The following is a 57,671-nucleotide window of genomic DNA, read 5'->3' on the forward strand; positions in this document are numbered from 1 at the left end:
AGTGCGGACAAGAATACACTGGATACCGGCACGCTGGGGTTCAGCGATATCGAAAACAAGGCGGACTACCAGGTGGAACACCAGAGCGTGGGTATCAGCTCGGGCGGTAGCATCGGCGGGCAGTTCGTGGGGAATATGGCGAACGGCCTGCTGACCGGAGTGAACGGTAGTGGCGGCGCGCGTTCGACCACGCAGTCGGCGGTGAGTGAAGGCACAATTATTATTCGCGACCCGGTGAACCAACAGCAAGATGTGGCAGACCTGAGCCGGGATGTTGAGCACGCCAACCAGACGTTAAGCCCGATATTTGATAAGGAGAAAGAGCAGAACCGGCTAAGGGAAGCGCAACTGATAGGGGAGATTGGGAATCAGGTGAGTGATATCGTGCGCACGCAGGGGCAGATAGAAGCCACCAAAGCGGCGAACGAGCGGATGCAGAGCGTGACGCCGGAGCAGCTGAAATCCGCCGAGGCGGAGTGGCGCAAAACCAATCCGGGCAAGGAACCGACTGCAGACGATATCAGCGGCCAGGTGTACCAGAATTTCTACAATCAGGCGTTTAACGCGTCGGGTTACGGCACCGGCGGCAAGTATCAACAGGTAATCCAGGCGGCGACGGCGGCGGTGCAGGGATTGGCGGGTGGCGATCTGGCGAAAGCCCTGGCGGGCGGCAGTGCGCCGTATCTGGCGGAGGTCATTCATAATATGACCACCGACCCGGCCACGGGCAAAGTGAACACCGAAGCTAACCTGATGGCCCATGCGGTGCTGGGAGCGGTGACCTCGGCCATCAATGGCAACAGTGTGTTAGCGGGAGCAAGCGGTGCAGTGATGGGTGAATATATCGCCCAGCAGATGTACCCTGGTATCAAGCGTGAAGATCTGACGGAAGAGCAGCGGCAGACTATCAGCGCCCTGGGCACACTGGCGGCAGGGTTGGCAGGTGGCGTGGTGGGTGACAGCAGTACTAACGCGGTGGCGGGAGGTCAAGCAGGCAAGAATGCTGTTGAGAATAACTCGCTTGGGAGTGTTTTGGCGGCAGCGAACGCCAACAAGCCGGGAACTATCAGCCAATGGCAGGCAGACAAACAGGCCGAAATAGAAAAAGCCTGTAGTGGTGACACACCGGTATCTTGCCAAACGATGGTCGCTGCAGCAGGAACGTTGCTTACCTGGCCATTGACATCCGGTGCCGCGTTAACTGCCGGAGGAATTGGAGCGGGGGGCAATGTCGGTATTCAATATTTGGTCAATGGCTCTGTTGATCCAAATGATGTTATTCTGGGCTATTGGACTGGTGTAGCAACAGCAGGAGCCGGGTTCTGGGGAACCGTAACAGTCAATAGTATAAGTGGCGCAACATCCAGTTATATCAAGGGCGATGACCCACTTAAAAGCGGTGTAATAAATGGTGCTGCTTCGGGTGTCGGATATGGTGTTGGTAAGTTAATTCAAGGGCCTATGAGCTCTGTTATTAATCCTAACTGGAAAAATTATGAATGGGTTGATATAGGGGGAGGCATATCTAAACCCTTGCCGTTAAATCCATTTCCAAGCATATCTGGTAATATAGGTTCATCAATTGGCTCAGAAGGCTCAAACGTTTTCATCCAAGAGCAGATAAAAAGTAAGCAGGAGGAGAAACAATGAAACTAAAACATCTTCTCTTTCGCTTTTTATCAACAACGATCATCTGGTTTTTTGCCATATTCTTTATGGCGGTGTTTATATTCTTCACTATAAGAGTGATTGCATTTTATTTGATCGGAGGGGAGTTTTTATTCTCTTTTAACGACGTCATAAAATCTCTAAATATTAGCATGCTGTGTAGCCCACTGTGTAGCATTGGAACTTGGATATTGTGCTGGAGTGGAGAGTAATTTCTTTAGCCCGGACAGTATGCCAAAAGAGTTGAGAATAACTACTGCAACGACCAGCGGGCGCGACACTACCCTGACCGGGGCGCAAGTCAGTGGCGATAAAGTGATGATGGATGTGGGGCGCGGCCTGACGTTAACCAGCGAACAGGACAGTGACAATTACGACGCGAAGTAGCAGAACGGCAGCGGCAGCGCGCGTTCGACCACGCAGTCGGCGGTGAGTGAAGGCACGATTATCATTCGCGACCCGGTGAACCAACAGCAAGATGTGGCAGACCTGAGCCGGGATGTTGAACACGCCAACCAGACGTTAAGCCCGATATTTGATAAGGAGAAAGAGCAGAACCGGCTAAGGGAAGCGCAACTGATAGGGGAGATTGGGAATCAAGTCGCCGATATTGCCAAGACGCAGGGGGATATCAACGGGTTGAAGGCGGCGCAGGCTAAATGGGGCCTTCTGAAAGAGAATGCCACCGAGGAAGAGCGTAAAGAGTATATGGCGATGCTGCGCAACTCGGATGAATATAAAGCCGAGATGCAGCAGTACGGCACCGGCAGCGCGCTCCAGCAGGGTATCCAGGCGGCGACGGCGGCGGTGCAGGGGGTGGCGGGTGGCGATTTGGCGAAAGCCCTGGCGGGCGGCAGTGCGCCGTATCTGGCGACTATAATCGCGCAGACGACAGAGGAAGGCACTTCGCGTCTGATGGCCCATGCCGTGGTGAACGCGGTGCTGGCAGCGGCGCAGGGCAACAATGCATTGGCGGGTGCGGCAGGCGCAGTTAGCGGTGAGGTGATGGCGCAGCTGGTGATGGAGCGGCTTTATCCCGGTAAAAACGTCAGTGAACTGAGCGAAAGCGAGAAGCAGACAATCAGCATGTTGGGCACACTGGCGGCAGGGCTGGCAGGAGGGTTGATTGGAGAAAGTAACGCTGATACGTTAACGGCAGCACAGGCCGGGAAGACGACCGTTGAGAATAACGCTTTGGGCGCGGATGCCGGTACGGCATTTGGGTTCTGGTTTGGTAAGACTCCTGATTGTGATACGGATTGTAAAACTGAGATAGCGAAAGAGACCGCCAAAGGTAATGCGGTAGTGTCTGCTGGTATTGCCAATACGGCGGGAGTTGCCTCGTTAAGTGTGCCTGCTGCAGCCATGTGGCTGTTGGGAGCAGGAGCAAATGCTGGCGTTCAGTATGCCGATAATGGGGAAGTGAACCCTGTCAACTCAGCGATTGCGGGTTGGGTGAATGTTATCAGTATGGGTAATGGCTTTTGGGGAACTGTAGGCTGGAATGCGGCCGGTGGCGCACTGACCAACACGATCAATGGGGACGATCCGTTAACCGGGGCAATAACGACAGGTGCTGGTGCAGGTTTGGGTTATGGCGTGGGCAATTATATTGTGAAGCCAGTGGCAAATGCGGCAGGTAAGTGGGCCACAGTCGGCTGGAATCCTAAATTCGATCCCAACCTACTGAAATATACTGAAGTCAAAGGGCAGTTAGGTATCTCTAAAGAAATGTTACCGAGTAAGATCCCTGGGGCAATGGGGAATGCCAGCGGTAGTTTTTCATCTGAGCTTGGAGGTTCTGTCATTCAGAAAGAAATAGATGGAATAGAGGATAAAAAATGAAGAATTTTCTATTCTTAATCATATTAATGACAGTGTGCATATTAGGGTTATTGCTTGTCGGTATGATTTTTTATCTTTTCTTGGAAATTTTTTTATATTTTCATGTAAATACTCCGATATCTTTTGAACATTTTCAATTCAAAAGAATTCTAAGGATGAGTATCTTGGGAGGGGGTATTGTGGGTTTAGGAATTGGTTTATTACGTCTTTTCAAAGTTAAAGGATTTTAACTCATTATAAATGGAAGTTGGTCTGGTCAGTTAAGACCTGTTGTTGAGAATAACTACTTCAACCTGGGTAAAGGATTGCACGATTACAGCCAGTCGGTGTCATCGTTGTATATCAACACCAACCTGACGGATGAAAACGGCAACGTGTTGAATCCTATAACGGAAGAAGAACGGCAGTATGCCGCGCATAAGCTGCTGACGGGGACGATGCCGGAAGGGCAGGATCCGGTAAGAGGGCTGTTAACGGTATGGGGCGCGGGAATGTCGGTGGTAGCCGCACCGGTATTTTTGCTCAGTATGCTGAGTGCAGGAACGATTATTGGCGGCGGTGCAATCATCGCGCAGACGACAGAGGAAGGCATTTCGCGTCTGATGGCCCATGCAGTGGTGAACGCGGTGCTGGCAGCGGCGCAGGGCAACAATGCATTGGCGGGTGCGGCAGGCGCCGTTAGCGGTGAGGTGATGGCGCAGCTGGTGATGGAGCGGCTTTATCCCGGTAAAAACGCCAGCGAACTGAGCGAAAGCGAGAAGCAGACAATCAGCATGTTGGGCACACTGGCGGCAGGGCTGGCAGGAGGGGTGATTGGAGACAGTAACGCTGATACTTTAACGGCAGCACAGGCCGGGAAGACGACCGTTGAGAATAACTATCTTAGCGTGTCTGAAAAGACAGAGCTTGAGATAGCGAAGCAGAAACTCAACAGTAAAGATCCGGCTGAACGCGAAAAAGCGCAGCAGACTATCAATGACCTACGTGAAAAAGATATTGCCAGTGACAAGGAAATTATTGATGCATGCGGTAATGGCAATGCGGAAAGTTCAGCGTGTGCTGGTGCAAGACTGAAAGTCATTGCGTCAAAAGAGGGGTATGAAGATGGCCCTTATAACTCGAAATATAGCCAACAGTACGCTTATGCGTATGGTCAGATAGTCAATCTCCTCGATATCACCAGCGTTGATGCACAGAATCAGCAGCAGGTGAAAGACGCCATGATTAACTATTTCATGGTCACCAAAGGGGTGGATCGTCAGACCGCAGAAAGTTATACCGAAACGAAGCTGGGCCTGGAGTTCATTGCTGCTTCGGTGACACCAATTCTGGGCTCTGCTGCGGCAAAACAATTAAGTAAAATCGTTGATGCTAATCTTAAGGTCGTGGCGAAAGGTAATGTTGATGGAGCTAAGTTCACTGATACTAACCAAGGGGCAAGGCATTCCAACTTAGCAGATGTGAATAAGCCAACACTTATTGATGGACGAATCCAAGCTAAAATAGATAAGCAAAACAAGCCTCTTCCTAATGGCAATATGGCTACAGCTCATGCTGAAGTAGGTGTTATCCAGCAAGCTTTTGAAAAAGGTATGTCTCAAGGGCGTGAGATGACAATGAGTATATCTAAAGAGCCTGTATGTGGTTATTGCCGCGGTGATATAGCAACTATGGCTGATAAAGCGGGGCTAAAATCTTTAACAATTTATGAAGAAGCTACAGGATCAGTCCTCTACTGGCAGCCTGGTATGAAATCTCTCAAGATTAGGGATTAAAATGAATTTTAAAATGAGTTGGACACTGTACGAAACAGGTGGAAATAAACAGATCTCAAATTGGGATATGGTATTAAATCGTTTTAAACAAATTCAGGGGAGAAAAGGAACCCTTACTCTTGATATACTGAACAGCGACGATGATGGTGTTGAAACGCTTCAGGTCAGAACGGAGAATGGTTATTACTTAATAACATTAGGTGAAATTGTCGAAGATGAATACCAAGTAAGAACGTACTGGGATTCATCTAAACCTGATACAGGAATGGTGATTCTTGGAGATTACTGGCCGGAATCTCAGCTTACAAAAGACTGTGAATTTATTGTAAAGATCTTAAAAGAGTTTTTTGATACTGGCAACGTATCAAAGGAACTTCTTAATTGAAATATAAATCCAAGACTTCGGTGTCCGCAGTGATGCTGTAGTTTGTTGGAATGATGCTGGAGTGACAGATACGAGTCACTCTAGGGCGGTAGCGTATTCAGGCCAAAAATGCGCGTTCGGGAAAAATGTTGAAAGCGCCGAAAATCCTTAACAAAAATGGATTGTAACCTGCTGGCTGCATTGGGAAATCATCCATAAATTCTCAATAACTGTGTCGGAACGAGTTGTTGTGGAGAATAATGTGCTGAGTGACATTATTGAGAACAAAGTCTCTGGTGTGTCTCAGGAAGAGAAATACCAGAACGCCCAGAAACAACTCATTGCCGCTGTTGAGGAGTTCAAGGCTAAGAACTGTGCTGGAATGAGTGCAGAAGCGTGTTCGGCGAAGATAAGTGAACATCGTGATGAGTTGCTGAAAGGTGCTGCCGGTTTTGGTTTAGACTTTGTTCCTGTTGTTGGTGATATTAAGGGCTTTGCGGAAGCGCAAAGTGCGCTGGATTATCTGGTTGCGGCTGTAGGGCTGATACCGGGAGTCGGTGATGCGGCGGGCAAGGCGATTAAAGCGGCAGAAGCGGCGCTGAAGAAAGGAGATGTTGCTGAAGCATCCCAATTACTTAACAAAGCCAGTGATGAAGTATCAGCTTATAACTGAGCTACCTATCCGAAGCTGAAAGAGGAGTTGAGGCAGCAAAATCTTAATAACATCGCGAAGCAAGAGCCACGGTTGGAAGCAGTGGTCAAGGGTGATAATGGTAATAATGGTAAGTTGAATTATGGGCCAGACCAACGAGTGATGGTTCAGGGTTAGTAAGTGCTGATGGAACCAGGATTTATCGTTCCCCAAAAGAAAAGACAAATACACCAGGTTCATTAAATCCGACGGGAACTCAAGCTAACTTTGAAAGTTATACAAAAAATATTGAAACAGGGAAAATGGATAAAGTTGGTAACGGTCACTTGAATATTTTAGATAGAAAATAAATGAAAGCATCTCTAAGAAGTATTGGCTGTGATTGGTTTGATTTATCAACTTATCAACCTGAGCAGGATGATTGTTTTCAATTTTTAGCTCATTTATGTATTGGGCCTGTAGGGGAAGAAGGAATAAATCATTTTGATGTTTACGTCTGCACCCCCGAATGGCTCTGTAAGCACCATTGGGTGCCAGAGTTAATGCGCCATACCTTACTGGTTCGCAAGTATGATCTTGAAGAGATCACGAAAACCATCACGGATTATATTGAGCAGTGTGAAGGTAGTGACTGGATGGAGGTAGCGCAAAAACTCTCCCGCGTCTTTGCCTGGGAATATGAAGACTACCAACCGTAAACACAAATCCAAAACGCACTGCTATGATGCGCTTAGTGGATGGGATAATCTGTTAAAAGGGTTGATGGACTATGGTCAGTCAGCGTCATCATTAGCTGTGTCGATGTCGCAGGATGAAAAGTCCCCACAAGAGATTACAGCCGCATTGTCTAAGCATGCGAAAGGTAATCTTCCGGAAGGACAGGATCCTGCCAGAGGTTTACTGATTGCATGGGTAGGATCAACGCTTCGCCTTCTAATCTAAGAGAAAAGGATGACGAACGGCAAAGACATGTTTCAATATTAAAATACTATTGAAGTGACTATTAGTGAAATCAATATGTTTGGGATGGCATTGCAGAGTGAAATTTAATAAAACAAGGAGTAAGTAATGAACTGGACTCATGTGTTACTGGCAGGTTACGTAGGGGCGGTAATTGCAACTGTAGTTAGTCTGATACGTAAAAAAAACTGGATTGGGAGAGGCGGGGCTATAGCCTTAACTTTAGTAGCGATTGCTATATGGAATATAGTTGATATTCATTACTTACGAAAGTCCACAGTGCAAGTAAGTACACAAAAACTAGATGCTGCGCTGCAGGGTTTCCCAACTTATAAAGTAATTGAAGAACAAGAACCGCAAATTTTTTCACATATTCGAAATCAAATATTGAAGATGACTAAAGATGGAAAAAGCGAACAGCAGATCATAGATGTGATCCAGCCTCAAGTAATCGCTCTACAGCGTCAGAGGTTACAGTTTGCACCGGATGATTTGGTAGTTGCTGTGATGAAATCAAACATGGAACAGACTGCTGCTATACAATCGGTAAGCGATGAAGATTGTTTCCGTTTTCTTTTTCCAGAAGTTAAGGGAGGGATCAATTCCGCAAGAATTTTACCACACGAAATAATAATGAAGCGTACCAACACTGATGTTGCGATGATGCGTTCAGCATATGGAGAAAATAAACATACTGTCACGGATGAAGAGCGGTTGAATGCGCAAAATGACCTAAGGTTAGTAATACAGAAAATGATGCTAAAGTATGGTCAGGATCTCATCATAATAGGCGAACCACTCAAGGGTATCGGAAAGGAAAAAATTGCCTGTGAACTAGTTCAAGAACTATGGAGTAACGTTTTTCAGTTGCCTGAGAATAGATCATCTGGTGTTATTAGAATGGTAATGGAATAATAATATTTTATTGATTTTTACATATGATGTTTAATTTACTTACTGGTAAGTATGAATTAATTGTTATAAATTAAATTTAACTATTTTTTAAATAAAACCCGAGTGTCCCGCTCTTTCTTGCGGGATTTTTATTGGTGCCAAAGAATATAAACACTTCCCACTTTTCTTTAGTGGCTGTTGCAATTATCTCTATTTAAATAATTTCTATCTATCTCATATTTTACTTGCTGAATTTTTTTCTTCATCAATTGAATGCTCGTATAATTGAAATTCATTATGTTTACTTATTAATTCAGCTAGTTGAGATGAATGGCTTGTAAGTCAGATTTGTGAATATTGACTGGCTTCTGATATTAAATTTGCTAACGCAGGTAGCATCTGAGGATGAAGGCCATTCTCTGGCTCATTGAGTACAATTAATGAAAGCGGGCGTATGGCTCAACAGAGCCACGGCCAGGCATAAAAGTCTGATATTGCCATTAGACATCTCGTTTATATGTATTGGTTGAGATAATATTTTACGATTCAGTATGATGTTAAATCACACATTGTGCATTATTTTTGGTGGTGGAAATATGTCATACCTTGAGGTGAGAAGGAAAGTATAATAGCTGCTTTGATTTATTGGTGTTATTAATTAACTTATATTGTTATCTTTAGCATTTTCGAAAAAAAGAGTAAAAATAAATTTTGCCAAATAGTTTACTCGTTGTATCTGCACATCGAAGCCGGGTTGTGCCCGCCTATGCATAACCTACCCCCTTTGTATACATACCTGCATGCTTGGCATTGTTTTTATCTACGTTATGGCAAAGCTTTCTCTAATCCCGCCACACGGCACCAATGATTTACAACCCTTGCCGCTGGCAGTATCCTGTTTAGAACTTAATAAAGTTTTAAGTGAAAATTTACAGATTTATCAAAGACTCGGGGTGCCTTTGTGCAATGCGCATTGGCTGAGATTTTACCCGTATTACCTGAACTGGATAATGCCAGCGTAGGGAAGTCTCGGTGCCCCAACCGGTGCCCGCCTTCTTGAACGCCGGTTGGGAGGATTATGAACGCTCGACCAGATACCTTACCCGGCGCACGCGCCGCGGCCTGTTTCCACCAATTCAAACAACACCCACCGCTGGTGCATTGCCTGACCAATGATGTCGTGCAGTCGTTAACGGCCAATGTACTGTTGGCGTTGGGCGCTTCGCCGGCGATGGTGGTAGAGCCCAGCGAAGCGGCGGCGTTCAGCGGCATTGCCAGCGCGCTGCTGGTGAATATTGGCACGCTAACCGAAGCCAGTGCGGCAGCCATGCTGGCCGCCGTTAAGGCGGCGAACCAGGCGGGTACCCCCTGGGCGCTGGATCCGGTGGCGGTGGGTGGGTTGCGCTATCGCACCGAGTTTGCCCGGCAATTATTAACGCTAAAGCCGGCGGCAATTCGCGGTAACGCATCGGAAATTATGGCGCTGAGCGGCCAGCGGGGCGGTGGGCGCGGGGTGGACAGCACCGACGATTCACTGGCGGCACTGCCCGCTGCGCAGGCGCTGGCGAGTACCAGCGGCGCCGTGGTGGCGGTAACCGGTGAAATTGATTATGTCACGGATGGCGTGCGCAGTTGGGCGGTAACCGGCGGCGATGCGCTGATGACGCGGGTCGTGGGCACCGGTTGTTCACTGTCTGCGGTGGCGGCGGCGTTTTGTAGCCTGCCGGGGGCGCGCCTTGATAACGTCGCGACGGCCTGCCGGGTTATGGCGCTGTGTGGTCAGCGGGCCTGCGCGAAAGCGGCGGGGCCAGGCAGTTTTACGCCAGCCTTCCTCGATGCGTTGTACCAACTGCGCGCGGAGGATCTGCAATGAAACGGGTTAATGCCTTGACGATTGCAGGCACCGATCCCAGCGGCGGCGCCGGTATCCAGGCAGATTTGAAAACCTTCTCGGCGCTTGGCGCATACGGCACCAGCGTGATCACCGCGTTGGTGGCGCAGAATACGCGCGGCGTGCAGTCGGTGTATAACATCGCGCCGGAGTTTGTGGCGGCGCAGATGGATTCCGTGCTGAGCGATGTGCGTATAGACAGCGCTAAAATAGGCATGTTGGCCAATGCCGAGATCGTGCAGGCAGTGGCGGAACGTTTGCGCCGCTATCAGCCGCCTTTTATCGTGCTGGATACGGTGATGCTGGCTAAAAGCGGCGATCCTTTATTGGCGCCGGAGGCGGTGGCGGCCATCCGGCAGGTTCTTTTGCCGCAGGTGGCGATAATTACCCCGAACTTGCCGGAGGCCGCCGCTTTGCTGGGCTGTGCCCCGGCGGAAAACGAACGGCAAATGCGCGAGCAGGGCAGAGCGCTTTTGGCCCTGGGGTGCAACGCGGTGTTGATCAAGGGCGGGCATTTGAGCGAGCAGGAAAGCCCGGATTGGTTGTTTAGCGCCGAGGGGGAGCTGCGTTTCACTGCGCCGCGTGTTGCCACGCGCCACACTCACGGCACGGGCTGCACGCTGTCTGCGGCGCTGGCGGCATTGCGACCACGCCATGCTAATTGGGCGGAGGCGGTGGCGGCAGCCAAGGGTTATCTGCAAAAGGCATTGGAACAGGCGGATACGCTGGAGGTCGGGCACGGCATTGGCCCGGTGCATCATTTCCATGCCTGGTGGTGATTGAGGATTCCATTCTGGTTTCCGCCAGTGGAAGGGGGCAGGGGTTTTCCCCCTCGCCCCGGCCCTCTCCCAGAGGGAGAGGGGGCAGAGTTGGCCTGGGGCGTTTTTCCCCTCACCCCGGCCCTCTCCCAAGGGAGAGGGGATAGAGTTGGCCTGGGGCGTTTTTCCCCTCACCCCGGCTTTCTCCCAAAGGGAGAGGGAGTATTTTCGGCGTTGGGCAGAGGGCGGTTAGCCAATTCCGGCCTGATGCAGATCGTGCAGGTTGATGGCGCCAACCAGCACGCCATCCAGATCAACCACCGGCGCGGCGCTGATATGTTGCTGATGCAGCGCTTCCAGCGCCTCGCCCGCACGCCACTGTTCCGGCAGGCGGTAGCCGGGGCGGGTGATTGCCGGGGCCAGGCTGTCGTTAAGCGAGTTGCCTTTGACCAGCCAGCGGCGCAGGTCGCCGTCGGTAAATACCCCCACGACCTTTTGCTGTGCGTCGCACACCGCCACCAACCCAAGCCCGGTGCGGCTTAGCTCCAACATGGCGGCCATTACGTCGGCATCTTCATTGACCTTGGGCAGGCGATCGCCGGTGCGCATCAGGTGATGCACGCGGTTAAGCAGGCGGGCGCCCAGGCTGCCGCCGGGATGTGAACGGGCGAAATCCTCGGCGTTGAAACCGCGCTGGCGCATCAGCGCCATGGCTAACGCGTCGCCGATCATCAGCGTGTTGACGGCGCTGGAGGTGGGGGCCAGGCCCATAGGGCAGGCTTCGCGCTCCACGCTGATATCCAGCAGGCAGGCGGCGGCTTGCGCCAGCGGCGATTCTTTACCGCCGGTAATGGCGAGCACCGGGATCTGGCTTTCCGCCAGCAGCGGCAGGATCAAATCGAGTTCTTTGGCGCGCCCGGAATAAGAGATAAAAATCACCACGTCTTGTTTGCCGATCATGCCCAGATCGCCGTGCAGCGCTTCCGCCGGGTGGACGAAAAAGGCCGGCGTGCCGGTGCTGGCGAGTGAAGCGGCTATTTTCTTGCCGATATGGCCAGACTTACCGATGCCGGAAATCACCGCTTTGCCGCGGCAGTGCAGCAGCAGCTCACAGGCACGCACAAAGTTGCCGTCCAGCCGGGCCAACAGGCGCTGCGCTTCCGCCAGTTCGATCTCCAGGGTTTCGCGAGCAAAATCAAGTAACGCATCGGCTTTATGCATTGCGGCCTCCAACCAGAATGGTCTTGATCCCTCTTTCCTGCAGGGCGGTGAGGTAATCCGGGGGAATGTCATTATCGGTGATTAAGGTATCAACCATGCCCAATTCGCACACCACGTTTGGGCTTTTGCGGCCGAATTTGGAGGAGTCCACCAGCAGGATGATGCGGCCGGCGGCTTCGCACATGGCCTTGCTGACGTTGTGTACTTCGTTGAAGGTGGTTACGCCGGCGTTAAGGTCTACCCCATCGGCGCCGATAAACAGTTTATCGAAGCTGAACTGATGAAAGGCGGATTCCGCCAGGCTGCCGTGGAACGATGCCGATTTTTTGCGGTAGGTGCCGCCCGGCATCAGGATGGTTTGATCGTTATCCAGTTCCACCAGCGCGTTAACGATGTGCAGGCTGTTGGTCATTACTGTGATGTTGTTGAACTGCGCCAGGTGCGGCACCATTTGCAGCACCGTGCTGCCGGCATCGAAAATCAGCGAATCGCCGTCGTTGATCAGTTTGGCGGCGGCATGGGCAATCTGGCGTTTTTTTTCGGTATTGATGTGGGTTTTGCGATCGATGGGCTGATCGCCGTCATCACGGCTGAGCACCACGCCGCCGTAAGTACGGATAACCGCGCCTTCCTCCTCCAGCAGGGTGAGATCCTTACGGATAGTGGTGCCGGTGGTGGAGAAATGTTCGGCTAAAACGTCTACCGCCGTTTTGCCATGCCGCTGTAGATACTCGAGGATAGCGGCTTGCCGCTGCTTTGGTTTCATAGCGATTCCTGTTCACAAGAGTTAAACATTCCCTCCAGCGAAGTATTCACTATGAAAGGTAATGTCTTTTAATGTGAAAATATCATGTTTTCGGTGCGATCGCTAACGTTAGTGCTATTTGGCATTGCCGATCCTTAGGGAAGATCACATCCGGGCGTAAATCCCGCTGATGTAAACCATGCAAGCGGGGAAGGGGCTTGGGTTGGGCGAAGATGGTCAAGCCGCGCATAATCATGCTGCCGCACACCCGTTGCTGGGCGTCAAACGCCAGCGCCAGCACCACGCGCGGGCGCATCCGGCCGCCGCTGCGCCCAACGCCGACGGTGCCAAGCCGGCAAAGCCGTTCGAATGCACGGTTGAAACGTTGCAACTGCCACCAGCCGAGGGCGATTTGCATCAGCCAGGCGATAATAGCGAAGGTAATCAAGGCGCTGCTCATGGTTGCTCCTGAATGTGTGCCCCGGCCAATCGCGGCCGGGGCGTTAGGGTTAAAACATCACTTGGCCGCCGGTGATGTTGATTGACTGGCCGGTGCAGTACGCGGCTTTATCGCTGGCGTAGAACAGCAATGTGTTCAACACGTCCTGGTAATCACAACCGCGTTTCAACGGCACTTTATCGATATAGTACTGTTCAACCTCTTCCGGTTTGATGCCGAGCTTTTGCGCATACTGTGGCAACAATGACTGGAACATTGGCGATTTCAGCAGGTTGCCTAGCATCAACGAATGAACGGTAATGCCGTATTCCGCCAGATCGAGCGCCAGCGACTGGGTCAACCCCACGCCGCCGAATTTGGCGGCGCTGTAGCCGGAGTTGTGCTTGCTGCCGACCTTGCCGGATTTGGAATTGATCTGAATAATGCGGCCCGCCACGCCGTCGCGGATCATCAAGCGCGAGAACTCGCGGGCGCAGAGGAAATACCCCACCAGGTTAACCTGCAGCGAGCGATCGAAATCCCCCAGCAGGAAATCGGTGATCGGCGCTGCCTTGGCGATGCCGGCGCTGTACACCAACAGATTCGCCCCGCCAAAGGCGTTATCCACCGCCTGGGCCAGCGCGATGACGCTGGCTTCGTCGGTGGCGTCGGCCTGGAACCCCACGGCGCTGCCTGCGCCGTACTCTTCATTGATTTGCTGTGCCACCTGATGGGCGTTGTCGGCATTCAGATCGGCCACCGCCACGCGATAACCGGCCTGTGCCAGGCCTTGGCAAAGGAACGCGCCTAACGTTTGGCCACCGCCAATCACTACAGCTACTTCAGACATGGTCTACTCCTTATGCGATAAATTTCAGCGTACTGCCTAACGGTATATCTGCCGGCGTGGGGCCGGATACGTGGATTGAGCCGGGGAACTCCGCTAACGCTTCACCGTCGAAACGCACCGTAACGTGGCCCAGTTCGCGCAGGTTTTGGGTGGCGACGCTACCGACCGCGGTGATTGGGTAGCGCCGCTCGGCCAGCTCCATCACACCGCCCACTTGCAGCTCGCCGGTGGTATTGCCGTGCTGATGGATAAAGCAAAACGCTTCGATATCGGCGGGGGCGCCTTCCCGGAAAGTGATCAACATATCGTCCTGCAATGCATCACGCGCGCAGCCGCCGATGTGTGTGATAGTGGTTTGGAAAATGGTGTTCATAGCACGCTCTCTGCAGAGTGAAGGTTACTGATAAATAAAGGCCGAAGCCGCCCAGGCAATCAACACGGTGGGGGCGCCGGTCAGGAAACGGCCCACCAGAACGGAAGGCACCCCAACGCGCACCGTGTCTTGTTTGGCTTCCGCCAGCGACAGCCCCACCGGGATGAAATCGCACGAGGCCTGGGCGTTAATGGCAAACAACGCCGGCAACGCCAGCTGCGGCGGGATATGGCCAAGGCCGATCTGCACGCCGACCAGCACGCCAATCACCTGAGCGATCACGGCGCCTGGGCCAAGGAACGGAGAAAGCAGCGGGAAGGAGCAGATCAGCGCCAGCGTCACCAGCCCGATGGGGCTGTTGGCCAGCGGCGTCAGACCGTGCGCGATGAAATCGCCCAGGCCAGAGGCCATGATGATGCCGATCAGCGCAGAGACGAACGCCATAAACGGCAGTATGGTTTTCAATACGGTGTCGATGGTGTCGCGCCCGGCCTGAAAGAACACCGCCACCACCGAGCCCATCCCCATCCCCACTTTGGCCAGCAGGCCGTCGCTCTGTTCGGTGATTTTCTTGCTGGTGTCGTAATCGCGGGCCTTGGGGGCGTCTGCTACCGGCGCCGCAACGGCCGCCGCTTCGCCTTCCTGGCGTTCGATACGGCGGATGTTGTTTTCGCGCACCCCGGAAACGTAGATGTCTTCAAGAATATATTGCGCCAGCGGGCCGGATTGGCCGGTCGCGTGGATATTGATCGTTGGGATACGGCGCTTTGGGTACAGGCCGCAGCGCAGGGTGCCGCCGCAGTCGATGACGGCCAGGGCGATCTCCTCCGCCGGCGGTTCACCTTCTTTGAAGCCGTCTACCGCCGGCCAACCGGTGAGATCGCTTAACAGATCGATGATCGCAGGGCGGGTACCGGCGGTGATATAGACGATTTTTTTGCCCGGTGCTATCGGCAGCTCCAGTGGGCCGCCCCAGCCGCTTTCACCTTTCTCGATACGGATATAAGCACTCATGATGCACTCCACGGATTAAAGTTGAACCTGGCGATCCAGGCGGATGCCCATCTTGCGTTCGAACAGGCTGGTGGTGAGATCGGTGATCCAGCCGCGGAAGAAGTTGGTGAACAGACCGACCAGGAAGTAGCTCACCGCCAGCGGGCCAAGCGGCAGCCCCAGGGTGGTCAGGCCGCTGGCAATGCCGAGGTAAACGAACAGTTCGCCGGGGTTGATGTGTGGGAACAAGCCGTTCATTGAGTGGCAGTTGTAGGAAGCCGCGGCGTAGTAGCTGGGTTTGTATTTTTCCGGCATGAAGCGGCCAAGGCTTAGGGTCATTGGGTTGCAGAAAACGAAGGTACCGATCAGCGGCAGCAGCAGATAGCGCGAGAATGGGTTACCCGCGCAGCGCTGCGCCAAGCGTTCGATACGATCCTGGCCGACAAATTTGATCAGGGCATTCATGATGACCAGCAGGCTGATCAACAGAGGTAGGATGCCGGTCACCATGCCGACAAACACTTCACCGCCTTTCTGAAACAGGCCGATAAACCATTCGGCGCCGTGGGTTATTAGCTCAATCATTTTTTTCTCCTGTAATGGACGGTATGGCCCGGAGCGGACAGCGGCTCTGTCGCCATGGCCCTTACAGTAATCATTTTGCTTATCCATTTATTTTAAATAGATCACAATATGAAAGATAAATATTTTATTTTGAAAGTTTAAAGTGAAAGAAAAATAAGGTTAAGAATGGGATGTTAAGCGGTTGGTGGCATTGGTAACAAAAGGGGCTGGCTTGAGCGTGGCGGCGGGGATAGGAACAGGGGAAACGGCAGGCTGGCCGTGCTTTCTCATCCCCTGGAAACAACAAGGCCCAGCAATGCTGCTGGGCCAAATGTAGCCGACAAATTGCGGGATATCAGGCGATGGTAACGCTTTGATCCAGATAAGTATCCTGCACCGCATTAATCAACGCCACGCCGTCTTTCATGGATTTTTTGAACGCCTTGCGCCCCAGGATCAAGCCCATGCCGCCGGCACGTTTGTTAATCACAGCGGTGCGTACGGATTCATGCAGATCATTATCCCCGGCAGCGCCGCCGGAGTTGATCAGCCCGGCACGGCCCATATAGCAGTTTGCCAGTTGGTAACGCACCAGATCGATAGGGTGATCGGTGGTGAGTTTGTCGTAGACGCGATCGTCGGTATAACCGAATTTAATGGCGCGATAGCCGCCGTTGTTTTCCGCCATTTTCTGCTTAACGATATCGGCGCCAATGGTGGCGGCAAGGTGGTTGGCCTGGCCGGTCAGATCGGCGCTGGAGTGGTAATCCACCCCGTCTTTTTTGAACGCCGGGTTGCGCAGATAGGCCCACAGCACGGTGACCATGCCCAGCTCATGCGCGCGTTCAAACGCCGCGGAAATTTCTTCGATCTGGCGGCGCGACTGCTCGGAACCAAAATAGATGGTGGCGCCGACGGCGACGGCACCCAGGTTGAACGCCTGCTCAACGCTGGCGTACAGCGTTTGATCGTATTGGGTTGGGTAGCTTAGGGTTTCGTTGTGGTTCAGTTTGACCAGGAACGGAATTTTGTGCGCATAACGGCGCGAGACGGCCGCCAGCACCCCGTAAGTAGAGGCAACACAGTTACAGCCCGCTTCAATCGCCAGTTCAACGATATTTTTGGGATCAAAATACAGCGGGTTGGCGGCAAAGGACGCCCCGGCGGAGTGTTCCACGCCCTGATCGACCGGCAGGATGGAAAGATAACCGGTGCCGGCCAGGCGGCCGTGGTTGTAGAGGGTTTGCATCGAGCGCAGCACGCTGTTCGGGCGGTTGTTATCGATCATTACCCGATCAACGAAGTCGGTGCCAGGCAGGTAGAGATTTTCTGCAGGGATGGTGGTACAGCGGTGTTGTAACAGGTCTTCCGCTTCCTTACCTAATAACTGTGCAATATCAGTCATGATTAACTCCCGATTTGGCTTTTTCCTTACCGCCGCCACAGGTCATTGCGCTTGTCGTCTTGGGCCGGGTGGCCATCATATATGCTGTATATCCACCCCAAGAGGACAGGTGTAAAGGTTACGGCGTTATGAAAAAGCAGTGGTTGAAGCCGCTAAAACAAGATTAATGAAATCCCGATAACCAGGAGAAACAATAGATGCGATCGTCGGGAAATGCCATTTTGCAAAGCGAAATTATCATGACGAGTGTCCAGTTATCTGGACATGGGTGACCAGCCCGCCCTAAAAGGAAGGGGGCGGGGGTTATTCGCTTTCAAACCACGCGTCGTTCTGTTGGCTGATCGGCGTGATGGAGTAAATCATTTCTTGCAGGTGGGCATGGATAGCGCGTTCGGCGGCGTCGGGATCGTGGGCTTTCAGCGCATCGAAAATTCGGTGGTGCTGCAGGATCAGGCTTTCCGGCGGTGATACTTCGCTCAGGCTGAGAAAGCGCACGCGGTCCATAGTCGCCTTGATGGTTTCAATGGTTTCCCATGCCAAGGGGCAATTGGCAATCTGAGTCAGCGATTGATGAAATGTGTCATCCAGCGCCAGGAATTCGCGGATCTGGTGATTCTGCGCCGCCAATGTCTGGCGGTGTAGGTTATGCTCCAACTGCATTAATTGCTGTGGCGTAATGCTGGTGGCGGCGCGGCGCACGATGGCGCACTCCACCGCCTGGCGGATAAAACGCCCGTCGGCCACGCGTTTGGCCGATATCTTCATCACAAAGGTGCCGCGCTGCGGCAAAATCTGCACCAGCCCGGCTTCCGCCAGTTTGATGAAGGCTTCCCGTACCGGTTGGCGTGAAACGTTAAAGCGCGTGGAAATTTCTTTTTCGGAAAGCAGTGTACCGGGTGGAATGGTGCACTCGACGATATCCTTGCGCAAAAACTGGTAGATCTGCTGGTTGACCGGCACATTATTGGTCAGGTTGTAAGATTCAGGCATGGCAACGCGTAATGTCCAGGGCTTTTCGAATGCAACCATACTAGCAGATTCTCTTTGCCGTGCGGGCGGTTTCATCCGCCCGCGGGTTAGATAGTGCACTGTTAATAGTGCCAATCCTGGTATTCCTGTCCCCGCCGCAGCGGCGCCGTTTCCGGCATCCGGCTCAGCCCAATCGCGGATACCACGCCTAGCACTATCATATAACCTGCCAGGCCGTAATAATGGCCGCCGGTCATCTGCAGGATTTTCACCGCAATCAGGCCGAGCACCCCGCTGCCAATCAGTGAGCCGATTTGCCAGATGAGCGCGATGCCGCTGCAGCGAATGCGTGTTGGAAAGAGCTCAGGAAAATAGGAAGCCTGTGGGGCATAGCACAAGCTATGGCCCAGCGTCAGCACCACGATCATCGCGATCTGGGTGATGAAATAGTTGTCCAGGTTGATGGCCATAAAAAATGGCACAATGCAGACCACTTGCAATAGAGCACCGGCGATATAGATTGGCCTGCGCCCCAGTTTGTCGGAAAGATGCCCCATCAGCGGAATAGCGAAAATCTCCAGCACCACGGCGACGATCATCGCCTCCAACAGGATGCTTTCACTGAGTTGATTGGCCTTGCCATAGGCCAGGACGATCACGGTGAACATGGCGAAGGCGCAGGCTTCAATCAATTTGGCGCAAACGCCTTTGGCGATCAGGCCGGGAAAGCTGCGGATCACTTCTACCACGGGGCGCGTTTCCACGGCTTTGGTGGCGCGGATTTGGGCAAAAACCGGTGATTCATCAATCCGCAGGCGGATAAATAGCCCGACGATCACCAGCAGCAGGCTGAGCAGGAAGGGGATGCGCCAGCCCCAGTCGAGCATCTGCTCTCGCGATAGCAGGGCGGTAAGCAGAGCAAACAGGCCGGAAGGCAGCAGGAAGCCGGCGGGCGCGCCGATTTGCACCCAACTGGAGAAAAAGCCGCGCCGCGCAGGGGGCGAGTATTCGGCGGTCATCAGGACGGCGCCGGCCTGCTCGCCGCCCACGCCGAACCCTTGCAAGATACGGATAAAAATCAGCGCAATCGGTGCCAGGATGCCGATTTTTTCATAGGTTGGCAGCAGCCCGATACAAAATGTGCCCAGGCCGACGATCAGGATGGTAATGACCAATGCTTTTTTACGCCCGACTTTATCGCCGATATGCCCGAAGACAATCCCACCTAGCGGGCGGGCCAGGAAACCGACCGCGTAGGTGGCAAAGGCGGCCAGGGTACTGATTAAGGGATCGGCATTGGGGAAAAACAATTGCCCAAAAAACAATACGGCAGCGGTGCCGTAGGCGAAAAAATCATAATATTCAGCCGCCGTGCCGATAGCGGAAGCGCCTGCAACGCGCCGTAGTAGTGCCGTATCTCCTTTAGCTGCAAACGCCGCCGAGTGTGTCGTGACCTGAGGCATAATATTTCTCCCGTATTTCGCTTGCCCGCCGTATTCACGGCGGGCGCAGGGCTGCCTGGCGAAGGTTATTGCGTTGCCAGTTTGGCGACCGTGTTTTTGGCCCCGAGCGCCAACAACTGCTGATAAGCCGCCGTTACGTTGTTAACAAAGGTGGGGTTTTCCGGCAGATCGCGGCCGAATACGCTTTCCATCTGCAACAGCGCCTGCACGCGTGCCGGCCCATCCTCGCTGCCCGCCACCCGGTTGGCTATCTCATCACGCAGCGGATCGCTGATTTCAATCGGCTGCCCTTGCTCGTCTTTACCGCTGGCGTAACGCATCCAGCCGGCCACGCCCAACGCCAGGCAGTCAAAGCGGCTGCCGTTGGCCAGGTGCCAGCGAATGGAATCCAGCATGCGCTGCGGCAGTTTTTGCGTACCGTCCATGGCGATTTGCCAGGTGCGGTGTTTGAGCGCCGTGTTGCGGTAGCGCGCTAATAACGAATCGGCATAGTGCACCAGATCCACCCCTTCAGTGCGCAGGGTTGGAGCCTGCTCTTCCAGCATCAGCCGGCGGGCGGCGGCGGCAAAGTTATCGTCCTGCATGCAGTCGTTGATGTGCGGGTAACCGGCCAGATAGCCCAGATAGGCCAGGAAGGAGTGGCTGCCGTTGAGCATCCGCAGTTTCATTTCTTCATACGGCAGCACATCGGGCACCAATTCCGCGCCCACTTTCTCCCATGCCGGGCGGCCTTGGGGGAAATTATCTTCAATGACCCACTGGCGGAACGGTTCGCAGGCCACGCCGGCCGGATCGGCCACGCCGCCCAGCAGCGTTTCCAGGTGCTGCAGGGTTTCCGGCGTAACGGCCGGGACGATGCGATCGACCATCGTTGAAGGGAAGCTGACGTTTTCCCGCACCCAATCGGCCAGTTCACTATCCTGCTGCTGCGCCAACTGAGTGATGACGTTGCGGGTAACGTGGCCGTTTTCCGGCATGTTGTCGCAGGACATTACGGTAAACGCCGGCAGGCCGCGGCTGCGGCGCAGGCGCAGCGCAGCCAAAATCAGGCCCGGCGCCGTCTGTGGCTGCGCCGGATTGGCGATATCATGTTGGATCGCCGGATGATCGGTGATGAGCTGCCCGGTTGCGGGCCGGTAGCAATAGCCTTTTTCGGTAATGGTCAGCGAGACAATGGCGACTTCTGGCTGCGCCATGGCCGCCAATACCGCTTCCAGGCCGTCAACCTTGAGGTGCAACGCCTGCCTGACCACGCCGACGACGCGGGCGCGCCAGCCGTCGCTGTCCATTTCCGCCACCGAATACAACAGATCCTGTTGCTTGATATCGGTAATCTGTTGCTCACCGCCGATCAGGTTAACTTCGCAATATCCCCAGTCGCTGCCATGATCGCTGGCCAGCAGATCGGCATATACCCCTTGGTGGGCGCGGTGGAATGCGCCAAAACCGAGGTGAACAATCCGCGGCTTTAATTGGTTGCGATCGTAATGTGGAACAATGGCGTTGGCTGATAACAGGTTATTTTTCATTTTCTCCCACTCGTTTTGCTGGCCGTGCTGCCGCAGAAAACAATCTGCGGCAGCACGTGGTTTGATGATGTCATTCACGCATTGCTGGGGTGAGGTAATGGCGCTGCGCGTATCAGTAGCTTTTTTGTACCCCGTGTTTTACGGCCGCTTCGGGTTTGATCTCCGCGGCGTCTTCGAGGATGCTCAGATCACGATCCCGAACTTCCGGCATCAATAGTGCAGACATCAGGCCAATCAGCGAGTAGCCAATGACCATGGCCATGATGGGCCACCACGAATCGGTGAGCGTACAGAAAATGCTGGCCAGCACCGGCCCAAAGCCGACGGCGATTAATCCGCCCGCCTCTTTGGAAATGGCCATGCGGGTAAAGCGGTTACGTGAGCCGAAGATCTCCGCCATGGTGATGTTTTCCAGTGCGAATAGCCCCAGCACGGCGACGTTATGGATAATGATGATGGAAGCCATGATCACGTTTACGCTGTTGCTCTTATCAACAATCATCGACAGCATCGGGTAGGCCAAAATAATGGCGGAGATATTGACGATGATATAAGGCACGCGGCGGCCGATTTTATCGGATATCCAACCCAGCAGCGGGATGGTGATGAAGCCAATGGCGGAGCTGATCATCAGCGCATCTGTGGGGATGGCTTTCTCAAACAGCAGGGTTTGCACCAAATAGCCGGCCAGGAAAGTTTGGATCAGCCCTGAGTTCCCCGCCTGGCCGAAACGCAGCCCGGTCGCCAGCCAGAATGATTTGCTGCTGAACATGGCGCCAAGCGAGTGGGTCTTATCGGCAATAGCCTGGGTGGCGATGCTGTCTACCGTATCTTCTTTAACCTTTTCAAATACTGGGCTTTCTTTCAGGTTCATTCGCAGCCAGATGGCGAAGATCATCACCACCACGCTGGCCAGGAACGGCACGCGCCAGCCCCAGGCCAACAGCTCTTCTTTGCTGAGGAAGAAGAACATGATGGCCCAAATCGCCGTAGCCGACAGGGTGCCGCAGTTAGTGCCCATGGCCACCAGCGAGGAAATAATCCCGCGTTTGCCCTTCGGCGCATATTCGGCCAGCATGGTACCGGCGCCGGAAATTTCCGCGCCGGCTCCTAGCCCCTGGATAATACGCAGCAAGACCAGCAGCAGCGGGGCGAAAATACCAATTTGTGCGTAGGTTGGCAGCACGCCGATTAGCGTTGTGCAGATCCCCATCATGGTGATGGTAATAAACAAGACTTTTTTGCGGCCGATCGTATCCCCCATCCGGCCAAAGAAGAAGGCACCGACGATACGGGCAATATAGCCCGCGCCGTAAGTCCCCATCGCCAGAATTAATGCCATGGCGGCGGATTGTTCTGGGAAAAATATTTCATGAAAAACTAATGCTGCCCCGAGTGAATAGAGCTGGAAATCCATAAACTCCAGCGCTGTGCCCAGCCAGCCTGAAACGGCCGCCTTAACCAAATCCTTGGTGCTTCTTTCTGGCTGAGCATGATTTTTTGTATTGGTATTCATATTTCTGTTCTCTGCAATTTATAGTTGTAGATACAGCAAATGAGGTACAGCGTGCGGTGGCTAGAATTCCAATAAAACCTTACAGCATTGCCGTTGGTCTTTTTCGAAAATCTCTATCGCTTCAAGTACCTGCGTATAATTAAACTGATGAGTAATCAGTTTTTCAGGATGGATCTTGTGCTCCGTCATCCAACTAATAACCTGCGGAAAACGGTTGCTGTTTAAACGCGAGCTGTGGATCGCGATTTCCTTGCTGGTGATTGCCTGTTGGCTCAACACGCAAGGATCGGAAGAAAAGCCCATGATGCCGATGCGCGCCGCCGGTGAAGCCAAGGCAATGGCTTCCGGCAAGATGGCCGGGTGGCAGGCGGCGTCGACGATCAGCGTAGGGTGGAGCCCCTGGTTGTGCAGCTCTGTTGCCAGATCGAGATGGGTATTGTTGAACACCCGATCGGCGCCGTTTTCCTGCGCCATCGCCAGGCGTTCCGGGATACGATCGACCACGATCACCTGTTTGACGCCGTAAACCCCTTTCAGCGCTTGCACCACCGTCAAGCCCATCGGGCCTGCGCCGTAGATCAGGGCGATGTCCTGCTCTGTGGGCTGCAAATGCGCGGTGATGTTGGCCGCAATGGTAAACGGCTCGACCATAGCGGCGTGGCGATCGCTGATGCTGTCCGGGATGTGGTGGGCGTTGCGCGCCGGGGCGCAGGCATAATGGCTGAACCCGCCGTCGCGGTGCACGCCGATCACCTGAAGCTGGGTGCAGACGTTGGGGCGGCCTACGGAGCAAGGGTAGCAGTGGCCGCAGTTAACCACGGGATCGACCGATACGCGCTCGCCGATGCGCTTGGGATCGACATCTCTGCCTACCGCATCGATCACGCCGAAAAATTCATGGCCAATCACCCGCGGGTATTTGGCGAACGGGTTGTGGCCGTGGTAGATGTGCACATCCGAACCGCAGATGCCGGCGAATTTTATCTTTACCCGCACTTCATTGGCGGTGGGTTGCGGCAGCGGGCGCTGCTGTATCGTCAGCAGGCCCGGTTGTTCGATAACGACGCTTTGCATGTTGGTGTCTCCCATTACCAGTTCCATAAGGTGCCGTCTTCCAGGCGAGCGACAGGCAGGTAAGCCGGCTCGTACGGATATTTCGCCGCCAGCTTCTCGTCAAACTCGATGCCCAGGCCCGGTTTGTCGCCGGGGTGCATATAGCCGTCATCAAAGGTCCAGTTGTGCGGGAACACTTCCAGCATCTGTTCGGAGTAGCCCATGTATTCCTGCACGCCAAAGTTCGGTACCCACAAATCGAAGTGCAAGGCGGCGGCCATACAGACCGGCGACAGATCCGACGGGCCGTGCGAACCGGTGCGCACCTGATACAGCGAGGCAAAGTCGGCGATGCGGCGCATGCCGGTAATACCGCCTGCGTGGGTGATGGTGGTGCGGATGTAATCGATCAGTTGTTCTTCAATCAGCTGTTTGCAGTCCCAGATGCTGTTGAAGACTTCGCCGACGGCGATCGGGGTGACGGTGTGCTGGCGGATCAGGCGGAAACAGGCCTGGTTTTCCGCCGGCGTTGGGTCTTCCATCCAGAACAGGCGGTATTGTTCGATGCTCTTGCCGAAACGCGCCGCTTCAATCGGGGTGAGGCGGTGGTGCATGTCGTGCAGCAGATGTTCGTTAAAGCCAAACTTTTCCCGCACGGCGTCAAACAGTTTGGGGGTGAAATCCAGGTATTTTTCCGTTGACCACAACTGTTCTTCCGGCCAGTTGCCCTTGGTGGCGGGCTCATAGGCCTGGCCTTTGCCTTTGGCCATACCGTAGGTGGTTTTCATTCCGGGCACGCCGCACTGCACGCGGATCGCCTTAAAGCCGATTTCTTGATGGCGCGCATAATCTTCCAGCACTTCGCTGATGGAATGGCCGGTGGTGTGGCAGTACACCATAACGCCGGTGCGCGAAGCGCCGCCCAGCAGTTGGTACAGTGGCATATTGGCCGCTTTGGCTTTGATATCCCACAGCGCCATATCGATGGCGGAAATGGCGGACATGGTCACCGGCCCGCGGCGCCAGTAGGCCCCTTTGTAAAAGAATTGCCAGATATCTTCTATCTGGTGTGCATCGCGGCCGATGAGCTGCGGGCAAAGGTGATCTTTCAGGTAAGAAGCCACCGGCAGTTCGCGCCCATTGAGTGTGGCATCGCCCAGGCCGGTAATACCGCTATCGGTGGTGATTTTCAGCGTGACGAAGTTTCTTCCCGGGCAGGTAACAAACACTTCGGCCTTAACAATTTTCATAGCATCTACATCCCGTACTGATTGATAAGAGGTCGATGGCTAAAAAATACGCCCTGGATTAACTACCATACAAGTATGATTTAATGGATTTGCAGGAGTGGATCACAGAATAGGGTGAGCTTTTGCAGCTGGTTTTGGATGAAAACGTGAATAAAGCCGTGGCGGCCGGTTGGCCGCCATGCAAGAAAAGAGTTGGCCGAGTTGGGCCGCCGGCTTATTGGCGGCTTAGCCCAGCAACTGGCAGTTAGGCGGAAGCCGGCATTCGATCACACCGGGCAGCACTTCAATGCGGAAATGGGTGCCTTTTAGCGGCTCGCCGTCAAGGTTGAACGTCATTTCATGCGGGGCATCGATTTCCACCCAGGGCAGGGCGGCACTGACCACATTCTTGTTCTCTTCACCGTTGAACAGGCTGGCGATCAGTGCCGGCAGCAGCTCATCGGCAATCAGCAGGCGCAGTTGCAGCAGGCCATCGTTGATCAGGGCATCTGGGCACAGCTGCTGGCCACCGCCGGCCTGTTTGCCGTTGCCGATGCCGATCACTAACGCATCGCCGGCCCAGCGGAAATCCGGGCCGCGGATTTCGCAGTTGTCGGCCTTGAGCGTATCCATCCGCAGCAGCCCATGAATAAAGTAGGAAACGCCGCCCAGCGCGGCCTTGAGTTTTTCCGGGGTTTCCGTAGTGATGCGGGTGCCGAAGCCGCCGGTCGCCATATTGATGAAATAACGCTGGTCGTTCACCTTGGCCAGATCGATAGGCACGGCCCGGCCTTTGATCGCCAGGCTCAGCGCCTGTTCGGCAACCAGCGGGATATTGCAAGCCATGGCAAAATCGTTGGCGGTGCCCAACGGCAGAATACCCAGCACCGGGCGGCTTTTTGCCGGCAGCTGTGCCAGGGCGGCGGCCACTTCGTTAATCGTGCCGTCGCCGCCGCCGGCGATAACCGTGCCGGCCTGCATTGCGCTGGCTTCATTCACGTAGCGCGTGGCATCGCCGTACTCCCAGGTTACGCGAACGTGCAGGATCTCGCCTTCATTGCGCAGCTTCTTCACAGCGGCACGCACCAAGTCATCACCGGCACCTTTACCGTTAATGATAAGCAGCGTTGGTGTGTGTTGCTCCATGTGTCTTCTCCTGACTGATAGAGTTTCAATAACGATAAACTACAAGCTGGTTATAAACCATAGGAATATTCAGTGAGTATCCGTGCGGTAGTGTGGCAGGCGGATGATTCTTTTTTGGTAACGCCAGCCTAAAAATATTAGAACTGGTAATTAATTCGTTAGCTGTAGTATCACTTTCCATAAAATAATTGCCGGTTTTGTTGCTCAGATTATTTTAGGTATAGGTATAGAGTATAAATAAAATTAATACATAAACATGGGGTTATTATTAGGGAGTGAAAACGACAGGAAAAAAAGAAGAGCCAACCCAAGGGAGATTGGGTTGGCCAAGGAGGTGGTTCCTAGTATTGCTATGCAAATATTTTCGTTCTTGGTTTTCGCGAGGAGATATTAACCAAGCCGATGAGCAATAGATGTGATCTAATCCTAATATTTGCTAAAAGCCCCATTTATTGAGTGCGTTTTTGCCGTTATGCCGCGCTATTTTTGCCGTCGGACAAATTACGAATCAACAAGGCATAATTTAGATCAATATCTTCAGGCAGCGGCAAATAAACAATGTGCCCATTGCCTGGCGCCACATCAATTTGCTCGCCTTTTTTATTCTGCATACTTTCCAGCGTAAACACCACGTTGCCGCCCGGCGACATCAGTTCCACGCTGTCACCCACGGAAAATTTGTTTTTCACATCCACTTCTGCCAGGCCATCACGGCGCACCCCGGTAAATTCCCCGACGAACTGCTGGCGCTCGGAGATCGACGAGCCATATTCATAGTTCTGGTGCGAGTCGTGAGTGTGGCGGCGCAAAAAGCCTTCGGTATAGCCACGGTGCGCCAGGCCTTCCAGCGTGGTCAGCAGGCTGGGATCAAAAGGTTTGCCGGCGGCGGCGTCGTCAATGGCGCGGCGATAAACCTGGGCGGTGCGGGCACAGTAGTAGAAAGACTTGGTGCGGCCTTCGATTTTCAGCGAATGGACACCGAGTTGGGTCAGGCGTTCCACGTGCTGAATGGCGCGCAGGTCTTTGGAGTTCATGATGTAGGTGCCGTGCTCATCTTCAAAAGCGCTCATGTATTCACCCGGTTTCTGCACTTCAGAGAGCATGAACACTTTGTCGGTCGGCGTGCCGATGCCCAGCGTCGGTTCAACGCTTTGCACTGGGATCGGTTCATGCAGGTGCACGATGTTGCCCACGTCGTCTTCTTTACCTTCTTCGGCCTTGTATTGCCAGCGGCAAGCGTTGGTACAGGTGCCCTGGTTGGGATCGCGTTTGTTGATATAGCCGGAAAGCAGGCAGCGGCCGGAATAGGCCATGCACAAGGCGCCGTGCACAAAGATTTCCAGCTCCATTTCCGGCACCTGGCTACGGATTTCCGCAATTTCTTCCAGCGACAGTTCGCGCGACAGGATCACGCGCGTCAGGCCCATTTGCTGCCAAAATTTGACCGTTGCCCAGTTGACTGCGTTGGCCTGCACCGACAGATGAACCGCCATTTGCGGGAAGGCTTCGCGCACCATCATGATCAGCCCCGGATCGGACATGATCAGCGCATCCGGGCCCATATCGATCACTGGTTTCAGATCGCGCAGGAAGGTTTTCAGCTTGGCATTGTGCGGGGCGATGTTAACCACCACGTAGAATTTTTTACCCAGCGCGTGCGCTTCGTTGATGCCCTGCGCCAGGTTCTCGTGGTTGAATTCGTTGTTGCGTACCCGCAGGCTATAGCGTGGTTGGCCGGCGTATACCGCATCGGCGCCGTAGGCGAAGGCGTAACGCATATTTTTCAGCGTGCCGGCCGGGGAAAGAAGTTCTGGTGTAAACATGGTGATTCTCGGTCTGATTTCAGGTCAGTGCCGCGCCAACTAATGGCGCAACGAAAGCGGGGAATTGTAACGGTAGCGCGGCAAGAAATCAGCCAGTAACCGGAATTATTTCGTGGGAATGTTTTTTGGCGGTGGGAAACGCGCGATGCAAGCACCGCGCGGGCAGCGGTTATGCGCTTAAATCGCGCACATCGGTTGTTGGGCCGTTTTTGATGACGGACTGGATGCCGTTTTTCGCCGCAGCTGGCGAACTGTATAGTTCGCTGGTGCCAATCACCTGATGGTTTTTGGCCTTTAGCACGAAGTACGGTTTGCCGCTGGTGCTGGTTTTCAGCTCATACAGTTCTTCAAAGGGGGCATTGTTTTGCACGGATGAAATGCCGTTTTCCGCTGAAGCCTTGCTGGCATACATTTCGCTGGCAAGAATAATCTCGCCGTTGCTGGCTTTCAGGCTGAAATGAAATTGCCCGTTCGCTGATTTTTTCAACTCATAGTGGCCGTTTGCCATAATCCCTCTCCTTTTATGGGTTGTTGTTGATGATTTAAGTGTAGCCAAAGCGCGATCGGGCAATGAGATACCGGCGTGAGTTGTGTGTTCCAGCGCAAAAAATGCGCGTTTTTTATGCATGTTCGGTGAACAAATTGCGTTTAGGTCTGGGGGGATTTCAGGTTCGGGAATGCGGTGGCTATCATTGGCGTGGGGGCAGGGTTTAATGCCGCAATTCTCTATCAGCCAGAGCCCCCGTTATCTGTAATCATCGTTGTAATGGGAATCGCCTTGCTCGGCAGGCCAAGATGCGCGTGGAAGGTCAACACCCCAATCTATCGCCACCGGGCAACCTAATCTTCGGCTTTGACATAAGTTAAATCCTAAAGACAACGCATTTGGTGAGAGGAGCAGCGGTGTTGAAGCCATTGAAGGCGCCTATCTGCAAAAACGTAACAAATGCTAAGCGCCGTTGAGCAACCGGCAGGCTTCCGCCTCCCAGCGGTAGCCCACGCCGTAAACGGAACGAATAAATGCTTTCTCGCCGTCAATCAGTTCCAGCTTGCGGCGCAGGTTTTTGATATGGCTGTCGATCGTGCGGTCGGTCACCACGCGGTAATCGTCATACAGGTTATTGAGCAACTGCTCGCGTGAGAACACGTTGCCGGGCTGGCTGGCCAGCGTTTTCAGCAGGCGGAATTCCGCCGGGGTTAAATCCAGCAGGTGCCCCTGATAACTGGCCTGAAAGCGCGGTTCGTCAATATAGAGTTGGGCGCTGTCTTGCACGTCCACCGGGCGTTGGCAGCGGCGCAGGATGGTTTTCACCCGAGCCACCACTTCCCGCGGGCTGTAGGGTTTGCAAATATAATCGTCCGCGCCGATCTCCAGCCCCAGCAGGCGATCGATCTCTTCAATCTTTGCCGTGACCATGATGATTGGCACATCGCTAAAACGGCGCAGTTCGCGGCAAATGCTCAGGCCGTCGGTGCCGGGCAACATCAGATCCAGCAGGATCAACGACGGTTGCTGGCGCTGCACGGCAGGCACCACCTCGCTGCCGTTGGTCAGCCACTGGGTGGCGTAGTTCGCTGCTTGCAGGTAATCCACCAGCAATTGGCCCAGTTTGGGCTCATCTTCCACGATCATGATCTGTAACGGCTGAATTTGGTTTTCCATTATGCTGCCTTGTTGTTCATGCCCGAAGGTAACTCTACCGTAATGCGTACGCCGCCCAAAGGCGAGTGCTGCGCATGGATTCTACCACCGTGCGCTTCAACAATGTTCTGGCAAATCGCCAGCCCCAGGCCAGAGCCGCCGCTGGCGCGGTTGCGCGAGCCTTCGGCACGGTAAAAACGCTCGAAAATACGCGCCAGCAGTTCATCGCTGATGCCCGGCGTGCTGTCCTGCAGATAAATCACCATCTGCCCCGGCGTTTGCTCCAGACCAATCTCCAGGTTACCGCCGGCATCGGTATAGCGCAGGCTGTTCTCCAGCAGGTTATTAAACAGCTGGTTAAGGCGGTCCGGATCGCCGAACAGCGGCGCTTGTTCCGGCAGGCGGGTGGTGATGCTCAGCCCTTTGGCGTGGAAACGTTCGCGAAAGGCCGCGACGGCCACCTGCAGCAAGTGCACGCAATCGACCTGTGATTTGCGATAGGCCAGGGCGCCGACGTCGGACAGCGACAACTGGTGCAAATCGTCGACCAGCTTGGTCAGGGTGGAAACCTCCGCCTGCAGCGAGGCGAGCGAAGCCGGCGTGGCCTGGCGCACACCGTCCTGCAATGCTTCCAACTCACCGCGCAGCACCGCCAGCGGGGTGCGCAGTTCATGGGAAACATCGGCCATAAAGGCCCGCCGCATCTGTTCGTTTTTTTCCAACGAGGTGGCCAACTGGTTAAAGTCCTGCGCCAGCCGCCCCAGCTCATCCTGGCTGCTGACCGCCACGCGGGTGGAGAAATCCCCGGCGGCTAACTGGTGTGTGCCGGCCACCAGGCGCTTGACCGGGGCCAGCAGGCCGCGTGACATCAGCCAGGTGACGGCGGCGGCCAGCAGGGTGGACAACGCGACGATCAGCCAACTGGTGGTGCGTTGCTGACGATCGAAATTGATGTCGGCGTTGCGCGTCAGGCGTTCCGGCGGCGTGGCGATCACCCAACCGACGACGGCCCCCTGGTAGTGGATAGGATAGCGGTTGCCTTCCAGCGAAACCGGGCCGGCATGGCCGACCAGCCGTTTGAAGTTGCTGTCGACAACCCAGAACTGGGAGCGCCAGCCCTTGGGCGGCATGTTATGGCGGTTGTCGCCGTTTTGATCAAACGAACGCATGATCTGGAAAACCGCCTGATCGTTATTGCGCAGGAAGGTCCAATTGCCGTGTTGGTTGTATTGATCTTCCAGCGCATCGCTCAGCATCTGGATGCGTTGTTCGTTGGTGTGTTTGATATAGTCGATAAAGCCACGTTCGAAGCTGATGCGCACGCCCCAGTGCATGGTGATCAATACCAGCATGCAGGTGGCGAAGATCGCCATAAACAGTTTCCCGGTGATACCTATTCTCATTGCAGCCTCTATGAACCTTTACGGGTCTTGGTGAGTAAACGGTTTGGCGCGCTGTCGGCCGGCACGTGCAGCAGTGCCAGCACTGGCAGTGCAATGATCAGCGCCATGCAACCGTAGGTATAGATAAACGTACTGTGCAGGGCGGAACCGTCAGCCCCCAGCGAGTGTTGGGCAAAGCTGCCGATCAGAATGCCGGCGGTACTGACGCCCAGGCTCATCGATAGCTGCATCACCATCGACAGGAGGCTATTGCCGCTGCTGGCCAAGCGATCGGGCAGATCTTTCAGCGTGAGCGTGTTCAGCGCCGAGAAGCGCAGGGCGTTGACCATGCCCTGGAAAAACAGCACCAGCGGCAGCAGGTAGAGCCAGCCGAGCAGCGCCGCCAACGGCAGGCTCAGGGTGATCAGCGCCAGCAGCAGCGTGGTCGCCACCAGCACATGGCGATAGCCAAAACGGTTGACCACCCGCACCACAATACGTTTCATGCCCATATTGCCGAGAATCATCGGGATCATCATCAGCCCGGCGTGGAATGGCGAAAACCCGACGCCCACCTGCAGGAACAACGGGGTCATAAATGGCAGCATGCCGCTGCCGATGCGCGCCAGCAGGCTGCAAATCAGGCCGACGCGGTAGCTGTCGGTGCGGAACAGCCGCAGGGAAAACAACGCCCGGCTGTTGCCGCGTGCATGCCACCAGTAGCCGGCCAGCGCGCAGCAGCCCAGCACCACCAGCGCGGCGATGGCCGACGGGGATAGCCCCATGCCTTTGTGGCCGTCGAGCGCCAGCGTCATCGCCGCCATACCGGTCGCCAGCATCAGGAAACCGGCGATATCGAAGCGCCGCGCCTGCATGGTGTAGTTCGGCATCAGCAACAGGGTGGCGAGCGCACCGGCGAGGCCCACGGGGATATTGATCAGGAAGATCCAGTGCCAACTGGCGTATTGCACCAGAAAACCGCCGAGTGCCGGGCCGACCAGCGGGCCGATCTGCCCCGGCAGGGTGACGAAGGTCATGGCCGCCATATATTCACTGCGCGGTACGATTTTCATCACCGTCAGCCTGCCGACCGGCACCATCATCGCGCCGCCTACCCCTTGAACGATGCGCGAAGCCACCAGTTCGCTCAGCGTGAGCGAGCGGGCGCACAGAATCGAACCCAGCGTGAATAGCACAATGGCGCTGAAAAACACCTTTTTCACGCCGACACGGTCGGCCAGCCAACCGCTGGCGGGCAGCATCACGGCCACTGTCAACACGTAGGAAACGATCACCGACTGCATATGCAGCGGGCTTTCCCCCAGGCTGGCGGCCATGGACGGCAGGGCAGTATTGACAATAGTGGTATCCAGCGTCTGCATAAAGAAGCCAAAAGCCACAATCCAAAGTTGCCACTGCACTGATAGGGGGTGTTGATTCACATTCAGCCTATTCTTCGGTTATTTGCTCAACGGAGCGAGTTTCTTACCATGACGAAATGCCATCTGCAAACGGTCAAAATACAAATACACGACCGGCGTGGTATACAGCGTCAATAATTGGCTCATCACCAGCCCGCCGGCGATGGTGATGCCGAGCGGCTGGCGCAGCTCGGCGCCGTCACCGCTGGCCAGCGCCAACGGCAGCGCGCCGAACAGCGCGGCCAGCGTGGTCATGATAATTGGCCGGAAACGCAGCAGACTGGCCTGGAAAATCGCCTCTCGGGCGGCCAGGCCGCCGTTACGCTGCGCATCAAGGGCAAAATCCACCATCATGATGGCGTTCTTTTTCACGATGCCGATCAGCAACATAATGCCGATCAGCGCAATCATGCTGAACGGCGCGTTGAACCACATCAGCGCCAGCAGTGCGCCCATCCCGGCCGAAGGCAGGGTTGAAAGAATGGTCAGCGGATGGATATAGCTTTCATACAGCATGCCGAGCACGATATACACCGTGGCGATCGCCGCCGCAATCAAAAACACTTGCGACTGCAGCGTTTCCTGGAACACCTGCGCGGTGCCGGCAAAGGTGCCGCGCACGGTGGCCGGCACGCCGAGGGCGGTCATGGCACGCTCCACGGCGGCGGTGGCGTCCGACAGGTTACCGCCTTCCGGCAGGTTGAACGAAATGGTCGATGCCGCCGACAGCCCCTGGTGGTTGACCGACAGCGGCGCGTTGGCCGGCCGCCACTGGGCGAAGTAGGAGAGCGGGATAGTTTTGCCTTCGTTGTTGATCACGAACATCTTATCCAGCGCGCCGATGTCCTGGGTGTAGGGCGGCGCCACTTCCATCACCACTTTGTACTGGTTGAGCGGCTGGTAAATGGTCGACACCTGGCGCTGGCCGAAGGCGTTGTTCAGCAGGTTATTGGCGTCGGTGACCGAGATCCCCAACCGCGCCATGGTCTCGCGGTCGTAAATTAAATCCATCTCTGAACCTTTATCCTGCTGATCGGAGTTCACATCCGCCAGTTCGGGCAGCGCGGCCAGCGCGGCGCGCACCTTCGGCTCCCATTCACGCAGCGCGCTAAGATCGTCCGCCAGCAGCGTGTACTGGTAGCTGGCGTTGGCCTGCCGGCCGCCGACGCGGATATCCTGCACCGGCATCAGGAACAGGCTGGCGCCCGGCTCCTGCGCCAGCTTGGCGCGCAGCCGGGCGATCACGTGCTGCGCGCTGTCATGGCGTTCTGTCAGCGGCTTTAGCGAGATAAACATCGAGCCGCTGTTGGTGCGCGAACCGCCGGTAAAACCGGTCACGCTGTCCACCGCCGGATCTTCACGCACGATCTTCATAAAGGCTTCCAGCTTGCCGCGCATCGCCTGGAAGGAGATGCTCTGGTCCGCCTGGATAAACCCGTTCAGGCGGCCGGTATCCTGCTCCGGGAACAGGGTTTTCGGGATGCTGACGTACAGCCAGACGTTGAGCGCCAGCGTGGCGATAAACAGCGCCAGCACCCAGCTGGAGTGATCCAGCACCCAGTTGAGCGAACGGGCGTAGCCCTGCTGCACGGCGTTCAGCAGCCGCCCGAAACCCCGTGCGCGCCGCTGCGCGCGCGGCGGCTGGCGGCGCAGCAGGTAGGCACACATCATCGGCGTGAGGGTCAGCGAGATCAGCAGTGAAATGCCGACCGACGCCGACAGGGTAACGGCAAATTCGCGGAACAGTCGCCCCGGCAGGCCGCCCATAAATAGCAGCGGGATAAACACCGCCACCAGCGACACGCTCATGGAAAGCACGGTAAAGCCCACTTCCCCCACCCCCTTCAGCGCGGAATGCATCGGCTTCATCCCGGCTTCGATATGGCGCGAGATGTTTTCCAGCACCACGATGGCGTCGTCCACCACAAAGCCGGTGGCGATGGTGAGCGCCATCAGCGACAGGTTATTCAGGCTGAAGCCGCACAAATACATGGCGGCAAAGGCCCCGATCAGCGATACCGGCACCGCAACCGCCGGGATCAGCGTTGCGCGCCCCGAGCGCAGGAAAATGAACACCACCAGGATCACCAGCCCAACGGCGATATATAGCGAGCGCTCCACCTCCGCCAGCGAGGCGCGGATGGTGGTGGAGCGCTCCTGGGCGATATTCAACGAAATGGCCGCCGGGATATTGGCACGTAGCGCCGGCAGTTCCGCGCGGATCCGATCCACGGTTTCGATAATATTGGCTTCTGGCGCACGGCTGACCATTAACAGGATGGCGGGTTTGGCATCGGCCATCCCGGCGTTGCGCACGTCCTGCACGGCGTCCTTCACGTTGGCAACGTCGCTCAACCGCACGGCGCCGCCCTGTTGGTAACGGATAATCAGCGGTTGGTAGTCGGCGGCGGTTTTCAGCTCGTCGTTGGTTTGCAGCTGCCAGCGGCGATCCGGGCCTTGCACCGCGCCCTGCGGGCGGCGCACGTTGGCATTGCCGATCGCCTCGCGCACGGCGTCAAGGGAGACGCCCTGGTTGAACAGGGCGCTGGGGTTCAGCTCCACCCGCACGGCCGGCAGTGAGCTGCCGCCGACCGAGACGTCGCCCACGCCTTCCATTTGGGCGATCTTCTGCGCCAGATGCGTTGAGGCGAAGTCGTAAAGCTGGCCCTGGCTATAGGTATCCGAGGTCAACGTCAGGATCATGATCGGCGCGTCGGAAGGATTGACCTTGCGGTAGCTTGGCCGGTTGGGCATACCGGAGGGCAACAGGCTTTGCGCGGCGTTGATCGCCGCTTGCACGTCACGCGCCGCGCCGTTGATATCGCGATCGAGATCGAACTGTAAAATCACCCGCGTGCTGCCAAGCGAGCTCATGGATGTCATCTCATTAACGCCGGCGATACGGCCCAGCGCCCGTTCCAGCGGCATGGCGACCGATGACGCCATGGTCTCGGGTGAAGCGCCGGGCAGCGAGGCGCTGATCGAGATCACCGGGTAATCCACCTGCGGCAGCGGGGAAACCGGCAGCATCTTGAAGCCGACGATGCCGGCAATGGTGATGGCCAAAGTCAGTAGGGTGGTGGCCACCGGCCGGTTGATGAACAGCGCGAAGAATCTCACGGCAGCTCCTGCGGATCCGGCTGGCGGTGCGTGTTGCGCGCCAGTTTGTCAAACAGCAGGTAGATCACCGGCGTGGTGAACAGCGTCAGCACCTGGCTCACGGCCAGCCCGCCGACCATACAGATGCCGAGCGGGCGGCGCAGCTCCGCGCCGACGCCCTGGCTGAGCATCAGCGGCAGCGCGCCCAACAGCGCCGCCATGGTGGTCATTAAAATCGGCCGGAAACGCAGCAGGCAGGCCTGATAAATGGCGTCGTACGGTGACAGGCCCTGTTCGCGCTCGGCGGCCAGCGCAAAATCGATCATCATGATGGCGTTTTTCTTGACGATGCCGATCAGCAAAATCAGCCCGATAATGGCAATGACGTCCAGCTCGCTGCCGGCCACCATCAGCGCCAGCAACGCGCCCACACCGGCGGTCGGCAGGGTGGAAAGGATGGTCACCGGGTGAATAAAGCTTTCATACAGCACGCCGAGCACGATGTACATCGCCACCACCGCCGCCAGAATCAGCCACAGCGTGCTGCCCAACGCGGCCTGGAACGCCAGCGACGCGCCCTGGAAGCGGGTGGTGATGTCGTCCGGCATCGCCAGGTTTTTCTCCGCCAGGGTTACCGCCTCGATCGCTTCCCCCAGCGCGTAGCCGCTTGCCACGTTGAACGAGATGGTGGCCGATGGGAATTGATCCAGGTGGTTGATGGACAGCGGGCCGAAGCGCTCTTCCACTTTGGAGATGGTGTTGAGCGGCACGATGGTGCCGTTGCTACTGGTCAGGCGGATTTCATCCAGCGCCGCCAGCCCCGGCGTGTGCTGCACATCGTGCTCAAGCACCACACGGTATTGGTTGGCCTGGGTGTAGATGGTGGAAATCAAACGCTGGCCAAAAGCGTTATACAGCGCGTTGTCTACATCGCTCATGGTGATGCCAAGGCGAGCGGCCTGATCGCGATCGACGTTAATAAACGCCACTGGCCCTTCGGCCTGCCAGTCGCTGGTGACGTCGGCCAATTGCGGCGCCTTGCGTAACTCATCCAGCAGTTGCGGCACCCACAGATCCAGCGCCTCCAGCGACATCGCCTGCAGCGTGAACTGGTATTGGGTGCGGCTGACCTGGGTATCAATGGTCAGATCCTGCGCGGGCTGCAGGAACAGCCGTACGCCGGGGAACTGCGCCGCCGCCTGCTGCAGCCGGGCGATAATCGCCGGTGAGCGCTCACTGCGTTCGCTCAGCGGCTTCAGGTTGATTTGCAGCCGGCCGCTGTTGAGCGTGGCGTTGCTGCCGTCAACGCCGACGAATGACGTCAGGCTTTCCACCGCCGGGTCTTGCAAAATCACCGCCGCCACCTGCTGCTGGCGCGCGGCCATATTGCTGAACGACACGCTTTGCGGTGCTTCCAGCGTGCCCTGGATGATGCCGTTGTCCTGCACCGGGAAGAAGCCTTTGGGGATCAGCAGGTAAAGCACCACCGTGAGCGCCAGGGTGCCGAACGCCACGCCGAGCGTCAGCCATGGGTGGTTCAACACCTTTTTCAGCCAGGTGCCGTAGTGAGCGATCACTCGCTCAAAAAAGCGTTCGCTGGCGCGTGAAAAACGGTTCTGCTTGCGCAGCGATTCATAGCTGAGCATGCGTGCACACATCATGGGCGTTAGCGTCAGCGACACCACGGCGGAGATCAAAATCGCCACCGCCAGCGTGACGGCGAATTCGCGGAACAGCCGCCCGACGATATCGCCCATAAACAGCAGCGGGATCAGCACCGCCACCAGCGAGATGGTCAGCGAAATAATGGTAAAGCCGATTTCACCGGCGCCCTTGAGCGCCGCGGTGAGCGGTTTTTCTCCCTTTTCGATATAGCGCGAGATATTTTCAATCACCACGATGGCGTCATCCACCACAAAGCCGGCGGCGATGGTCAACGCCATCAGCGTCAGGTTGTTGATGGAAAAGCCCAGGAAATACATGGCGGCGAAGGTGCCGACCAGCGACAGCGGCACCGCCACGCTGGGGATGAGAGTGGCCGGCACGTTACGCAGGAACACATACATCACCATCACCACCAACGCGATGGCCAGCACCAGCTCGAACTGCACATCGCTGACGGAGGCGCGGATAGTGGTGGTGCGATCGGTCAGGATCTGCATATCCACCGATTTGGGCAGGCTTTTCACCAGCGCCGGCAACATGGCGCGGATGCTGTCGGCGGTGGTGATGACGTTGGCGCCCGGCTGGCGCTGGATATTGAGCACGATCGCCTGCTGCTTGTTGGCCCAGGCGGCAAGGTAGGTGTTCTCGGCCCCTTGTTCGATGGTGGCGACGTCCCGGAGGCGAACCGGCGCGCCATTCTGGTAGGCGACGATCAGCGCGCGGTAGTCTTCGGCCGATTTCATTTGATCGTTGGCCGCCAGCGTGACAGAGCGGGTTGGGCCGTCAAGGCTGCCTTTGGCGGCGTTGACGTTGGCGTTACTGATGGCGGAGCGCACTGTCTCGCTGTCCAGGCCATAGGCCGCCAGCGCCTGTGCATTGAGCTTCACGCGCACCGCCGGGCGTTGGCCGCCGGACAGTGTCACCAGCCCCACGCCGCCCACCTGCGAGATTTTCTGCGCCACGCGGGTTTCCACCATGTCTTCCACCTGGGTCATCGGCATAGCGCTGGTGGTGACCGCCAGCGTCATGATCGGCGGATCGGCCGGGTTGACCTTGCTGTACACCGGCGGGTAGGGCAGATCGGAAGGCAGCAGGTTGGTGGCGGAGTTGATCGCCGCCTGCACCTCCTGTTCAGCGACATCCAGCGGCAGCGACAGTTGGAATTGCAGTGTGACCACCGAAGCCCCGCCGGAGCTTTGCGACGCCATTTGCTTCAGGCCGGACATTTGGCCGAACTGGCGCTCCAGCGGCGCGGTAATGGCCGACGTAACCACATCGGGGCTGGCGCCGGGATAGAGCGTCACCACCTGAATGGTGGGGTAATCCACTTCCGGCAGCGCCGACACCGGCAGTGCGCGGTAGCCCATAATCCCGGCCAGCAGGATCGCCACCATCAGCAGCGTGGTGGCGACCGGGCGCAGGATAAACAGGCGGGAAGGGCCGCCGCTGGCATTTGGGGGCTGCGGTTGCATCAGGATTTCCTCGCAGCGGGTTGCCGGCGCGTTGCCTCTGCTGCGGGTTTCTCCTGCGGCGCCAGCACTTCAACCTGAAGGCCTTCGCTCAGGCGATCAATGCCGTCTGTCACCACGCGATCGCCCGCGCTCAGCCCGGCGCTGATCACCACCTGCTGGTTGCTTTGCATGCCGGCGGTGACGCTGCGCCTGCTGACCTTGTTTTCATCGTTCAGTATCCAGACAAAGCGCCCGTCGTTAGCCATTTGCAGTGCGGCGACCGGAATAACTACGGCGTCGTGCAGGGTGTCGACCTTCAGGCGGGCGTTGACGAACTGGTTGGGGAACAGCACATCGTCATCGTTGGCGAAGCGGGCCTTCATTTTGATGGTGCCGGTTGTGGTATCGATCTGGTTATCCAGGCTGAGCAACGTGCCGGTCGCCAGCTTTTGCTGGTTGGTGCGATCCCAGGCTTCCACGCTCACCGGCCCGCTCTTTTGTGCTTGGATCAGTTCGCCGATGTTGCTCTCCGGCAGGGTGAACACCACATCGATCGGGTGGGTCTGGGTGATCACCACGATGCCGGCGGTGGCGCCGCTGGTGATGTAGTTGCCGACGTCAACCTGCTTGAGGCCGACGCGGCCGTCAATCGGGGCGGTAATGCGGCTGTAGGTCAGTTGTAGCCTGGCGCTGTCTACCGCGCCCTGATCGGCCTTGATGGTGCCTTCGCTCTGGCGCACCAGCGAAAGCTGGGCATCCAGTTCCTGGCGGGAAACCAGATTGGTCTTGGCCAGTTGCTGGTAACGCGCCAGATCCTGTTTGGCATTGGCCAGGGTGGCCTGATCTTTCGCCAACTGACCCTGCGCCTGGGTCAGTTGTACTTCAAACGGCCGCGGATCGATTTCCGCCAGCAGATCGCCGGCCTTGACCTGCTGGCCTTCGGTGAAGTGGATCGCCATCAACTGGCCGTCGACGCGGCTGGTGACGGTCACCGTATTGGCGGCGGTGGCAGTGCCCAGTCCGGAAAGATAGCGCGGCACGGTCTGCAAAGTCGCGCTGGCGGCCTGTACTGGCGCCATAGGCGCACCGCGGTGCCGGCCGGTTGAGCCCACATTACCGGCCGCGTGGTGCGTGCCGCTGCTGGCGCCCGCGGCGGGCTGCGGCGCGCTGAAATGGCGCCAAAGCAGAACGGCGGCGATCGCCACGATTATGATGACCAGCAGGCGCAATATCAGTGAATGACGTTTGGGGTTTGCATTCATGACGACGAAAATCTCTCCAAAGGCGGGCATGCACGCAATATCGCGCACGCTAATCAAATGAGGCATCAACAACAGTGATACTTGAATGATCACTTATTGTATTGTGGCTAGTGGTTTTTTTGTTGCCTGGTTATTACTCTTTCCCTTTTTCCCTCACCCTAACCCTCTCCCAAAGGGAGAGGGGATCGCCCGGCGCTGTGTTTGTGTTTCGTCTCCCAGAGGGAGAGGGAACCGTTTGGCGCTGTGGTTGTGTTCCCTTCGCTCGGGGGTTGCATTTACGCCCCCTCTCCCTTTGGGAGAGGGCCGGGGTGAGGGCGTGGAACGCTAGTCTAGCGGGCTATCACTGCATAAAGATGAAGGAAATATGGAAACCATGTCAGGTTTTGTTGGCGGATCAAGCCATGCCGACAAAAGGCATTTTGCCAGGGCGCAGCGGTCTGCGCCCTAGTGGAACAACTTAGCGGAACAGCGTCTGCGCCCAGCGGGCCAGCCCGGCGGTAACCGAGCCAAAGTCGTTGCCGCCAATCAGAGGAATGCCCGGCAGTTGCTGTTGCAGCGCGGCGCGTAGCAGCGGGGAGCGGGCGCTGCCGCCGGTCAGGTAGATCACCTGCGGCGTGGCCTGGCCGCCGGCCAGTGCCGCCGTCACCTGTTCCTGAATACGCTGCAACGGTTGCGAGATCGCTTCCGCAAACTGCGCTTGGGTGACGGTTTCGCTTAGCGCCTGCTGTACGAACGCCAGCGGCACCTGGGTTTGCGCTTCAGCCGAGAGCGCGATTTTGCTCTCTTCCGCGGCGCGCACCAGCCGGTAGCTTAGCCGCTGCTGGTAAACTTTCAGCAGACGCTGCACTTTTTCCGGTTCGGCTGCGTCGCGGATCAGATCGCGCAGCAGGCGGCCGTTGGCGGTGCTGTAGAAATCATTTTGCGCCGGAACGTCGTTGGTCGCCACGGCGTTCCAGTAGGGCAGTGCCGGCAGGGCGATGCCTTTCTCCGTCTCGCTGCCCAGGCCAAACAGCGGCATCAGTTGCCTGAACGCCAGCATAATATCCAGATCGTTACCGCCGATGCGGCAGCCGCTGTGCCCCAACAGGCTTTGCTGGCGGTCGGCCCGGCCGCGCCACTGCGGGCCCATCAGCAGCAATGAGCAGTCGGTGGTGCCGCCGCCGATATCCACGACCAACACCGTTTTTTCTTCGTTCAGGGTGGCTTCAAAATCCAGCCCGGCGGCGACCGGCTCAAACTGGAAGGCAATCTCCTTAAAACCGGCGCGCTCGGCGGCGCGCTGCAAAATACCCTGTGCCTGTTGGTTGGCGTCTTCACCGCCCATACCCTGGAAGTTGATCGGCCGGCCGATCACCGCCTGGCTGATGCCGTGCTGCAGCACGTTTTCCGCCTGGCGTTTGATGTGGAACATCATGGCGCACACCAGATCTTCAAACAGGGCGATTTGCTGTGGCTTCAGGCCATTGGCGCCGAGAAAAGATTTCGGGGAGCGGACAAAATAGACCTCTTCCGGGTCTTCCATGTAATGCGCCAGCGCCTGCAGGCCAAACAGCACGCTGTCGCCGTTGACCGGGATATCTTCTTCGCGGTTGTAGTTGATGGCGCGGCGCAGCAGCATTTGGTTTTCATCGCTGCCGGTCGGCACTTGCCAGTGGCGGTGCAGGCACTCACTGACGGCTTCACGCGTGGGTGCACACAGCATTGAGGGCAGATAGGGCCCATTGTTTTCCAATGCCAGCAATTCGGGGCTATCCCCTTGCATCACGGCGACGGAACAGTTGGCCGTTCCGTAGTCAAATCCGATAAACATAATCTCTTCCGTTGTTCCCCATGCCAATGAAGGGGGGCGACTTTACCCGAGACGGCGCGGCTGGGCAACGTGCGGCATTAAATTTTGCCGCTTGCAGCTACGGGTCCGAATCTCGCGAGCCGCCGGCCGCCGCCGATCTATAATGAGAAAAAATAGGCCAGTGGGTTGCCATGAACTCTCCTCAGCACGGGTTATATGCGGCGTTATGCGCGCGCGATCGCAAGTTCGACGGGCGGTTTTTCGTCGGTGTTTCTTCAACCGGCATCTATTGCCGGCCGGTATGCAGCGCCCGCACGCCCAGGCAGGAAAACTGCAGCTTTTATCCCAGCGCGGCGGCGGCCGAGCTTGCCGGTTTTCGCCCCTGCCTGAAATGCCGCCCTGAGCTGGCGCCGGGCCTGGCGCCGATCGATTTGGGCAACCGTTATGCGCAGGTGGCGGTGCAACTGATTGAACAGGGCTACCTTTCCGAGCACAGCTGCGAGCAATTGGCGGCACGGCTGGGCGTTTCCGGCCGCCACCTGCGGCGTATTTTCGCCGACCAGTTCGGTGCGTCGCCGGTGGACTATGCCCAGTCTCACCGCCTGTTGCAGGCCAAACGCTTGCTGATGGATACCGATCTGCCGTTGAGCGAGGTGGCCTATGCCGCCGGTTTTGGCAGCCTGCGCCGTTTTAACGAACTGTTCAAAGCCCGTTATCGTCTGATCCCTTCTGCGTTGCGCGATCGCCCGGCGCAGAAAGGGGCGGCGGAGCGCGGCCTGGTGTTTCGCCTGGGTTATCGCCCCCCTTACGATTGGCCGCGTATGCTGGCTTTCCTGGCTGCGCGTGCGGTGGAAGGCGTTGAGGTGGTGCAGGGGGAGCGCTATCTGCGCTCTATTGCCATAAGACAAAAAGGCGAGGAATACGCCGGCTGGATCAGCGTGCAGCCCGAGCCGACGCGCAACCAGGTGCGCGTTGAGATAGCACCTGCGCTAAGCCGGGTGACCACGGAAGCATTATGCGCGGTACGCCGGCTGTTTGATCTGGATGCTTCTCCCGATCGCATTGCCGCCGGGCTGGGGGATCTGGCTGCGGGGGCGGCGGGGCTGCGCCTGCCGGGGTGCGTCAACAGTTTTGAACAGGCGGTGCGCGCCGTGCTGGGGCAGTTGGTCAGCGTGCGCATGGCGGCGGTGCTGGCCGGGCGGGTAGCGGCATATTGCGGTAGCGCACTGGTGCAGCCGTATCAGGGCGTGAGCCATGTGTTCCCCGGCGCGCAGCGTGTGGCGCAGTTACAGCCGGAAGATCTGCGCCCGCTGGGGATACCGTTGAAACGTGCCGCCGCGCTGATTGGCATGGCGAATGCGGTGGTTGACGGGCGGCTGCAGCTGGACAATGTGCTGGATATCGCCCAGGGCATTCGCAACCTGACCGCGTTGCCGGGGATTGGCGATTGGACCGCGAGCTATATTGCGATGCGCGCCTGGTCATGGCCAGACGTTTTCCTGGGCGGGGATTACCTGATCAAACAGCGCTTTCCCGGTATGACGCCGCGGCAAATTGCGCGCTATGCCGAACGCTGGCAGCCATGGCGTTCCTACGCCACGCTGCACCTGTGGCATAACGCGGCCTGGCTGGCGCCGGGCGCGCCGCCACCGGCCGTTAAAGCAGAAAAATCGTCGCCAGCCCGAGGAAAATAAAGAAGCCGCCGGTGTCGGTCAGCGCGGTGATCATTACGCTGGAGCCGACGGCCGGATCGCGGCCCAGCTTGACCATGGTCATCGGGATCACCACGCCCATCAGCGCGGCCACCAGCAGGTTGAGGATCATCGCCAGCGTCATCACGCCGCCCATGGCCCAGTCGTCATACAGCAGATAGGTGACGACGCCCATAATGCCGCCCCAGACGATGCCGTTGATCAGCGCCACGCCCAACTCCCTGAACATCAGGTGTGAAATATTGCCGCTTTCAATCCGGTGCAGAGCCAGCGCGCGCACGATCATGGTGATGGTCTGGTTGCCGGTGTTGCCGCCGATGCCGGCGACGATGGGCATCAACGTCGCCAGTGCCACCAGCTGTGAAATAGTGTGTTCAAACAGGCCGATAACGCGCGAGGCGATAAACGCGGTGCATAGGTTGATGGCCAGCCAGGTCCAGCGGGTTTTTACCGCTTTACTGACCGGCGCGAACACATCTTCCTCGGGGCTTAAGCCCCCCAGACGGCGCAGGTTGGAGTCGCTTTCTTCGTTCACCGAGTCGATAATTTCCTCGATGGTCAGGCGCCCCATCAGTTTACCCTTGGCATCCACCACCGGTGCGCTGATCAAGTCATAGCGTTCGAACGCGCTGGCTGCGTCTTCGGCCTTATCCTCTGGCTGGAAGGTGGTGGGATCGCTGTCCATCACGTCTTTGACCAGAACATCCGGCTCATTGAGCAGCACCGTCGTCAGCGGCAGCTCGCCCTTCAGGCCGTTTTTACGATCGGTGACGAACAGTTTATCGGTGGCCTCGGGAATGGTTTTGCGCAGGCGCAGGAAGCGGTGCACGGCGCCCAGCGTGACGTCCGGCCGAACGGTAACCAGCTCGAAATCCATCATCCAGCCGACGGTTTCCTTGCCATAGTGCATCATCTCACGCACCTGGGCGCGCCGATCCGGCTCCAGTGAGGTGAGCAGGCGGCCCATCAGGTTGCGGGGCAGGTATTGCGCCAAATAGGCCTGTTCATCGACGTCGAGGGTTTTGATCGCCTTGAGCAGGTCTTTATCGCTCATTTCTTCGATCAGGCTGTCCCATACTGGCTCGGCCACTTCCATCAGCGTGTGGCCGCGTTTGTTGACGCCGACCAGGCGCCACAGCGCCAGGCGTTCATCGAGCGGCAACGCTTCCAGCAAGTCGGCCAGGTCGGCGGCGTGCATGTCTTCCAGCAGCGAAGTGATCTCCGCCGTTTGATTGAGCAGTTCGCTTTTGCTTAATGTGTGCTCATCACTGGCACGGCCAAGAATGCCGTCAACCAACTCATCGTTGTTTAAGAGGATGGAAAGGATTCGCTGGCGGTGTTCCGCCACTTTTTTGACGTTATGTGTTGGGGCTAACATGGTATTCCTTAACGCTGATTTGGCCCTCACCCAGGGGCGCGGCTGCTCTTACAGCCTGGAGCATAGCCAGTGCTTGGGTCATTTTGATGAAAGTGGCGTAAAGCCTGCGCGGGGGATTCAGAGGTTGCCCTCGGAGGCATCGTATTGTTCGCTGCTTTGCTGCAGCGGCGCGCGTTTTTTTTCCTGATGATGGGGCACCGCGACCACTGCGGCATACAGCAAACGGCCGATTAAAATGATAAAGCTAACCAGCAACACGATTTTCGTCATTTGCCCCGTGGTTCTTTTTCGCATTTATAACCCCAGATATATTGCTTGGCCATTAATATTCATTGCATGAATAAGTCATGATCAACAGCCCCAATAATTCGAATCATAATCTTAATCGGCGATAACAAATAATGTCTATTCATTTCATGAATGCTTTGGCGGATGTTTAGACATTGTTTAGTCATTACAGTGCTTGATATAGCAGAACACCGTGCAGATGGCCGCATGTTCTGCCATTATTGCCGGTGTTTGGCGACGCGCCGAACCAGGGTGTGTAATGAAATGAATGACGCTTCAGTGGAAACCGTACTGCATGGATATTTTGCAACAATGGAATAAATTGCGTTATCGGTGGTGGGGGCAGCCTATTATCTGTAGCCTGCTGATTATTCCGTTAGCCGGCTTGCTTTCGCCGCGCCTGATGTTGCCAGAAGCCAAAATCTATTTGATTTATCTGCCGCTGGCGGTGTGTATTTCTTTGTTTATGGTTTATGACTGGCTGGCGCTCCCGGGCATCGCGCTGGCGCTGTTCATCCGCTATGCCAGCCGTCTGGGGTTGGAAATAGGCCTGCTGGTGTTGCTGATCTATTTGTTTAGCCTGGGCATCTGCTGGTTGGGCTACCGCAGCCAGACGCACCGCCATTGGTGCGCGCCGATTGACGATCTGCGTTTGGCAAAAACACGCTTGATTTGGCTGGCGTTGCTGCCGCCGCTGTTTTTCATTCCCAGCCTGCAGCTTGGCATCGGCATGGGTTTTTTGCCCGACGAGCTGGGCATGATCGGCGGCAATGCCCACTATTTGCGTGCGCTGATCAACTTTCAGGCGCTCTTGCTCGGCGGTTTATCCGCCATGCCGTTGTTCTATTTTCTGCTGCGTATCGTCAGCAAGCCGCGCTTTGCCAAGGTGCTGTGGTGCCGGCTGGGCCACGAAGTGGCGCCCGGCGCGAAAAAAAGCGAGCTGCCGCTATGGCTGCTGGCGCTGGCCGGGCTGGTGTTTATCCTGATCTACCGCGGGGGCGACTCCGCCAACCTGTTCCTCAGCGACTATAGCCTGACGCTGCTGCTGCCGGTGATGCTCTACGGTTCGTTGCGCTTTGGCTTTCGGTTGAACTGCATTATCTGGTCAATCACTTTGCTGGTGTTGTTCTTTAACCATGCGGCGTTTGTCCCGCAGAACAACTTGCTGCACAACCTGGTCTTTATCTCTTCCATGATGGTGGCGTTCACGCTGAGCATTTTTTTAACCTCGGTGATCAATACCCGCCAGCGCATGGTGTATCAGAAAGCGCAGGATGCCTCGCGCAAGGATCCGGTTATCGGCCTGCCGAATTTGCGCGCGCTCAAGCGCGACCTGGCCAAAGCGCCGCGCTCAACGCTGTGTTTTTTGCGTGTGGCCGAGCTGGATATTCTCAGCCGCAACTACGGCATGCTGCTGCGCATTCGTTTTAAACAGCAGTTGGCGAAGGCATTGCTGTCGGTGCTGGAAAGCGGGGAGGGGGTGTACCACCTGCCCGGCTATGATCTGGTGCTACGCCTGAACGGCTATGACGGTGAGCACAAGGTTGCGGCCGTCAGCGCTCTGCTGGAGAAATACCGCCTGGTGTGGAATGGCCTGCCGATTCATCCGCCGATCGGCATCAGCTACTGCGGCATATGCGCCGACGTTGCGCATTTGCATGTGCTGTTGGGGGAATTAAGCTCGCTGGCGGAGATTTCCCTGACCAGCGGGCGCCCTGAGTGCTCCCATCGTGCGCAGCGCCAGGTGCAGGATACCCTCAAGCGTAAGGTGGCGCTGCTGCATTGGATCCAGGACGCGCTGGATAACGATCGCTTTGTGCTGATGGCGCAGCCCATCGACGGCGTGCGTGGCGATCGCTACTACGAAGTGTTGTTGCGTATGCGTGATGATGAAGGGGCGTTGGTGCCGCCGAACGAATTCTTGCCGGTGGTGCATGAGTTCGGTTTGATCTATCGGTTGGATCTGTGGGTGCTGCAGCACACGCTGAAGTTTATGCAGCAACACCGGGAGCAACTGCCCAGCATCCGTTTTTCCGTTAATCTGTCGCCGTTGTCGCTGTGCCGGCCGTTGTTGCTTCAGGAGGTGAGTAAACTGCTGCAACAGTATCAGATAGAGCCTTACCAACTGGTGCTGGAGGTGACCGAATCGCATTTGATGCAGGATCAGCAGTGTGCCGCCGCCGCGCTGCGCGAGCTGCGGCAGTTGGGCTGCCATATTGCGCTGGATGATTTTGGCACCGGCTATGCTAGTTACGATCGCCTGAACGATCTGCAGGTCGACACGCTGAAGATTGACGGCAGCTTTATTCGCGACATGCTGACCAACCCGGTTAACTACCAGATTATTGCCTCTATTTGCAAGGTGGCGATGATGAAGCGCCTGACGATTGTGGCGGAATACGTTGAAACCGCAGAGCAGTATGAAGCGCTGAAGGCGCTGGGCGTGGACTATATGCAAGGCTTTTTGCTGGGCAAGCCTGCGCCGCTGGAAACGCTGTTGCCGGCCGCGGCGCAGCCCGGCCAGGGTTAATGCCAGGCCCCTTAACGGGCCTGGCGGTTAACGCTGTGGGCGCTATTGCGCGCTATCTTCCTCAATCATCAGCTTCCAGCCGACCACGTCGTCCCAGTAGGCCTGCTCACGCTCAAAGTCCAACTGCACCAGGTTGTTCTGCGCCAGATATCCGGCCGGGAAGCTCAGGGTCCAATGGTTGTCATCGGTCTTCAGCCGCAGCGTTTCCGGCGTGGTGGTGGACTGGCGCTGGTTGTTGAGCAGCGTGCTCAGGCGCAGCAATTGCACCAGCGGCAGATAGTGTTTCTTCTTGAACAGGTTCAGCCGCGGCAGTTCATCAAGCTTGATCGCCTTGCGGTGGAAACGCACCAGTGTGGCCAACAGCAGTTGCTGTTCCTGATTGAAGCCCGGCAGGTTGGAGTTTTGCAAAATATAGGCGGAATGGCGGTGCATGCCGGAATGATTGATACTCAGCCCTACCTCATGCAGCATGGCGGCCCATTTCAGCAGAGCTTCCAACTGCGGGTGCACCAGCTTGGTATTCTGCGCCATCCACTGGGAATACAGTAATTCGGTGGTATCCAGCACGCGGCGGGCCTGTTCACGGTCGATATTGTAATGGTCGGCCAGGCTTTTCGCGGTGCGGCTGCGGATGTCCTGATGGCGGAAGCGGCCTTCCATTTCATACAGCACGCCCTCACGCAATGCGCCGTCGGAAAGGCGCAGATCGTGGATCGCCAGGGCATCGAACACGCCGCACAGAATCGCCAACCCCGGCACAAACACCGACTGGCGGTCTTCCGACAGCCCTGGCAGGCTCAATGCGCTGAAGTTTTTAAATTGCAGCACCTGTTCGGCCAGCATATCCAGCCGATCCGGCGTGATCAGGCCGTCTTTTTCGCCCATGGCGACCAACACTTCATAGGCGGCCTTGATGGTGCCGGACGCGCCGAGGGCATATTGCCAGCCCTGAATGCGGTATTGCCAGGCCAGCGTTTCCAGTTTCTGTGCGGCGGCCAGGCGTGCGCGTTTGAAGTTGGTCTTGCTGATTTCGCCGTTCGGGAAAAACTGCTGGGCGAAGCTGACGCAGCCCATGCGGCGGCTTTCCGCCTGCAGCGGTTCAAAGTCTTCGCCGATCACCAGTTCGGTAGAGCCGCCGCCGATGTCGATAACCAGCTTGCGGCCTTTTTCCGGCTGGGTGTGTTCCACCCCCATAAAGATCAGGCGGGCTTCTTCCTGGCCGGAAATGATTTCGATCGGGTAGGGGATCACGCCGGCGGCCTGTTTGAGGAAACTTTCCGCGTTCACGGCCTGGCGCAGGGTATGGGTGCCGACAATGGTGACGTTTTCGGCCGGGAAGCCCTGCAGGCGCTCGGCGAACAGCGCCAGACAGGCCAGGCCACGCTCAATCGCTTCATCGCTGAGCACATTGTTGCTGTCCAGCCCATCGGCCAGGTGCACCCGTTGTTTCAAACGGCCTAAAACCTGTAAAGCGCCGTTGACGACGCGGGCAATTACCATATGAAAACTGTTTGAGCCAAGATCGATGGCGGCAATTTCCTGCGGTTTGTTCGTAATGGTGTGGTTTAACGGCATAGTGGCTGGCCTACTGTTCTGGTTGTTCCAGTGCGTTTAAATAGTCATAAATGGCGACCTGTGAGCGCACCTTGCGGCGGTTGCCGCGCGGAACGTACGAGTTGCTCAGTTCTTTATCAAGATAGCGGGCTTTTACCGTATCGCTGAACAGGATCTCTAAAATATCTAATACACGTTGTTTCAGCGTGGGATCCAGCATCAATACCGCCACTTCAATCCGATAGTCGATATTGCGCGTCATCCAATCGGCAGAGGAGAGGTAAACTTTCTTGTCCCCTTTATTTTCAAATACGTAAACCCGATCGTGCTCCAGATAACGGTCAACAATGCTGATGACCCGAATGTTTTCGCTCACGCCCGGCAGGCTGGGGATCAGCGAGCACATGCCGCGCACCAGCAGGCGGATTTTCACCCCGGCGTTAGAGGCGGCATACAGCCGATCCACCAGCCCTTTATCCACCAGGTTGTTGACCTTCAGCGTAATGCCGGCCGGCTCGCCGGCTTTGGCGTTGGCGATTTCGTTGTCGATCAGTTCGTACAGTTTCAGGCGCGAGTTCTGCGGCGACACCATCAGGTAATCGAAGGAGACCGGCCGGTAAGGGTTTTCAATAAAGTTGAACACCCGCCGGACTTCGTTGGTGATGCGCGCGTCGGCGGTCAGCAGCGAATAGTCGGTGTAGATACGCGCGGTTTTTTCGTTGAAGTTACCGGTGCCGATATGAGCATAGCGTACAATGTCATCGCCTTCACGCCGGGAAATCAGGAACAGCTTGGCGTGGATTTTCAGCCCCGGCGCCGAGAAGATAACGTGCACGCCGGCTTCCGTCAGGCGTTTTGCCCAGTGGATATTGGCTTCTTCATCGAAACGCGCCTGCAGCTCTACCACCACCGTCACTTTCTTGCCGTTGTGCGCGGCGTGGATCATCGCATCGATAATGCGCGAGTCTTTCGCCACGCGATAAATATTGATTTTTATCGCCAGCACGCTGGGATCGAACGATGCCTGGCGCAACAGTTCCAGCACATGTTCGAAGGTGTGGTAAGGGTAGTAAAGCAGCACGTCCTGCTCGCGAATGGCGTCAAAGCCGTTGCGGAACTTGTTGAACCAGATGTGCCGCAGGCGCGGCAGCGGCTTGTTGACCAGATTGGCCTTGCCGACGTTGGGGAAGCCGATAAAGTCTTTGAAGTTATGGTAACGGCCGCCGGCAATGACCGAATCATAGTTGGAGATGCCGAGTTTTTCGCGCAGCATCTCGACCATTTCCTTGGGCATATCGCGCTGGTAAACAAAACGCACCGGTTCGGCGGTCAGGCGCTGTTTCAGGCTTGATGACATCAGCTCCAGCAGGCTGGATTCCATCTCTGTTACCAGATCGTACTCCGCGTCACGCGTCATTTTCATGGAATAGGCATTGAGCGTGTCGTAGTCGAAAAAACCCTTGAAAATATCATCCAGGCAGTAACGCAGAATGTTATCCAGCAGGATCATGGGCTTCCGGCGGCGCGGCGATTCCGGCGGCAGATTGATAAAGCGGGGGATCTTGTCGGCCGGGATTTCCAGCAGGGCGTAATCAATCTGCGTGCCGCGAATAATTTCGACCGCCAGATAGGTGTAATCGTCCTTCAGGAATTGCACCAGGTTGGTGTCGTGATTCACCAGAATCGGCGTGATGTGCTGGCGCAGGTGTTGTTTAAAATATTGGCGCAGCCAGGCCTGTTGATTTTCCGACACCTGGCGCTCGTTGATCAGGAATATCTGGTTCCGCGCCATTTCCAACAGCAGCTCGTTATAAAGGCTGTCGAATTCCTGATCGGTTTTGAGTACTTTGGCCTGGATTTTTTTCAGCAGATGGCGGGAAGCGCCAGCGGAACCCTGTTCCTCATTGATCAGAATGCGCCGCTTAAGATCGGCAAAACGGACTTTGTAAAACTCATCAAGATTATTGGAGTAAATGCCAAGAAACCGCATGCGTTCAATCAGGGGGTTATTCTTATCAGCGGCTTCCTGTAAAACGCGTTCGTTAAAGGATAACCAACTTAATTCTTTTTCGATGTAGAGCTTTTCCTGACCCATTACCACTCCAGTTCAATCATTGGGAGAGTTTAGATGACGGCCCAGCGTGCCTGGATACCGCGTTAGACTGTGCCCGCCTGTTGCGCGGCCAGGGTACGGTAACCCGTGGCTATTCACCGCATTTTGGCGTTACTCTCCGCTGAGTTTGTGCGCCAGGGCGTTGCCGACTGCACAAATACCGCCAGTGGTGCTTACGCGCAATGGTGGGACATAACCTAGTGTCCTACAATATTATTGCGAGAGATTGACAGGAAAGTCCAACTTATCTACGACTTGGTGCCGAATGACTTTGTCATGCAAATGTCACAAAACTGACATAAGATGCCCGGTTATCTTATGGCATAAGCGTGATTAGGGAAGCAACGGCAAAAGACATGGTTCAAATGACGGCAAAGCAACACCCCCGGGATCGTCTGCGTTCGCGCGTCGATTATGGCGTACAGGCGGCAGTAACGATCAGCGGTGGGTTGGTGCTGATGGTGCTGCTGCTCGTTTTCGTCTATTTGCTGTTTGCCGTATTTCCACTGTTCAAGCCGGCCGCCATGGGCAAGGCGCAGCCGCTGGCGGTCGGCGGCCTGGCACTGGCGCTGGGCATGGATGTGCAGCAGCGCATCGGTTATCGCATCGATCCAGACGGCAACGGCCGGTTTTATCGCATGAATCCCGAAGCGAGCGGTTCGGCCGGTGCATCACTATTGCCGCCGCAGCCTTTGCTCAATTCGCCGGCCTTGCTGGCACAGGCGGTGGGTGAGCGCGATCTTTTCGCGTTGGCGCAGGCGGACGGGCGCGTAGTGGTGGTTGCCGCTGATTTCGCCGCTGCCAACAGCGCCTTGCCGCAGTGGCGTTTCCCGCTGGGGGCGCGGCCGTGGGCGCTGGATCGGCGCGGGCATGCGCTCAAACTGCTGGCATTGGCCCAGGTTCGTGCCGGGCACTACCTGCTGGCGGCGGTGACTGACGATCGCCGTTTGCTGTTGGGGCGCTATACCCGCGACGGCGAACCGCAACTGAATGAAATCCCGCTTGAACACGATATTCAACAACTGGTGCTGGCGCCGGACGGCAGCCAGCTTTACCTGCTTAGCGGCAACCAGTTGCTGCGTTATGCGCTTGCCGGCTCCCTGGCGCAGGCGAGCGAAACCCGCGATCTTGGCGCGCAGGCACCTTACCATCTGACGGCGCTGCCCGGCGGCAGCGCGCTGTTGATCCAGGGGGCGGACGGCAGCCTGCATGAATGGTTCGACGTGGAAAAGGCCGGGCGCCGGCAACTGACGGCGGTACAGCGCTTTGACTACCAGGCGCAGCCAGGGGCGATTACGGTGGCGGAACCCTACCGCCGGGTGTTCGCCACCTTGCAGCCTAACGGGGATTTTGCGCTGTTTACCGGCGCGCAGTCTCGGCCGTTGCTGACTGGCCGCGTGCCGGCCGGCAGCCAGCGCCTGGCCTTTGCGCCGCGCGGCGACGGCCTGCTGTTGGAGACCCCCGAAGGCTGGCAGCACTATCGCCTGAATAACCCTTACCCCGACGTCACCTGGCGTTCGCTGTGGCAGAAAGTCTGGTATGAAAACTATCCGCAGCCGGCCTATGTCTGGCAATCCACCTCCGGTGAAGACAGCTACCAGGCCAAATTCAGCCTGGTGCCGATTATTTTCGGCACGCTCAAGGCGGCGGGCTACGCCATGCTGTTTGCCGTCCCGCTGGCGTTGGCTGGCGCGGTGTATACCGCTTACTTTATGTCGGTGCGGCTGCGCCGGGTGGTGAAACCGGCGATTGAAGTGATGGGCGCTTTGCCGACGGTGGTGATTGGTCTGGTCGCCGGTATCTGGCTGGCGCCGTTGATTGAGCATTATTTATTGGCGGTGCTGGCGTTGCCGCTGCTGCTCACCGCGGCGGCGCTGCTGTGCAGTGCAGTGGCGCAACGCATTACCCGCGGCCGTTTGCCGCCGGGGGGCGATTTGCTCTTGCTGCTGCCGGTGGTGGCGGGGTGTGTCTGGCTGGCGTTCAGCACCGGGCCATGGCTGGAACAGCAGTTGTTCGGCGAGCCGATGCATTTCTGGCTGGGCGACGATTATGATCAGCGCAATGCACTGGTGGTCGGCGTGGCGATGGGCTTTGCGCTGGTGCCGGTTATCTTCTCGCTGGCGGAAGATGCGCTATTTAGCGTGCCCACGGTGCTGTGGCAGGGATCGTTGGCGCTGGGCGCCACCCCGTGGCAAACGGTGACGCGTGTGGCGCTGCCGTGCGCCAGCGCCGGGATTTTCTCCGCATTCATGATTGGCTTTGGCCGTGCGGTGGGGGAAACCATGATCGTGCTGATGGCCACCGGCAATACGCCGATCATCGATGGCAGCCTGTTCCAGGGGCTGCGCGCCCTGGCGGCCAACATCGCGATTGAAATGCCGGAGGCCGTCGCCGGCAGCAGCCACTACCGCGTGCTGTTTCTGACTGCGCTGGTGCTGTTTATGTTCACTTTTGTGTTTAACACGCTGGCGGAAGCCATTCGCCTGCGGTTACGCAAGCGTTATACCGTCAATCAGGAGGCGCCATGAAGCGTTGGGCGCATTCTGGCGCGCCGTGGGTCTGGCTTAGTGCGGCATCGGTAGCGGTCAGCCTGCTGGCGTTAATCGGTATTCTGGCTCTATTGGCTGGGCAGGGCATGCGCTATTTTTGGCCCAGCCCGGTGTACCAGTTTGAGCTAAACCAAAGCGCAGCCGGCCCGGTAACCGTGATCGGCGAGCTGTACCAACAGCAAAGCATTTCCCGCCGCCAACTGCAGGCGGCGGGCATCGCCATGCCGGCCGGCGATGCGCCGGCCTTTACCCGCTATTTGATCAAGGTCGGCAACCGCGAATCTAACGGACAGGATTTCCGCACGCTACTGGCTGACGACGTGCGCCGGCAAACGGCGCCGCGCGATTTGATCGTGCTGGAGCGGAACAGCAACGGCACGGCTTACGGCTATTTGGTGGGCCTGCTGGAAGATGGTCAACCGCTCACCGGGCGGGATTTGGGCCACACGCTGATGCAGCGTTTGCCGCAGATCGCCGCACTATCGCGCCAGGCGTACGATATCCAGTTCAGCGCGATGGCGCAGGTCAATCAGCATTTTGAATCCCTGCGCCTGCATGAGAAAAGCCTGGCAGCTAAAAATGCCCTGGACGCTGGGGCGCAGGCTGCGATCAAAGCCGAACGGACAGAGCTGCAACGCCAGTACCGGCAGTTGGCGGATGCGCTGGAAGGGCTAAACCGTGATCGTTATCGCGATGCGCTGCAACTGCGCGATATGTCCGGCCAGATTCATACCATCCCGCTGATTCAGGTGCGGGATGCCTGGTATCCGAATACCATGAGCGTTGGGCAGAAAGTGGCTCACTGGGCGGCGCAGGTGAAGAAATTTCTGACTGACAGCCCGCGCGAAGCCAATACTGAAGGCGGCGTATTCCCCGCCATCTTCGGCACGGTGCTGATGGTGATCCTGATGTCGATCGTGGTGATGCCGTTCGGCGTTATCGCCGCGGTGTACCTGCATGAATACGCCGGGAATAACCTGCTGACGCGCTTGATTCGTATCTCGGTGGTGAATCTGGCCGGGGTGCCTTCCATCGTGTACGGCGTGTTCGGCTTGGGCTTTTTTGTTTATATGATCGGCGGCAGTATCGACCAGTTGTTTTACGCGGAATCTTTACCGAACCCGACCTTCGGCACGCCGGGCGTGCTGTGGGCCGCGCTGACGCTGGCGTTGTTGACGCTGCCGGTGGTGATTGTCGCCACCGAAGAGGGGCTATCGCGCATACCGGTGGCGTTGCGCCAGGGATCGTTGGCGCTGGGCGCCAGCCGGGCGGAAACGCTATGGCACATTGTGCTGCCGATGGCTGCGCCGGCCATGATGACCGGCCTGATCCTGGCGGTGGCGCGCGCCGCAGGGGAAACCGCGCCGCTAATGTTGGTGGGGGTGGTGAAATCGGTGCCGGTACTGCCGGTGGACGGCATTTTCCCCTATCTGCACCTGGAGCGAAAGTTTATGCACTTGAGCTTCCAGATTTATGATATGGCGTTTCAGAGCCCGAGCGTTGAAGCCGCACGGCCGTTGGTGTTCGCCACCGCCTTCTTGCTGGTAGTGATTGTGGTGGGGCTGAACCTGGCTGCGATGGGGATTCGCCATTCGCTGCGGGAAAAATACCGGGCGTGGGGATAAGCCGTGCTCCGTAACGTCAGATCGCCAGTGGCGCTCACGCGCTATTGCGGGATATAGCCGGGTAATAATGACCACTTTTTTGGGGAACGTGTAATGGGTTTTGTGACGCCGGGCAGTTTGCCGCGCCTGAATGTACAGCAACTTAGCGATGAGCAAACGGCGCTGGCCGTGAATAACCTGAATTTGTTCTACGGCGAAAAGCAGGTGCTGCATGACATTTCACTGCGGATCCCGAAATACCGGGTTACCGCGTTGATCGGCCCTTCCGGCTGCGGCAAATCCACGCTGCTGCGCTGTTTTAATCGCATGAACGATCTGGTGGAACACTGCCGTATCGAAGGGGAGCTGCGGCTTCATGAAGAGAATATCGCTAGCCCGCAGGCTGACGTTACCGCGCTGCGCCGCCGGGTAGGCATGGTGTTCCAGCGGCCCAACCCGTTTCCCAAATCGATTTATGAAAACGTGGTGTACGGCCTGCGGCTGCAAGGGATCCGCGATCGGCGCATCCTGGACGAAGCCATGGAGCGCTCGCTGCGGGCAGCGGCGCTGTGGCATGAGGTGAAAGATCGCCTGCGCGAGAACGCGTTTCGCCTCTCCAGCGGCCAGCAGCAGCGGTTGGTGATCGCCCGTGCGATCGCCATCGAGCCGGAAGTGCTGCTGCTTGACGAGCCGACGTCGGCGCTGGATCCTATTTCAACCCTGACGATCGAAGAGCTGATTTCAGCGTTGAAACAGCGCTACAGCGTGGTGCTGGTGACCCATAATATGCAACAAGCGGCGCGCGTGTCTGACTACACCGCCTTTATCCATCAGGGCCGCCTGGTGGAATACAGCGACACCGACAGTATTTTCACTTCGCCGCGCCAGCGCCAGACCGAGGATTACATCACTGGGCGCTACGGCTGAAGCGCCTGGCTGGCGGCCGGTTCCGGCTGGCCTTGCCCCCCGGTTTTGCCGGCGGTGTTTTTCGGCGGTGCGGCTAGTTTAGCTGGCGCTTGTTGCGTGAGCTGCGATTGGCCGATAAATTTCCCGCCTTTCTCTATCGAAAAATCATCGCTGAAAATATCCCCATGAACGCTGCCTTTCGCCTGGATAATCAGCGTGGCCGCGTGGCATTGCCCTTCGACGGTGCCATTGATGGTGATGTGCTTGGCGTGGATTTCCCCGGTAACCAGGCCGCTATGCTCAATACGCACCTGGTGTGAGCAGTGGATTTTGCCCTCTATTTTTCCTTCGACAATAATATTGCCTTGGCCTTCCAGCGTGCCGGTTAGCTTCATGCCCTGTGATATAGCGGTGTCCTTGGTGGTTTTTACGCCGCTTGCGGCCAGCGGTGTTTCTGGCTCCGGCAGCAGTATGCCTGGGTTTTCTGGTGGTTTTACTTCGGCAGGCAACGTTTTTTCCGTGATGTTTTTCTGCTTGTTGAATATTTGCATAATTCTCTTCCTTGTTGTTTTAAACGCGAGGTGAACCAATAACAATACGTGGATTGAAACAGCAATGATGATCGCCGCCTGTGGGTGGAGCGCCGCCAGTATATGCCGGGTTGACCAGACAAAAATCAAAGAACTCCATGAGATCCATACATACCATAATATATTGGGGTTATACATGTTGTTTGAGTGAGCTAACATTAATTGGGCCGCTGTTGCCGCCAATATGGTTAATTCTCTGTGCAGAGAATTACGCCATCATACCTGTTAATGATAATTAATTCATTAGTGTGAATTTTAATTTTTTCTAGTGATGTATTACATTTTATTGTCTTTTTTTATTATATGTTGTCGCCTTAGGGCGTACTTTTTATTTAATAATAAATTAAATAAATATTGAATGCGGCTCTCATTGTTTTTATGAATGTTTTTTATTCTTGTGCTCGTATACAAATAAAATTGAACATGCACTACATGCGCATGTTCAATCCAGAAAGGGGCGTGGCTTGGGCATGTCAAACCACACCTTGGTTAATTCCTTTTGTCACCCCTGGGGGAATACCCACGTCAAAATACAAAAGAACCATTTTATATCCGTATGCATCGGAGGATGGTGGGCTTGGCTTGCCAGGTTATATCAAAGCGCCGTATCC

General features: G+C 56.5%; 44 protein-coding genes, 2 pseudogenes and 1 riboswitch (1 of these 47 running past the window's edge). Of the genes and pseudogenes, 15 read left to right on the forward strand and 31 right to left on the reverse strand.

Annotated features, from left to right (window positions below):
- The 8 genes and pseudogenes from AC559G_RS01930 to AC559G_RS01965 all read left to right on the forward strand — a co-directional run.
- Nucleotides 1-1,650: VENN motif pre-toxin domain-containing protein (locus AC559G_RS01930; protein WP_498910902.1), on the forward strand; the 1,650-nt coding region annotated here is incomplete at its 5' end.
- A 249-nt stretch (nt 1,651-1,899) separates the two neighbouring features.
- A complete protein-coding gene (locus AC559G_RS01935; RefSeq protein ID WP_498910904.1) occupies nt 1,900-2,055 on the forward strand; it encodes a hemagglutinin repeat-containing protein in 156 nt (51 codons plus the stop codon).
- A 9-nt stretch (nt 2,056-2,064) separates the two neighbouring features.
- A pseudogene (locus AC559G_RS01940) lies at nt 2,065-3,513 on the forward strand (VENN motif pre-toxin domain-containing protein); the annotation flags it as partial.
- A 536-nt stretch (nt 3,514-4,049) separates the two neighbouring features.
- A pseudogene (locus tag AC559G_RS01945) lies at nt 4,050-5,288 on the forward strand (cytidine deaminase-like fold-containing protein); the annotation flags it as partial.
- 13 nt (nt 5,289-5,301) lie between these two features.
- On the forward strand, nt 5,302-5,673 hold the full coding sequence (locus AC559G_RS01950; RefSeq protein WP_498910906.1) for a DUF6911 family protein: 372 nt from the start codon (nt 5,302-5,304) through the stop codon (nt 5,671-5,673).
- A gap of 241 nt (nt 5,674-5,914) precedes the next feature.
- Nucleotides 5,915-6,325, forward strand: coding sequence for a hypothetical protein (locus AC559G_RS01955; protein ID WP_498910907.1), 411 nt, complete (start codon nt 5,915-5,917; stop codon nt 6,323-6,325).
- A 329-nt stretch (nt 6,326-6,654) separates the two neighbouring features.
- Entirely contained in the window at nt 6,655-7,002 is a 348-nt protein-coding gene (locus AC559G_RS01960; RefSeq protein WP_498910909.1) for an immunity 8 family protein, read from the forward strand.
- Between the two features lie 370 nt (nt 7,003-7,372).
- Entirely contained in the window at nt 7,373-8,179 is an 807-nt protein-coding gene (locus AC559G_RS01965; protein WP_498910911.1) for a topoisomerase II, read from the forward strand.
- A gap of 321 nt (nt 8,180-8,500) precedes the next feature.
- On the opposite strand, the gene AC559G_RS01970 is transcribed toward AC559G_RS01965, so the two are convergent.
- Nucleotides 8,501-8,614, reverse strand: a complete 114-nt coding sequence (locus tag AC559G_RS01970; protein ID WP_498911265.1) for an AAA family ATPase — start codon at nt 8,612-8,614, stop codon at nt 8,501-8,503.
- Nucleotides 8,615-9,097: 483 nt separating this feature from the next.
- Nucleotides 9,098-9,200, forward strand: a riboswitch (TPP riboswitch).
- Nucleotides 9,201-9,236: 36 nt separating this feature from the next.
- On the opposite strand from AC559G_RS01970, the gene thiM reads away from it, so the two are divergent.
- Together thiM and thiD are read left to right on the forward strand one after the other, a co-directional pair.
- Nucleotides 9,237-10,031, forward strand: coding sequence for a hydroxyethylthiazole kinase (gene thiM, locus AC559G_RS01975; protein ID WP_498910913.1), 795 nt, complete (start codon nt 9,237-9,239; stop codon nt 10,029-10,031).
- Complete coding sequence (gene thiD, locus AC559G_RS01980) at nt 10,028-10,828, forward strand: hydroxymethylpyrimidine/phosphomethylpyrimidine kinase (RefSeq protein ID WP_498910915.1); 801 nt, start codon at nt 10,028-10,030, stop codon at nt 10,826-10,828. Before thiM ends, thiD begins: the two co-directional genes overlap by 4 nt.
- Before the next feature lie 228 nt (nt 10,829-11,056).
- Here thiD and gutQ read toward each other — a convergent pair whose 3' ends face one another.
- The 24 genes from gutQ to yegD form a co-directional block, all read right to left on the reverse strand.
- Complete coding sequence (gene gutQ / locus AC559G_RS01985) at nt 11,057-12,028, reverse strand: KpsF/GutQ family sugar isomerase (RefSeq protein WP_498910917.1); 972 nt, start codon at nt 12,026-12,028, stop codon at nt 11,057-11,059.
- Entirely contained in the window at nt 12,021-12,794 is a 774-nt protein-coding gene (gene srlR / locus AC559G_RS01990; protein ID WP_346082244.1) for a glucitol operon DNA-binding transcriptional repressor SrlR, read from the reverse strand. The genes gutQ and srlR overlap by 8 nt, the downstream gene beginning before the upstream one ends.
- An 82-nt stretch (nt 12,795-12,876) precedes the next feature.
- Complete coding sequence (gutM, locus tag AC559G_RS01995; protein WP_438597991.1) at nt 12,877-13,233, reverse strand: transcriptional regulator GutM; 357 nt, start codon at nt 13,231-13,233, stop codon at nt 12,877-12,879.
- 49 nt (nt 13,234-13,282) lie between these two features.
- Nucleotides 13,283-14,062: a sorbitol 6-phosphate dehydrogenase gene (srlD, locus tag AC559G_RS02000; protein WP_498910920.1), complete on the reverse strand. Its 780-nt coding sequence runs from the start codon at nt 14,060-14,062 to the stop codon at nt 13,283-13,285.
- Between the two features lie 10 nt (nt 14,063-14,072).
- Nucleotides 14,073-14,435, reverse strand: a complete 363-nt coding sequence (srlB, locus tag AC559G_RS02005) for a PTS glucitol/sorbitol transporter subunit IIA (protein ID WP_095847725.1) — start codon at nt 14,433-14,435, stop codon at nt 14,073-14,075.
- A gap of 24 nt (nt 14,436-14,459) precedes the next feature.
- Complete coding sequence (gene srlE / locus AC559G_RS02010) at nt 14,460-15,449, reverse strand: PTS glucitol/sorbitol transporter subunit IIB (protein WP_498910923.1); 990 nt, start codon at nt 15,447-15,449, stop codon at nt 14,460-14,462.
- A gap of 15 nt (nt 15,450-15,464) precedes the next feature.
- Nucleotides 15,465-16,013 carry a PTS glucitol/sorbitol transporter subunit IIC gene (srlA, locus tag AC559G_RS02015; RefSeq protein WP_095847727.1) on the reverse strand — a complete coding sequence of 183 codons (549 nt, stop codon included), beginning with the start codon at nt 16,011-16,013 and terminating at the stop codon, nt 15,465-15,467.
- A gap of 334 nt (nt 16,014-16,347) precedes the next feature.
- Nucleotides 16,348-17,397: a class I fructose-bisphosphate aldolase gene (gene fbaB, locus AC559G_RS02020; RefSeq protein ID WP_498910926.1), complete on the reverse strand. Its 1,050-nt coding sequence runs from the start codon at nt 17,395-17,397 to the stop codon at nt 16,348-16,350.
- A 303-nt stretch (nt 17,398-17,700) separates the two neighbouring features.
- A complete protein-coding gene (locus AC559G_RS02025) occupies nt 17,701-18,387 on the reverse strand; it encodes a GntR family transcriptional regulator (protein ID WP_121555712.1) in 687 nt (228 codons plus the stop codon).
- A gap of 101 nt (nt 18,388-18,488) precedes the next feature.
- Entirely contained in the window at nt 18,489-19,829 is a 1,341-nt protein-coding gene (locus AC559G_RS02030; protein WP_121555702.1) for an MFS transporter, read from the reverse strand.
- A 65-nt stretch (nt 19,830-19,894) separates the two neighbouring features.
- Complete coding sequence (locus tag AC559G_RS02035) at nt 19,895-21,358, reverse strand: mannitol dehydrogenase family protein (RefSeq protein ID WP_498910928.1); 1,464 nt, start codon at nt 21,356-21,358, stop codon at nt 19,895-19,897.
- Nucleotides 21,359-21,470: 112 nt separating this feature from the next.
- Nucleotides 21,471-22,874, reverse strand: a complete 1,404-nt coding sequence (locus tag AC559G_RS02040; protein WP_462614132.1) for an MFS transporter — start codon at nt 22,872-22,874, stop codon at nt 21,471-21,473.
- A gap of 60 nt (nt 22,875-22,934) precedes the next feature.
- Nucleotides 22,935-23,948: a Zn-dependent oxidoreductase gene (locus AC559G_RS02045; RefSeq protein WP_498911267.1), complete on the reverse strand. Its 1,014-nt coding sequence runs from the start codon at nt 23,946-23,948 to the stop codon at nt 22,935-22,937.
- Between the two features lie 14 nt (nt 23,949-23,962).
- Entirely contained in the window at nt 23,963-25,177 is a 1,215-nt protein-coding gene (gene rspA / locus AC559G_RS02050; RefSeq protein ID WP_121555700.1) for a starvation-sensing protein RspA, read from the reverse strand.
- 225 nt (nt 25,178-25,402) lie between these two features.
- Entirely contained in the window at nt 25,403-26,302 is a 900-nt protein-coding gene (yegS, locus tag AC559G_RS02055) for a lipid kinase YegS (protein ID WP_121555699.1), read from the reverse strand.
- Nucleotides 26,303-26,772: 470 nt separating this feature from the next.
- Nucleotides 26,773-28,125 carry a peptidase U32 family protein gene (gene trhP, locus AC559G_RS02060; protein ID WP_498910932.1) on the reverse strand — a complete coding sequence of 451 codons (1,353 nt, stop codon included), beginning with the start codon at nt 28,123-28,125 and terminating at the stop codon, nt 26,773-26,775.
- 169 nt (nt 28,126-28,294) lie between these two features.
- Entirely contained in the window at nt 28,295-28,633 is a 339-nt protein-coding gene (locus AC559G_RS02065) for a YegP family protein (protein ID WP_438596858.1), read from the reverse strand.
- Between the two features lie 441 nt (nt 28,634-29,074).
- A complete protein-coding gene (gene baeR, locus AC559G_RS02070) occupies nt 29,075-29,788 on the reverse strand; it encodes an envelope stress response regulator BaeR (protein WP_121553775.1) in 714 nt (237 codons plus the stop codon).
- Nucleotides 29,788-31,170 (reverse strand): two-component system sensor histidine kinase BaeS, encoded by a 1,383-nt coding sequence (baeS, locus tag AC559G_RS02075; protein ID WP_498910934.1) that lies wholly within the window; start codon nt 31,168-31,170, stop codon nt 29,788-29,790. Before baeS ends, baeR begins: the two co-directional genes overlap by 1 nt.
- A gap of 8 nt (nt 31,171-31,178) precedes the next feature.
- Entirely contained in the window at nt 31,179-32,591 is a 1,413-nt protein-coding gene (gene mdtD / locus AC559G_RS02080; protein ID WP_498910936.1) for an MFS transporter, read from the reverse strand.
- An 18-nt stretch (nt 32,592-32,609) separates the two neighbouring features.
- Entirely contained in the window at nt 32,610-35,690 is a 3,081-nt protein-coding gene (mdtC, locus tag AC559G_RS02085; protein WP_498910938.1) for a multidrug transporter subunit MdtC, read from the reverse strand.
- The gene (locus AC559G_RS02090) at nt 35,687-38,806 is read right to left on the reverse strand and encodes a multidrug transporter subunit MdtB (protein ID WP_498910940.1); all 3,120 of its coding nucleotides are present in this window, start codon (nt 38,804-38,806) and stop codon (nt 35,687-35,689) included. The genes mdtC and AC559G_RS02090 overlap by 4 nt, the downstream gene beginning before the upstream one ends.
- The gene (locus tag AC559G_RS02095) at nt 38,806-40,047 is read right to left on the reverse strand and encodes an MdtA/MuxA family multidrug efflux RND transporter periplasmic adaptor subunit (RefSeq protein WP_498910942.1); all 1,242 of its coding nucleotides are present in this window, start codon (nt 40,045-40,047) and stop codon (nt 38,806-38,808) included. Before AC559G_RS02095 ends, AC559G_RS02090 begins: the two co-directional genes overlap by 1 nt.
- Nucleotides 40,048-40,504: 457 nt before the next feature.
- The gene (yegD, locus tag AC559G_RS02100) at nt 40,505-41,857 is read right to left on the reverse strand and encodes an Hsp70 family protein (RefSeq protein WP_498910945.1); all 1,353 of its coding nucleotides are present in this window, start codon (nt 41,855-41,857) and stop codon (nt 40,505-40,507) included.
- 170 nt (nt 41,858-42,027) lie between these two features.
- Here yegD and alkA point away from each other — a divergent pair, with 170 nt between their 5' ends.
- On the forward strand, nt 42,028-43,530 hold the full coding sequence (gene alkA / locus AC559G_RS02105; RefSeq protein ID WP_498910947.1) for a DNA-3-methyladenine glycosylase 2 family protein: 1,503 nt from the start codon (nt 42,028-42,030) through the stop codon (nt 43,528-43,530).
- Here alkA and mgtE read toward each other — a convergent pair.
- Both mgtE and AC559G_RS02115 read right to left on the reverse strand, forming a co-directional pair.
- A complete protein-coding gene (mgtE, locus tag AC559G_RS02110; protein ID WP_462614125.1) occupies nt 43,493-44,926 on the reverse strand; it encodes a magnesium transporter in 1,434 nt (477 codons plus the stop codon). The two genes, alkA and mgtE, sit on opposite strands and share 38 nt — an antisense overlap.
- 117 nt (nt 44,927-45,043) lie before the next feature.
- Nucleotides 45,044-45,220: a YfgG family protein gene (locus AC559G_RS02115; RefSeq protein ID WP_095847744.1), complete on the reverse strand. Its 177-nt coding sequence runs from the start codon at nt 45,218-45,220 to the stop codon at nt 45,044-45,046.
- Nucleotides 45,221-45,509: 289 nt separating this feature from the next.
- Between AC559G_RS02115 and AC559G_RS02120 the strand changes: the two genes are divergently transcribed.
- Nucleotides 45,510-47,744, forward strand: a complete 2,235-nt coding sequence (locus AC559G_RS02120) for an EAL domain-containing protein (RefSeq protein WP_498910949.1) — start codon at nt 45,510-45,512, stop codon at nt 47,742-47,744.
- A 42-nt stretch (nt 47,745-47,786) separates the two neighbouring features.
- On the opposite strand, the gene ppx is transcribed toward AC559G_RS02120, so the two are convergent.
- Together ppx and ppk1 are read right to left on the reverse strand one after the other, a co-directional pair.
- Nucleotides 47,787-49,319, reverse strand: coding sequence for an exopolyphosphatase (ppx, locus tag AC559G_RS02125; protein WP_279028059.1), 1,533 nt, complete (start codon nt 49,317-49,319; stop codon nt 47,787-47,789).
- Between the two features lie 10 nt (nt 49,320-49,329).
- Entirely contained in the window at nt 49,330-51,393 is a 2,064-nt protein-coding gene (gene ppk1 / locus AC559G_RS02130) for a polyphosphate kinase (protein ID WP_498910952.1), read from the reverse strand.
- 374 nt (nt 51,394-51,767) lie between these two features.
- Between ppk1 and AC559G_RS02135 the strand changes: the two genes are divergently transcribed.
- The 3 genes from AC559G_RS02135 to pstB all read left to right on the forward strand — a co-directional run bounded on the left by AC559G_RS02135 (nt 51,768) and on the right by pstB (nt 56,491).
- The gene (locus AC559G_RS02135) at nt 51,768-53,939 is read left to right on the forward strand and encodes an ABC transporter permease subunit (protein WP_498910954.1); all 2,172 of its coding nucleotides are present in this window, start codon (nt 51,768-51,770) and stop codon (nt 53,937-53,939) included.
- Entirely contained in the window at nt 53,936-55,585 is a 1,650-nt protein-coding gene (pstA, locus tag AC559G_RS02140; RefSeq protein ID WP_498910956.1) for a phosphate ABC transporter permease PstA, read from the forward strand. Before AC559G_RS02135 ends, pstA begins: the two co-directional genes overlap by 4 nt.
- A gap of 93 nt (nt 55,586-55,678) precedes the next feature.
- The gene (pstB, locus tag AC559G_RS02145) at nt 55,679-56,491 is read left to right on the forward strand and encodes a phosphate ABC transporter ATP-binding protein (protein ID WP_498910958.1); all 813 of its coding nucleotides are present in this window, start codon (nt 55,679-55,681) and stop codon (nt 56,489-56,491) included.
- Here the strand turns inward: pstB and AC559G_RS02150 are convergent.
- Complete coding sequence (locus AC559G_RS02150; protein ID WP_498910960.1) at nt 56,482-57,021, reverse strand: bactofilin family protein; 540 nt, start codon at nt 57,019-57,021, stop codon at nt 56,482-56,484. The two genes, pstB and AC559G_RS02150, sit on opposite strands and share 10 nt — an antisense overlap.
- A gap of 634 nt (nt 57,022-57,655) precedes the next feature.
- Nucleotides 57,656-57,671, reverse strand: the final stretch of a protein-coding gene (gene speG / locus AC559G_RS02155) for a spermidine N1-acetyltransferase (protein WP_498910963.1). 536 nt of this gene lie beyond the right edge of the window; the window shows 16 of its 552 coding nt (coding positions 537-552); the start codon falls outside the window, past its right edge — the gene reads right to left on this strand; the stop codon is at nt 57,656-57,658.

It is taken from the genome of Gibbsiella greigii (assembly GCF_039540155.1).
Lineage (GTDB): Bacteria > Pseudomonadota > Gammaproteobacteria > Enterobacterales > Enterobacteriaceae > Gibbsiella > Gibbsiella quercinecans.

Coding starts and splice junctions, on each gene's coding strand:
- AC559G_RS01935 (WP_498910904.1), top strand. CDS start 1,900: ATGCCAAAAGAGTTGAGAATAACTACTGCAACGACCAGCGGGCGCGAC.
- AC559G_RS01950 (WP_498910906.1), top strand. CDS start 5,302: ATGAGTTGGACACTGTACGAAACAGGTGGAAATAAACAGATCTCAAAT.
- AC559G_RS01960 (WP_498910909.1), top strand. CDS start 6,655: ATGAAAGCATCTCTAAGAAGTATTGGCTGTGATTGGTTTGATTTATCA.
- AC559G_RS01965 (WP_498910911.1), top strand. CDS start 7,373: ATGAACTGGACTCATGTGTTACTGGCAGGTTACGTAGGGGCGGTAATT.
- thiM (WP_498910913.1), top strand. CDS start 9,237: ATGAACGCTCGACCAGATACCTTACCCGGCGCACGCGCCGCGGCCTGT.
- thiD (WP_498910915.1), top strand. CDS start 10,028: ATGAAACGGGTTAATGCCTTGACGATTGCAGGCACCGATCCCAGCGGC.
- gutQ (WP_498910917.1), bottom strand. CDS start 12,028: ATGCATAAAGCCGATGCGTTACTTGATTTTGCTCGCGAAACCCTGGAG.
- srlR (WP_346082244.1), bottom strand. CDS start 12,794: ATGAAACCAAAGCAGCGGCAAGCCGCTATCCTCGAGTATCTACAGCGG.
- gutM (WP_438597991.1), bottom strand. CDS start 13,233: ATGAGCAGCGCCTTGATTACCTTCGCTATTATCGCCTGGCTGATGCAA.
- srlD (WP_498910920.1), bottom strand. CDS start 14,062: ATGTCTGAAGTAGCTGTAGTGATTGGCGGTGGCCAAACGTTAGGCGCG.
- srlB (WP_095847725.1), bottom strand. CDS start 14,435: ATGAACACCATTTTCCAAACCACTATCACACACATCGGCGGCTGCGCG.
- srlE (WP_498910923.1), bottom strand. CDS start 15,449: ATGAGTGCTTATATCCGTATCGAGAAAGGTGAAAGCGGCTGGGGCGGC.
- srlA (WP_095847727.1), bottom strand. CDS start 16,013: ATGATTGAGCTAATAACCCACGGCGCCGAATGGTTTATCGGCCTGTTT.
- fbaB (WP_498910926.1), bottom strand. CDS start 17,397: ATGACTGATATTGCACAGTTATTAGGTAAGGAAGCGGAAGACCTGTTA.
- AC559G_RS02025 (WP_121555712.1), bottom strand. CDS start 18,387: ATGCCTGAATCTTACAACCTGACCAATAATGTGCCGGTCAACCAGCAG.
- AC559G_RS02030 (WP_121555702.1), bottom strand. CDS start 19,829: ATGCCTCAGGTCACGACACACTCGGCGGCGTTTGCAGCTAAAGGAGAT.
- AC559G_RS02035 (WP_498910928.1), bottom strand. CDS start 21,358: ATGAAAAATAACCTGTTATCAGCCAACGCCATTGTTCCACATTACGAT.
- AC559G_RS02040 (WP_462614132.1), bottom strand. CDS start 22,874: ATGAATACCAATACAAAAAATCATGCTCAGCCAGAAAGAAGCACCAAG.
- AC559G_RS02045 (WP_498911267.1), bottom strand. CDS start 23,948: ATGCAAAGCGTCGTTATCGAACAACCGGGCCTGCTGACGATACAGCAG.
- rspA (WP_121555700.1), bottom strand. CDS start 25,177: ATGAAAATTGTTAAGGCCGAAGTGTTTGTTACCTGCCCGGGAAGAAAC.
- yegS (WP_121555699.1), bottom strand. CDS start 26,302: ATGGAGCAACACACACCAACGCTGCTTATCATTAACGGTAAAGGTGCC.
- trhP (WP_498910932.1), bottom strand. CDS start 28,125: ATGTTTACACCAGAACTTCTTTCCCCGGCCGGCACGCTGAAAAATATG.
- AC559G_RS02065 (WP_438596858.1), bottom strand. CDS start 28,633: ATGGCAAACGGCCACTATGAGTTGAAAAAATCAGCGAACGGGCAATTT.
- baeR (WP_121553775.1), bottom strand. CDS start 29,788: ATGGAAAACCAAATTCAGCCGTTACAGATCATGATCGTGGAAGATGAG.
- baeS (WP_498910934.1), bottom strand. CDS start 31,170: ATGAGAATAGGTATCACCGGGAAACTGTTTATGGCGATCTTCGCCACC.
- AC559G_RS02090 (WP_498910940.1), bottom strand. CDS start 38,806: ATGCAACCGCAGCCCCCAAATGCCAGCGGCGGCCCTTCCCGCCTGTTT.
- AC559G_RS02095 (WP_498910942.1), bottom strand. CDS start 40,047: ATGAATGCAAACCCCAAACGTCATTCACTGATATTGCGCCTGCTGGTC.
- yegD (WP_498910945.1), bottom strand. CDS start 41,857: ATGTTTATCGGATTTGACTACGGAACGGCCAACTGTTCCGTCGCCGTG.
- alkA (WP_498910947.1), top strand. CDS start 42,028: ATGAACTCTCCTCAGCACGGGTTATATGCGGCGTTATGCGCGCGCGAT.
- mgtE (WP_462614125.1), bottom strand. CDS start 44,926: ATGTTAGCCCCAACACATAACGTCAAAAAAGTGGCGGAACACCGCCAG.
- AC559G_RS02115 (WP_095847744.1), bottom strand. CDS start 45,220: ATGCGAAAAAGAACCACGGGGCAAATGACGAAAATCGTGTTGCTGGTT.
- AC559G_RS02120 (WP_498910949.1), top strand. CDS start 45,510: ATGGATATTTTGCAACAATGGAATAAATTGCGTTATCGGTGGTGGGGG.
- ppx (WP_279028059.1), bottom strand. CDS start 49,319: ATGCCGTTAAACCACACCATTACGAACAAACCGCAGGAAATTGCCGCC.
- ppk1 (WP_498910952.1), bottom strand. CDS start 51,393: ATGGGTCAGGAAAAGCTCTACATCGAAAAAGAATTAAGTTGGTTATCC.
- AC559G_RS02135 (WP_498910954.1), top strand. CDS start 51,768: ATGGTTCAAATGACGGCAAAGCAACACCCCCGGGATCGTCTGCGTTCG.
- pstA (WP_498910956.1), top strand. CDS start 53,936: ATGAAGCGTTGGGCGCATTCTGGCGCGCCGTGGGTCTGGCTTAGTGCG.
- pstB (WP_498910958.1), top strand. CDS start 55,679: ATGGGTTTTGTGACGCCGGGCAGTTTGCCGCGCCTGAATGTACAGCAA.
- AC559G_RS02150 (WP_498910960.1), bottom strand. CDS start 57,021: ATGCAAATATTCAACAAGCAGAAAAACATCACGGAAAAAACGTTGCCT.